The organism is Cupriavidus sp. WGlv3 (assembly GCF_023952475.1).
Classification (GTDB): domain Bacteria; phylum Pseudomonadota; class Gammaproteobacteria; order Burkholderiales; family Burkholderiaceae; genus Cupriavidus; species Cupriavidus phytorum.
On the sequence record NZ_JALHRX010000012.1, the window covers coordinates 168,445 to 208,830 of the forward strand.

Genomic DNA, 40,386 nt, shown 5'->3' on the forward strand with positions numbered 1-40,386 from the left:
CCGTGGTCGGCGCATCGACGCCGCAGGCCTTCAGGATCTGGATGGCGCGGCCCGAGAAACCGCACATCGGAAATTGCGCGGTGCCCTTCATGAACAGGACTACCGGGTTGCCCTTGACGATCTGGTCGATCTGTTGCTGCACGTCGCTCATGGTTTGCTTTTCAGTGGGGCGAGGCCGTGTCGCGGGCGCCGCCTGGGGAGAATGGAATACCGTGCGGCCGGGCCGTACGGCGGGAATCTGACGCCGATTTTACCGGAATCGCCGCGGCGCTTCAGGGTGCCGCGGCCGCCCCGGCGGGCTGCGCGCCCGGCCAGCGTCCGCCGGTGCAGCGCTCCAGCCCGGCCAGGTCGCGCGCGGTGAAGACTTCGTCGAAGCCGCCGGCTTGCAGCAGCTGGCGCGTGGCCGCGGCCTGGTCGTAGCCGTGTTCCATCAGCAGCCAGCCGCCCGGCAGCAGCCGCGCGCCGGCGCCGCCGACGATGGCGCGCAGGTCGGAGAGGCCGTCGTCGTGATCGGTCAGCGCGTCGATCGGCTCGAAGCGCAGGTCGCCTTCGGCCAGGTGCGGATCGCCCGCGGCGATATAGGGCGGGTTGCTGACGATCAGGTGGAAGCGCAGCTCCGGCGGCAGCGCCGCGTACCAGTCCGAGACCAGGAACTCGATCCGCTCGGCGCCCAGCGCGCGGGCATTGTCCTGCGCCACCATCAGCGCGCCGGGCGAGATGTCGGTGGCCCAGACGCGCGCGTCGCGCCGCTCGCGCGCCAGCGTCACGGCGAGGATGCCGGAGCCCGTGCCGAGGTCCAGCACGTGCGGCTGCGGCACCGCCGCCAGCCGCGCCAGCGCGGCTTCCGCGGCAACCTCGGTATCGGGGCGCGGGATCAGCACATCGGGCGTGACGCGGAACTTGCGGCCGAAGAACTCGCGTTCACCGATCAGGTAGGCCATCGGCTCGCCCGCCAGCCGCCGCGCCAGCAGCGTGGCAAAGGCGTCGCGCTGGGCGATGGTGAGCACCTCGGTGTCGCGCGTGATCAGCTGCGTTCGGCTCAGCCCGGTGACGTGGGTCAGCAGCATGCGCGCTTCCAGCGCAGGCAGCCCGGCCATGGCGGCCAGTGTCTGCGCCTCGCGCAGCGTGGGGGTGGCCGGCAGCGCGGTAGAGTCAGGGGTGGACATCGAGTGGGTAAAAGACGGTTCTGGTGCCGGCTATAAAAAACCCCACCGGTGCGGGACCTGGCGGGGCTTTGGGGCGGTGCTCTGGTGAAACTTCCGGCTTCGTGCCAGTGTACCGCTCATCGGCGGCGGCGGGCGCAATGCCCCCGCCGGGGCGATTACTTATTGACGGCGTCCTTGGCCTTGTCGGCGCCGGCGTTGACGGCGTCCTTGGCGGCCTGCTTGGCGTTCTCCATGGCGTTGCCGGCGTCTTCCTTGGCCCGTTCCGCAGCTGCGGACGCGTTCGAGGCGGCGTCGCTGGCTGCAGCCTTGGCGGCATCTGCGGCGTTGCTGGCGGCAGCGGCGGCATCGCTTGCGGCGGCCTTGGCGGATTCCGCGGCGCTCTGCATCGCGCTCTCGGCGTTCGAGGCGGCGGGCGGCGCTTCTTCCTTCTTGCTGCAAGCGGCCATGGCCGCGGTGATCATCAACAGCGCGAGCAGTTTTTTCATGATTTCGTCCTAGCTATGTTCTCGGGAGTGACTACCCGGCACCATTCTCCGTTTGCCGGTCGAAATCGATTATAGACAGCGACTTTACCCCCGCCAGTGCTGTTTCAAGCATTTACAACAGATACAAAGACATCGGCGACTTTACGCGGTGTTCATCGCCGAAGCCTCGACTGGATGTCACAAAGTAGCGCTCAGGCATCTTCGCCCAACGCCGCCAGCTGGTCCGCCTGGTGCTCGGCGGACAGCGCCGACAGCAGCTCGTCCATGTCGCCGTCCATGATCATGTCGATCTTGTAGAGCGTCAGGTTGATGCGGTGGTCCGTCACGCGGCCCTGCGGGAAGTTGTAGGTGCGAATGCGGTCGCTGCGGTCGCCCGAGCCGATCAGGTTGCGCCGGGTGCTGGCCTCGCGCGCCTGCGCGGCGCGCGCCTGCATGTCCTTGATGCGGGCGGCGAGCACCTTCATCGCCTTGTCCTTGTTGCGGTGCTGGCTGCGGTCGTCCTGGCACTCGACCACGATGCCGGTCGGCAGGTGGGTCAGGCGCACCGCGGAATCGGTCTTGTTGACGTGCTGGCCGCCCGCGCCCGAGGCGCGGAAGGTGTCGATGCGCAGGTCGGCCGGGTTGATTTCGACCTCGCCGACCTCGTCAGCCTCGGGCATCACGGCAACCGTGCAGGCCGAGGTATGGATGCGGCCCTGCGCCTCGGTGGCCGGCACGCGCTGCACGCGATGGCCGCCCGATTCGAACTTCAGCCGCGAAAACGCGGCATCGCCGGCGATCCGGATGATGACTTCCTTGTAGCCGCCCAGGTCCGATTCCGATTCGCTCATCACCTCGACCTGCCAGCGCTGCCGTTCGGCATAACGCGTGTACATCCGCAGCAGATCGGCGGCGAACAGCGCGCTTTCCTCCCCGCCGGTGCCGGCGCGGATTTCCAGCAGCAGGTTGCGGTCGTCGTTGGGGTCCCGGGGCAGCAGCAGGCGCTGCAGGCTGGCCTGCAGCGTTTCGAGCCGGTCGCGCGCGGCGGCGATCTCGTCGGCGGCGAAGTCCTTCATCTCCGGATCGTCGAGCAACGCCTGTGCGGTGGCGAGGTCGTCCTGGGCCTGGCGGTACTGGCCGTATTGCTCGGCCACGGGCGACAGCTCCGCATGTTCGCGGCTGAGCTTGCGGTACTGGTCGATATTGGCGGTCGCGTCTTCGCGCGCGAGCAGGGCGTTGACTTCGTCGAGTCGCTCGGCCAGTTGGTCGAGCTTGGCAAGCATGCTGGCTTTCATCGGGGCGGACAGGGAATGGGGTGGGCCGGGCGCGCGCACAAAGACGGGGGCGGCAGCGAAGGCGTGCCGGGCGCGGCGCGCCGGCGAGGCGAGCGCGGCTAGCGCTCGGAATGGCTGCTGTGGCGGAACAGGCCCGGCACCAGGCGCAGCAGCGCCTCGCGGTCCTCGCCCTGGGTGTGGTTGAGCGCGTGCGTGGGGCCGTGCAGGAACTTGCGGGTGAGCGCGCCGGAGAGCGCCTCGAGCACGGCCTGCGGATCGTCGCCGCGCGCCAGCATGCGGCGCGCGCGCTCCAGTTCGGCCTGGCGGATGGCTTCGCCGCTGCTTTGCAGTTCACGGATGACCGGCACCACGCTGCGGGTTTCCAGCCAGTGCATGAAGTTCTGCACGCGGCTTTCGATGATGGCTTCGGCCTGTGCCACCGCGGCCTGGCGCAGTGCGTTGCCTTCGCGCACGACCGCGCCGAGATCGTCGACGGTATAGAGGAAGACGTCGTCCAGGCGCGAGACTTCGGGCTCGACGTCGCGCGGCACGGCCAGGTCAACCATCATGATGGGGCGGTGCTTGCGCCGCTTGACCGCGCGCTCCACCGCGCCCAGGCCGATGATCGGCAGCGAGCTGGCGGTGCACGACACCACGATGTCGAACTCATGCAGGCGCTCGCCCAGGTCCGACAGGCGGATCGCGTTGGCGGTCAGGCCCTGGCCGCTAAGCTGCTCGGCCAGCTTCTCGCCGCGCTCGACGGTGCGGTTGGCGACCACGATCTGGCGTGGCTGCTGCGCGGCAAAGTGGGTGGCGCACAGCTCGATCATCTCGCCCGCGCCGATAAACAGCACGCGCTGGGTCGAGACGCTTTCAAAGATCCGCTGCGCCAGCCGCACCGCGGCGGCGGCCATCGACACCGAATGCGCACCGATCTCGGTCTGGCCGCGCACTTCCTTGGCCACCGCGAAAGTGCGCTGGAACAGCTGGTTCAGGTACGTGCCGAGCGAGCCGGCTTCGCCGGCGGTGCGCACCGCGTCCTTGAGCTGGCCCAGGATCTGGGTCTCGCCCAGCACCATCGAGTCGAGCCCGCTGGCCACGCGGAAGGCGTGGCGCACGGCTTCGGACTGCGGCAGCGCGTACAGGTGAGGCGCCAGCTCCGTGGCCGGCACGTTGTGATGCTGCGACAGCCAGCGCAGGGTGTGCTCGAAGCCGTCGGTGCCCGGCGTCAGCACGTCGGTGGCGCAGTAGATCTCGGTGCGGTTGCAGGTGGACAGGATCGCGGCTTCGGTGCCGCTGCGCCCCGACAGGTGGGAGCGCAGGGCCCCCAGCGCCGGCTTGATCTGCTCGAGCGGAAACGCCACCCGCTCGCGCAGCGAGACGGGTGCCGTAGTGTGATTGATGCCGATCGCGAGCAGTTGCATTGTTGGGGACTGGTGTGGCCCGGAGCGCGGCCGGACCGGATGTCATTATACCGCCGGGACCGATCATTGCAGTCGCCCGCCGCGATGGGTGGCAGGGGCGCCGGATTGCAGTATCGTTACGCCGCGGCCGGTTGCCGGCTGTGATGCGGACAACGCAGGAGAAGCGGATGCTGGGCACCTTGATCGTGGGTTTGCTGGTCGGACTGGCGGCACGCCGGCTGCACCCGGCAGGGCGCGTGGTGACCCTGCCGGCCGCGCTGGTGCTGGGCGCGGCGGGTGCGGCGGCGGCCTTCTACAGCGGCCGCGCGCTGCATTGGTTTGTCGACGGCCAGCTCGGCAGCTGGCTCGCGGTGATCGCCGGGGCGGCGCTGCTGGTCGGGTTCTGGGGCACGGTGCGGCCGCGCGGTCGGTAAATACTGAACCGACTTTCCGGTCAGGAATCTGCACGCGGTTTGATCCCGGTCAGTCGACCGCATGCCTGGCGTCAGGCTCTCGCGGCCAGCAGGCGGCGCAGCACTCCGCTGGAATAGTGGCTGGCCACGTCGGTCAGGAATGCCGAGAAATCCACATGCGCGGTGTCGTCGGCGCGGTCCGAGATGGTCCGCATCACCGCATAAGGGACGCCATATTCATGGCAGACCTGTGCCACTGCGGCGCCTTCCATTTCTACCGCCAGCAGGCCGGGCAGCCGCTCGCGCAACTCCGCCACCGCGGCGGGCGAGCCAATGAACTGGTCGCCGCTGGCGATCATGCCCCGATGCAGGGTCGGCGCCGCGACGCCAAACTTCTCGCGCACCGCGCGCGGCACGTCGACGGCCAGGTCGTCGCGCAGGAAGTCCGCCGCGGCGGCATGCAGCTCGGCCGTCAGTGCCGGATCGGCCGGGAATTCCGCGCGCTCGAGCAGCGGCACTTCATGGCGGCCGAAGAACGGGCGCGCGTCCAGGTCATGCTGCAGGGTGCGGTCGGCGATGACGATGTCGCCTACCTGCGTGGCGGCGCCGATGCCGCCGGCCAGGCCGGTAAAGACGATCTGCGTGGCGCCCAGCTCGCGGATCAGCGTGACCGTGGTGGCCGACGCCGCCACCTTGCCCATGCGCGCCAGCACCAGCACGCACGGTTGCCCGTACAAATGGCCGCTGTAGTAGTCGCGCATGCCGATGGTGCGTACCGTGGCGCGGCTGTCGTCATGGCGCATGGCGGCGACGAGGCCGTCGACTTCATCGTGGATGGCGGCAAGGATTCCGAGGGTCATGGGGCGTGGGTAACCGAGGCAAGGGCCACAGCATACCGGCCCGCGCAGGCAGGGCCTAGATGGCGCGCGAGCGCACGCACCCTCCCACGCAACAGGTGCGGCCCACGTATCACTTTGCTAAAGTCGCCGTCATTCCAGCACGCAAGGGCGAGCATGCAAGCAACCCGCATCGGAGCAAATGGCCCGGACCGCGAAGCCGTTGGCGAGCGGCGCGCCATCCGCCAGGCACTGGCCCACTGGCGCGCGCTGGGCCGTTTGGGGCCAGCGGCGGTCGCTGTACCGTGGTCGCGCACCGAACCGGTCGCCGCGGACTGGCGCCGCTGGCTCGACATCGCGCTGATGGTGCTGGGCACCGCGCTGCTGTGCGCCGGCGTGATCGTGTTCTTTGCCTTCAACTGGCAGGACCTGCACAAGTTTTCCAAGTTTGGATTGCTGGCCGGCGCGATCACGCTGCTGGCCGGCCTTGCCTGGCTGCGTCCGGCGGGCGATGCCGCCGGCCGGGCCGCGCTGGGCGGCGCCCAGGTAGTGGCCGGCGTGCTGCTGGCGGTGATCGGCCAGACCTACCAGACCGGCGCCGACCCCTGGCAGCTGTTCGCGCTGTGGGCGCTGCTGGCGCTGCCGTGGGCGCTGGCGGCGCGCGCGGCGCCGCACTGGTGGCTGGTGATCGTGGTCGGCAACCTGGCGCTGCTGCGGTACTTCAGCCTGCGCTTCGGCGTCGACGGCGTGTTCTCGCTGCTGTTCGATTCGCGCCACGTGCGCACCGCCACGCTGGCCTTGCTGGGCGCGGTGGCGCTGCAGCTGGTGCTGTGGCAGCTGCTGTGCGCGCAGGCGCCGGCGCTCGGCTTCCGCGGGCTGACCGGCGGCCGCATGCTGGCGGCGCTGGCGTGCCTGCATGCCGGCTCGCTCGGGCTGGCCAGCCTGCTGCGCAGCGACTTCGACGGTGCCGCCTTCGCGCTGGCGGTGCTGGCGCTGGCCGCGCTGGTCTGGTGGTTCCGCTGGCATGCCTTCGACATCGTGGTGCTGAGCCTGGCCTGCCTGACCGGCATCGTGCTGGCCGTGGCCGCGATCGCCAAGGTGCTGTTCGAGGGCAAGGACGATTTCGGCGCTTTCCTGTTGCTCGGCCTGCTGACCATCGGCCTGGCCGCCGCCGCGGCCGCGTGGCTGATGCGGGCCTGGCGCAGCCAGCTGGAGCAGGCATGAGCAACGTACTGCAGACCGAGCAACGGCTCTGGCAACAACTCGCCGCACGCGGCGAGGTACAGGGCGAGTCGCCCGCGCATCCCCATACGCCGTGGGCGGTGCGCTGCCTGATGGGCGCGGCGGGCTGGCTCGGCGCCTTGTTCTTCCAGTTCTTCCTGGTCGGCACGGTCTTCGTTGCCGCGCGCGAGAACGGCGTGGCGATGGCCGTCACCGGGCTGGCCATGATCGCGCTGGCGGCGCTGCTGTACTGGCGCGGCGGCGGCATCGCCGCGGGGCAGTTCGCGCTGGCGGTGAGCCTGAGCGGGCAGGGCATGGCGGTGTTCGGCCTGACCGAGGCGCTCGGCTTCACGCGCGTCACCGAGAGTGCCGGCTTCTGGGCCGCACTGGCGCTGTTCGAGGCTGCGCTGGCGTGGCTGGTGCCCAACCGGCTGCACCGGCTGCTGTGCGGGCTGGGCGCGTGGATCGGCCTGGCCGGCGCGGTGCACCTGCTCATGGCCGGCAGCAAGCCGGAGGACTGGCTGTTGCTGACGTGGTCGCTCGGCTGGCTGGTGCCGCTCGGCGCCGCCCTGGCGGCCGGGTTCACGCTGGCCGAGGCGCGCCTGTGCGCGGACGGCCGCCATGCGCTGCTGGAACCGCTGGCCGACGCGACGCTGCTGTTCACGCTGGCGGCGGCGCTGGCCGTCACCGGCATGAGCCATCCGCTGGCGTGGCTGGAGGGCCCGGAGGCGACGCGCATCCCGCTGGCGCATTGGGCCGCGGGCGGATTGACGACGCTGATGCTGGCCGGCTTCGCGCTGGCTGAATGCCGCCGGCTGGCGCTCGGCCAGGCCATGCAAGGCGCCATGCTGGGCGGACTGGTGGCGTTTGGCGCGCTGATGGCGGCCGCGCCCGCGGTGGTGGCCGGTGTGCTTGCGCTGGGGCTGGCGCTGCGGCGGGCGTCGATGCCGTGGCTGGGACTGGGTGTCACCAGCATCGTCATCGGCTTTATCTGGTACTACTCGGCCCTGCACTGGACCCTGCTGGCCAAGTCCGCCACGCTTGCCGCGGCCGGCGTGCTGCTGCTGGCCGGGCGCCACTGGCTGCTGCGCCGCGCGCAGATGGAGGCCGCATGAAACGCTGGATCCTGATCGCCTGGACGCTGACGCTGGCGCTGGCCGCCGCCGGCATCGTCGGCAAGGAGCGCCTGCTCGCGCGCGGCGATACCGTCTTCCTCAGGCTCGCGCCGGTCGATCCGCGTTCGCTGATGCAGGGCGACTACATGGCGCTGAACTTCGACATCGGCAACCAGATCCGCGCCGCGCGGGCGCAAGACCGGCAGCTTCCGCGCGACGGCGTCGCCGTGATCCGCCGCGATGAACGGGGCGTCGCCGGCTTCGTGCGCGTGCACGGCAGCGAGCCGCTGGCGCCGGGCGAGCAACTGCTGCGCTACCAGACCGCGCGCTCGCGCTGGGGCGGCATGCAGGTGCAGGTGTCGACCGATGCGTATTTCTTTCAGGAGGGGCAGGGCGAGCGGTTCGCGCAGGCGCAGTATGGCGAGTTCCGCGTGGGGGCGGACGGGCAGGCGCTGCTGGTGGGGTTGCGGGGGAAGGGGATGGAAAAGTTGTAAAGTCCCCTGTCCTGTCGCATCAAATTTGAATGCACTCGTCAATGCAGGGCTTCCGCTGCCAGCAGAATCGCCATCGAAATCATCAATCCGCCCCCAATGATGTTGAAGAGCCTTAGCCTTTTCCCGCTGAATAATGTGCTCGAACTCGCGACATGAGCGGCGGCGACCCACGCCGCATCTATGACCAGTCCCAGGCCAATCGGTATCAGAGAAAAAACTAGCAAGTAGGCGATCGGACTTTCCGCCCCGTCGCCCATAAAGCTGGGGACTATCGAGCCAAACATAATCAGTGCTTTTGGATTGGTCGAGCCCACGATGATTCCTGCAACCAATGATTGCTGGCTCTTTTGCGGATTGCTTTTTCCTCTTGCCAGCATAGGTCGGGAAAAGAGCAAATATTGAAAGCCGATGCCTAGCAAGACTACGGCACCTAGCAGTCGAATGAAAATCAAGACATGGTCGGAGCGCATCAGCAGCGAGCCGATTCCCATCGCTACGATCACAGCAACACAATAGGTCCCGATCGCATTGCCGATCACACCCCGTAACGCATTTCTCCGTCCCACTGCTATCGTTTGCCCGACAAGGAACATGATGCTCGGGCCTGGAACGGCGATCAGCACAGCGGAGGTCAGCACGAGCCCCAGAACGCCATTGAATGCAGTTAGCTCTACAGGCATGGATAGTCCTTTCTATCGACCTGGCTCAGGTCGGCGTCACGCTGTTCATCAGTCATTCTTCCCCGGCTTGTGGCCGGGGAGGAGGTCTTAGAGTTGTGCTCTCATAAGCAACGCCAGGGTTGGCTGCACTCGCAGTGCCTCGGCAACTTCTTCCTCGCTCATCAACGGATAGCATTTACCCACATGCTCATCGTTCACCGGCAGCGTGCTCCGGCGCTCTTCAAGGCCCAGCGCACAGGAGCAAGCATTGAAAGCGACATTCCTGTACTGGTCAACGTTGGTCTCGGCATCAACGTAGTCGTCCAGATCCCAACGACCGATCAGGCTCTCCTGCATATGGAGTGAATCGACTTCCACGCCTCCGCGGAAAACATGGAACACGGGGTGAATATACGCGCTCTTGGAGGTGTCGAAATGATCCGCTGGTAGCGTGAAGTAGTGTGTTGGGAGTTTGCCATTTCCATACTGGGAAAAACCATACTGGAAAACTATTTCAATCCGATTCTGTTCATTGCCCCAACGTTCGTAGTTGTACTCGCGCGGAAATGCCGGCCACACACATGCACGAACAACGCTTTCCTCATCGCTTTCTTCAAACGTGACAGTGCTTCCGAAATAGCTGAAGAGTTCAAACAAGGGCATGCTGGCACTTACATACTGAACGATGAATTCTGCAAGAGAGGTGAGTGCATTAGCAGGTTCTTCCATCGGTACTTTGCACTCAAACATCGGCTTAAGCGCCATACCATGATGTCGTTCCGCGATGATGTTGCCCAGTGCCTGAATGTTGCATCGAAAGCCATGTACAAAACCGGAAGCGGCGTCCGGGTCGTTGACGCGCATCGAGGCACCTATGAAATACAGACCAGGCTCCGTCACGGACTCCCAACTTGATGTGAGCAGGCAATATTTCCCTTTCTCGTCCGTGGCTGGCCGGACGGTCTCCATATCGAAGATATGGGGCATCGTGTAGTTAAATCCGCAACAAACAATCAGATCATCTATGATTCCCGATCGCTTCAACCATCTCGGCGGCGTCCAATGGGGGCAGGGTGTTTCGTAGCGAATCAACAGCCGCCCATCGTTCTTTCCGCCGGTTATCTAGTGAACCTCTACGATACGGTCACTCACAATATTGTTGTTTGACTTGAGTTGCATCAGGTCAAAGATATCTGAAACTTGAGCACGTAAATCGTGTACGTTGTGAGTCTGCCGAGCGAACAACGGTAAGGAACGTGTGACAACGCGCGTCTCAGCCGTAATATCGACAAGGTGGTGCGCGATTTCGAAAGCAGAGTTACCTCGTCCAAGCACGACGACAATCTTGTTCCTGTAGCGCTCAGCAGCCATGTCTGCATCGAAGTCTTCGTACAAGGTACAGGTATCAGGGCCGATGCCTTTTATATCAGGCAGAATCGGTTCCGATTTTCCCGTGGCAAAAAATATTCGATCTGCTGAGATGCATAGAGAATCAGATGTTTGGACGGTGAAGCGATCATTGTTTCGCGACACACGGCGAACATAGGTGCCGGTGCGAATATTCTTTGTGAGTCCCATCCGTTCGGCCACATACTTCAGATACTCTTTGTAAATCTTTGCAGGTGGCCAATGTTCTGATGTCCATTCTGTAAACAGGAGCTTGGGATCTTTGGCTGCATCTTCAGCGCTGATGGTGCTGAGTGAGTGCCAGTCATAGCGCATTCGATAGGTGTGATTTTCACCGGGAACGTATTTTTTGTTGAGCGAAATTAGTTGGCCGCATACAGGATGGCGGTCCCATTGTCCCCCGACACTTTCGCTTCCCTCTAGCAAGAGATATTCGATGCTGCGCTTGCTGAGTTCGAGGGCCATATTGAGCCCGGCAGGGCCCCCGCCAATAATGATGTTTGGGTAATACTCTTGCATTGCGTTCACCTCCATGCGGATTTCCAGTTGAAACGTACCGGAAGATTCATATCAAATGATATTTGTGGTGCGCCTTTAAGTAGCAAGGTTTCGGATTCTCGAGGGTATCCCAATGCCAATCAGAGCTCTCCGTGTACCTTAAGCGCGTACGGACCGGTATGGAGACCCTCAGGATTCATGCTGGACAACGCAGGAGGAAATGAATGTGAGATGAGTCCCAAAAGAAGTACTGAAATTTCCGAACTTGCTTGGGATGTGACTGGCAGGGTGGTGCCGACGCCACGTTGGTCGCGCACGTCCCGTGTTCGGCCTTGGGGCAGCGCGCTGGCAATTCGTCGCGGCGAGGCGGCTGAGCGGTGCTAAACCGTCGTCCGCTGCCGCGAGGAAGAAAAAAGCCCAGCAGTTGCTGGGCTTCTTGGTGGGTTTCGAGATGTCGTGAAACATCCCGAATCAACAGCTTTGGCTTAGACGTTGAACAGGAAGTTCATCACATCCCCATCCTTCACCACATACTCCTTCCCTTCCGCCCGCATCTTGCCGGCTTCCTTCGCGCCGGTCTCGCCCTTGAAGCTGATGAAGTCGTCATAGGCGATGGTCTGCGCGCGGATAAAGCCGCGTTCGAAGTCGGTGTGGATCACGCCGGCCGCCTTGGGCGCGGTGTCGCCCACGTGGATGGTCCAGGCGCGCACTTCCTTGACCCCGGCGGTGAAGTAGGTCTGCAGGCCCAGCAGCTTGAAGCCGGCGCGGATCACGCGGTCCAGGCCCGGCTCTTCCATGCCCAGGTCGGCCAGGAACTCGGCCTTGTCGGCGTCGTCGAGGTCGGCGATCTCGGCTTCGATCGCGGCGCAGACGGCGACCACGGGGGAATCGGTCTGCTTGGCGTATTCACGCACCGCGTCCAGGTGCGGGTTGTTGTCGAAGCCGTCCTCACGCACGTTGGCCACGTACATGGTCGGCTTGGCGGTGATCAGGCAGAACGGGCGGATCGCATCCCACTCTTCCGGCGCCAGGTCCAGGGTGCGCACGGCCTTGGCCTGGTCCAGCACGGACTGGGCCTTTTCCAGCACTGCGACCAGGCGCTGGGCCTCCTTGTCGCCGGCGCGGGCCGGCTTGACGTAGCGCGCCAGCGCCTTCTCGACAGTGGCCAGGTCGGCCAGCGCCAGTTCGGTGTTGATGACTTCGATATCCGACAGCGGGTCCACGCGGCCGGCGACGTGGATCACGTTGTCGTCCTCGAAGCAGCGCACCACGTGGGTGATGGCATCGCATTCGCGGATATTGGCCAGGAACTGGTTGCCCAGCCCTTCACCCTTGGAGGCGCCTGCCACCAGCCCGGCGATGTCGACGAACTCGACCGTGGCCGGCAGGATGCGCTCAGGCTTGACGATCTCGGCCAGCTTCGCGAGCCTCGGATCCGGCACTTCCACCACGCCCACATTGGGCTCGATGGTGCAGAACGGATAGTTTTCGGCGGCGATGCCGGCCTTGGTCAGGGCATTGAACAGCGTGGACTTGCCGACGTTGGGCAGGCCGACGATGCCGCATTGGAGGCTCATGGTCTGGTCTTCGGAATCAATGGGTTGCGTGATGTCACCAGTGCCGGCAGCGCCGTGGCAGGCGCGGATCGCGCGTTACCGCCCGGGACTGCGTCGGGACGAGACAAAGACATCACATCGCGCTGGCTCGGCGAGGTTGCACGCGTTTGCCATGCAAAACCGCGATTGTAACCTTTTGGGGGGCCGGGGCGGTGTCAGCGGAAAAGCAAAGCCCTGGCAAACAAAACGGCCAAGGTGTCAGCTTGGCCGTGCATCGTGGTCGGGTGCCGGATCGTGATGGTGTCGATCAGGCGCCGTCGGTGAATTGGTCCCGCATATCCGTGGTTTTTTCGCCATCCGTGAACGTGTCGCGGGTTCCGGTCGTACGCGCGCCATCGGTGTAGACATCAAATTTCGACGCCTTTGCGCCATCGGTGTAGACATCAAACTTCGAAACCTTCGCGCCATCGGTATAGACATCGCGAAGACCGGTACCCCCGAATGCCGTGCCCATGGCCCCTGCGGTGGCGACGGCAATCAATAGTGCTTGTTTGAGCATTTGTTCCACCTCCCTTCAGGTGGTGAGTTCCCCGGCCAGAAACATTTCGCTTCAATATAGGCCCGGGCGTGTCGGCGGGCGCAAGCGCCGACCCTATTGTTTTGTTCTAAGGCTTATGACATGCAGTTATAAGGATCGGCCGATGAGGTGGCGCAGAGTCGGACGCTTGTCAGTGCTGCACCAAGGCGCCGCCTGGCGCAGACGGGCCCCGGAGTGACGTGGCTATAATCCAGCCATGACCCGATCCCACGCGTCCACGCGCCCCGCCGCGCGCAAATCCTCCGCTTTCCAGGTTGCCGTCGTCGGTGGCGGCATCGTCGGCAAGTCCTGCGCGCTGCTGCTGGCCCAGCAGGGCATGGACGTCGCGCTGGTCGCGCCCAAGCCGGCGCGCGCCGCGGCCGGCGCCGGGCCGGACGACTGGGACAGCCGCATCTACGCCTTCTCCGCCAGTTCGCAGGCGCTGCTCGAGCGCATGCGCGTGTGGGAGGCGCTGGACCCGGCGCGGATCCAGCCGGTGCGCGACATGCGCGTGTTCGGCGACGTCAGCGCCGCCGAGACCTCGCCCAGCTTCGATGGCGACCTGCATTTCTCGGCGTATGCCGCGGCGGTGCCGCAGCTGGCGTGGATCATCGAGTCGCGGCTGGTCGAGCGCGCGCTCGACACCGCGCTCGGCTTCCAGCACCAGGTGACGTGGCACGACGGTACCGCCGGCGTGTGCGAGCGCGACCCCGACGGCATCACACTCACGCTGGAGAACGGCAGCAAGGTGCGCACCGCGCTGGCGATCGGCGCCGACGGAGCGCGCTCGTGGCTGCGCCAGCAATGCCATATCGGCGTCAGCACGCGCAAGTACCGCCAGCTTGGCGTGGTCGCCAACTTTGCCTGCGAGCGGCCACACCATGAGACCGCCTGGCAGTGGTTCCTGGGCGCGCCGGAAAAGCTGATGGCCGACGAGGAGCCCGCCAACGGCGAGGTGCTGGCCATGCTGCCGCTGCCGGACAACCATGTGTCGATGGTCTGGTCCGCCGACGAGGCCCACGCGCGCGAGCTGCTGGCGCTGTCGCCCGAGGCGCTCGCCGCCACCGTGATGCAGGGCGCCAGTGGCGCGGTCGGCGCGCAGTTCGGCGCGTTGCGCTGCGTGACCCCCGCGCAGGGCTTCCCGCTGGTGCTGCAGCGTGCCGACCAGTTCGTGCAGCCGCACGTGGCGCTGGTGGGCGACGCCGCCCACGTGGTGCATCCGCTGGCCGGCCAGGGCATGAACCTGGGCCTGCGCGACGTCGCGGAACTTGGCCGCGTGATGGCCGACAAAGAACCTTTCCGCAGCGAGGGCGATTTGCGCCTGCTGCGGCGCTACGAGCGCGCGCGCGCCACCGACCTGTTGTCGCTGACCGCCGCCACCGACGGGCTGCACCGGCTGTTCTCGCTGCCGGGCAGCGTAGCGCGGGTGGTGCGCAATACCGGCATGCGCGCGGTCGGCGGTCAGTCGCTGCTCAAGCGCTTGCTGATCGGGCGCGCGCTCGGCTAGGTTCGCACGCACTGTCCGCCCCCCGTACGCCCCCTTACCGAATTCCTGGAGTCCACATGTTCCCATCCCTGCGCCGCCGTCCCGCCGTCTACGCCACCATCACCGCCATCGCCGGCGGCCTGGCCGCGGCCGGCTTCGCGCTGCACGCCATCGCCGCGGGCGAGCCCGGCACCGACCGCATCAAGGAGTCGCTGCAGAAGATGCTGGGCGGCCGCGCCGAAGTGAAGAGCGTCGGCAAGACCCCGGTGCCGGGCCTGTTCGAAGCCAATATCGGCGGCCAGGTGGTGTACACCGACGCCACCGGCCGCTACATCATCAACGGCGAGATGATCGATACCCGCACCGGCACCAACCTGACCGAAGAGCGGCTGGCGGAGATCAACCGCATCAAGTGGTCGGACCTGCCGCTGGCGCGCGCGATCAAGTGGACCAAGGGCGATGGCAGCCGCCAGGTCGCGGTGTTCTCCGATCCCAACTGCGGCTACTGCAAGCGCATCGAGCAGACCTTCCAGCAGATGGACAACATCACCGTGTACACCTTCCTGTACCCGGTGCTGTCGCCGGATTCGGAGACCAAGTCAAAACAGGTCTGGTGCGCGGCCGACCGCACCAAGGCCTGGCGCGACTGGATGCTCAAGCAGGTGGCGCTGACCGGCAACGGCAGCTGCAAGACGCCGCTGGAAGAGAACCTGGCGCTCGGCCACAGCATGAACGTGACCGGCACCCCGGCGGTGTTCTTCACCGACGGCACCCGCATCCCCGGCGCGGCGGACGTCGCCACGCTGGAGCGCAAGCTCGCCAGCATCAAGAAATAAGCGCGCGCCGGACCTGTCCCGGCTCGAGCGACGGCCGGACCTGTCCGGCCGTTGTGCTTTCTGCCTTTCCCATCATTGCATGCGATCGCCGCCAGGCGACCAAGGAGACACCATGACTTTCCAGGCAGTGCTGCTGACCCAGGCCGACGGCGCCACCCAGGCCAACCTCGCCACTCTCGACGAGACCCAGTTGCCGGCCGACGGCGACGTGCTGGTTGCCGTCGATTACTCCACCATCAACTTCAAGGACGGCCTGGCCATCACCGGACGCTCGCCGGTGGTGCGCAAGTGGCCGATGGTGGCGGGCATCGACGGCGCCGGCACGGTGCTGGAGTCCGCGCATCCGCGCTGGAAAGCCGGCGACAAGGTGGTGCTGAACGGCTACGGCGTGGGTGAGACCCACTGGGGCTGCCTGGCGCAGCGCGCGCGCCTGAAGGGCGACTGGCTGGTGCCGCTGCCCGCCGCCTTCACCACGCGCCAGGCCATGGCGATCGGCACCGCGGGCTATACCGCGATGCTGTCGGTGCTGGCGCTGGAGCGCGGCGGCGTCAACGGCCCGGTGCGCCCGGGCGACGGCGAGGTGCTGGTGACCGGGGCCTCGGGCGGGGTCGGTTCGGTGGCGATCGCGCTGCTGAGCAAGCTGGGCTATAAGGTGGTGGCTTCGACCGGCAAGACGCGCGAGGCGGATTTCCTCAAGGCGCTCGGCGCCGACGACGTGATCGACCGTGCCGAGCTGGGCGCGCCCGGCAAGCCGCTGCAGAAGGAACGCTGGGCCGCGGTGGTCGATTCGGTGGGCTCGCACACGCTGGTCAATGCCTGCGCGCAGGTGCGCTACGGCGGCGTGGTGACGGCGTGCGGGCTGGCGCAGGGGCTGGACTTCCCCGGCTCGGTCGCGCCCTTCATCCTGCGCGGCATCACGCTGCACGGCATCGACAGCGTGATGGCGGCGATGGCGCTGCGCGAACAGGCCTGGCAGCGCCTGGCCAGCGACCTGGAGCCGGACCGGCTCAATGCGCTGACGCGCGAGATCGGCCTGGGCGATGCCATCGAGGCCGGGCGCAAGATCATGGAAGGCGCCATGCGCGGGCGCGTGGTGGTGGATGTGAATCGCGGCTGAGCAGCACCAGGCGGTCTCACCGCGCCTCATCCGCGCCGGCGCTGCATGCAGGCGCCGACGTTACAATCCTGCCCATGACGCCGATCCGCTACGCCATCGCCCCGCTTCAGCCTGAAGCGCACCTGTTTGCCGTTACCGTCACCGTCAGCGAGCCCGATCCGGCCGGGCAGTGCTTCTCGCTGCCGGCGTGGATTCCCGGCAGCTACATGATCCGGGACTTCGCGCGCAATATCGTGCGTATCCGCGCCGACGCGGGCGGGCGCGAGATCGCGCTGAGCAAGCTCGACAAGCAGCGCTGGCAGGCCGCGCCGGTCACCCTGGCCGACGGCCCGCTGACGCTCAGCTACGAGGTCTACGCCTGGGACCTGTCGGTGCGCGCCGCGCACCTTGACACCACCCATGGATTCTTCAACGGCAGCTCGGTGTTCCTGTGCGTGGAAGGGCAGGCCGAGCGCCCATGCACGGTCGACATCCATGCCCCCGCGGGCGAGGCCTACCGCGACTGGCGCGTGGCCACCGCCATGCGCGAGGCGCCCGGCCGCGACGGAGCGAAGCGCTACGGCTTTGGCCGCTACCAGGTGGCCGATTACGACGAGCTGGTCGACCACCCGGTCGAGATGGGCACCTTCCAGCTGGCCAGCTTCCGCGCCTGCGGCGCGCAGCACGACGTGGTCTTCACCGGGCGCGTGCCGCAGCTGGACCTGGAGCGCGTGTGCCGCGACCTGAAGCGCATCTGCGAGACCCAGATCCGGCTGTTCGAGCCGCGCACGGCGCAGGCGCCGTTCCTGGACAGCAACCGGCGCTATGTGTTCATGACCATGGTCACCAGCGACGGCTACGGCGGCCTGGAGCATCGCGCCAGCACCGCGCTGATCTGCTCGCGCAACGACCTGCCGGTGCGCGGCAACAGCGAAACCAGCGAGGGCTACCGTACCTTCCTCGGGCTGTGCAGCCACGAGTATTTCCACACCTGGCACGTCAAGCGCATCAAGCCGGCCGCGTTCGTGCCGTACCGGCTGGCGCAGGAAACCTACACCCCGCTGCTGTGGCTGTTCGAGGGCTTTACCAGCTACTACGACGACCTGGTGCTGGTGCGCTCGGGCTGCGTCACCGAGGCGCAGTATGTCGAGATGCTGGCCAAGACCTGGAACGGCGTGCTGCGGGGCAACGGCCGCACCAAGCAGAGCGTGGCCGAAAGCTCGTTCGACGCCTGGACCAAGTACTACCGCCAGGACGAGAACGCGCCCAACGCCATCGTCAGCTATTACACCAAGGGCGCGCTGGTGGCGCTGGCGCTGGACCTGACCATCCGCGACAGGACCCGCGGGCGGCGCTCGCTCGACGATGTCATGCGCGCGCTGTGGCGCGGCTACGGCCGGGGCTTCTACGCCGCGGACGCGGTGCAGCGCGGCGTCACCGAGGCCGAGGTCCATGCGCTGTTCGATGAAGTCACGGGCCTGCGCCTGGGGCCGCTGCTGCGCGCGCTGACCGAAGGCACCGGCGAGTTGCCGCTGCCGCCGCTGTTCAAGGCGTTCGGAATCAAGGCCGAGGCGCAGAAGCCGGCGCGCACCGCGGCGCTGGGGATCAAGGTCAAGACCGAGGACGGCTGGGTGCGCGTGACCCAGGTGCTCGACGGCGGCGCCGCGCAGGCCGCGGGCCTGTCCGCCGGCGACCTGCTGGTCGCCATCGACGGCGTGCGCATGGCGCCGGGCCAGCTCGACAAGCTGCTGGCGCGCTACCGCCCCGGCGACCGCATCGAGTTGCACGCGTTCCGCCGCGACGAGCTGCAGGCGCTGCCGGTGACGCTGGCGCGCGAGCCGGCGGCGCAGTTCAAGCTCAAGGCGGAGGGCGGGCGGCATGCGGCGCGCTCGCGCTGGCTGGGCCAGTGAGCTAGCCTGCTTTCGCCGCGACACCAGACCCCGCCACCGCAGTCCACCGCCCCCGCTGCATGCAATACGCGCACGATCCCCGCACCTTCCTGTATTCGCACTATGTGTACCGGGGGCTGCGCTCGGCCACGGGCGTGATCGGCGCGACGCTGATCGCGCTGCACTTCAGCGACCTGCCCACCGCGATGGTGGTGTCGATGGGCGCGCTGTGCACCAGCCTGATGGACCTGCCCAGCCCGCTGAGCCACAAGTTCAACGAGATGCTGGCCAGCGTGCTGCTGTGCAGCGTGGTCACGCTGGTGGTGGCGCTGGCCACGCCGTTCCCGCGCGTGATGCCGTTTCTGCTGGTGCTGGTAACGTTCATGGCCGGCATGATGACGGTGTACGGCAACAAGACGCTGCCGCTGCAGTTCGCCGCGTTGTTCGTGATGACGCTCACCATCAACGAAGACTTCCTGGTGCGGCGCGCGCTGGAGCATGCGGCGCTGTTCAGCATCGGCGCGGTCGCTTATCTCGGCTATGCGATGCTGGTGAGCTGGATCACCGAGCGCCGCACCCGGCAGCAGGTGCTGGCCGAATCGCTGTACGAGCTGGCGGGCTATCTCGAGATCAAGGCCGGCTTCTACGACGCCGGCAACGACTTCGAGGCCCAGTTCAACCAGCTGGTGCGCCAGCAGATCGTGGTGGCCGAGCGCCAGCAGGCCGCGCGCGACCTGGTGCTGCGCGGCAACCGCACCCCGCACGACGGGCTGCTGGTGCAGGTGCACCTGCGCATGCTCGACCTGTACGAGTACATCCTGTCGACCAACACCGACTATCCGATGCTGCGCCAGACCTTCGCCGGTACGCCGGTGCTGGACCACCTGCGCGGGCTGGTGATGCAGATGTGCAAGGACGTCGAAGAGATCGCCTACGAGGTCACGCGCGGGCGCGGCTCGTACGCCACGGTGGATTACCGCCAGGGCCTGCGCGCGGTGGAGGCGGAGATCGCGCAGCTGCGCCACCACCATATCAGCCCGGCGGCGATGACGGCGCTGGTCGAGACGCTCGACATGATGCGCGGCGCGATCACGCTGATCGGCCAGCTGCACGAGGCCTCGCGCACTCCGGTGGAGCCGGCCAAGGTGCTGCCCGGCTCCGACATGACGCCGTTCCTGACGCGCCAGAAGTACGAGCTGAGCGTGCTGCGCGACAACCTGAAGTGGACCTCGCCGGCGTTCCGCTTTGCGCTGCGGGTGTCGATGGCGGTGGCGCTGGGCCTGTGGATCGCCGAGCGCCTGCCTTATGTGTCGCACAGCTACTGGATCCTGCTGACTATCATCGTGATCCTGAAGCCCAACTTCAGCATGACCAAGCAGCGCTACAACGACCGCGTGATCGGCACGCTGATCGGCTGCGTGGTCTCGGTCGCGATCCTGAAGGTGGTGCACCAGCCGCTGATCCTGCTGGGCGTGCTGTTCCTGTCGCTGGTCGCCAGCGCCGCCTTCGTCACCATCAAGTACCGCTACACCGCGATCGCCGCCTGCATCCAGGTGCTGATCCAGATCCACCTGCTGATGCCGAACAGTCCCACCGTGGCGGGAGAGCGGCTGGTGGATACGGTCATCGGCGGCATCATCGCGTCGCTGTTCAGCTTCGTGCTGCCGAGCTGGGAGTACCGTGCCATCCCCAAGCTGGTCGAGGCCGTGCTGCAGGCCAACCGCCGCTATATCGCCGCCACGCGCGACCTGCTGCTGCGCCGGGCCAAGGATGACTTTGCCTACCGCGTGCAGCGCAAGCAGTTCATGGACAATCTGTCGGCGCTGATCTCGTCGTTCCAGCGCATGCTGGACGAGCCCAGGAGCCGGCACCGCGCCGTGGATAACCTGAACCGCTTCATCGTGCAGAACTACCTGGTCGCCGCGCACGTGGCGGCGGCGCGCATCCAGGTGCGCCAGCACTATGAGGAACTCGATATCCCGGCCGCCGAGGCCGCGATCGAACAGGCCACCGAGGCCGCCAGCCACAGCCTGCAGGTGGCCAGCGAACGGCTGCACGCCGACGAGCGCGGCGGCGGCCGCGGCGCAGGCTTCATCCGCAGCGCCAAAGCGCCGGTGGAGCGCAAGGAGGCCGTGCCCGCGGACGCGGGCCAGCCGGTGGCGGTTGCAGTCGAGGCGGCGCCCGAACCGGTGGCCGAAGCGGCCCCCGAACCGGTCGTGGAAACCGTCACGCCCGACGCGACCGAAGCCGCGGAAGACGCCGCCGCGGAACGCCGCGCCCGCCTGGCCGATTCCGCCGACAAGCGCCGCACCGACACGCTGGTGCAGGCCGCCGCGGCGGGCGAGTCGAGCGAACAGGCAGGGGCGACCTCAAGCTCCACCGGCCGCACTGCCAACGCGGTGCTGGAACGTCGGCTGCGTGCGCTGCGCGAGGATGCGGCCAAGATCGCGCTGCGAACCGGAGCGATTGGACGGGCGATGCGGGCGCGGTCGTAAGAGCGCTGGTTTGGTCAAGCGCCGTGCCCGGCTCCCTCATCCTCGGGCAACGTCAGCATCCCGCTGTGATAGCTGTACTCGAAGATCTCCCCATACCGCCCCCATCCGATCGCCACGCTCAGCACGCGTTCGGCCTCCTGCGGCTTGAGGAACTGCTCCAGTTCCCCGAGCACCTGTTCCTCGCCGATCTCGCCGGCTTCGCTTGCCACCAGCTCGCGCCGCACATGCGCGGCCAGAGCGACGTTGGCGAGCAGTTGCCGGCCGAAGATCGCCTTGCGCTGCTGCGGCCCGGCGGCGTAGTAGGCGCGGCCGGCGTCGGTGGCGGTGATGTCGCCGGCTTCGATCGACACCAGCTGCACCAGTTGCAGCGCTTCGCAGGCCGGCAGCAGTTCGTCGTCGGTCAGGCCGGCCTCGTCGGCCAGGTGCGGCAGGTCGGCGCGGCAGTGGAAGGGCGCCTCGCACAGCAGGTCGAGGATGGCTTCCATCTGGCTGATGTCGGCGTGCGGCAGCCGGTAGCCGATCTCGCGCGCGGGCGCGGGCAGGCGCGCTTCGGCCGCCGGGGCCGTCATCAGCGCGTAGATCTGGTCGACCAGCGCGCGCACCTGGGCACTGTCGCGGTTGCGCGGGCGCGGCAGCGCCACCGGCACTTCGGCGCGAATGCGGCCGGGATCGCTCGACAGGATCACGATGCGGTCGGCCATCATCACCGCTTCCTCGATATTGTGCGAAACGATCAGGATGCTCCTGATATTGGCGCGCCCGCCTTGCCACAGCGCCAGCATCTCGTCGCGCAGGGTCTCGCCGGTGAGCACGTCCAGCGCCGAGAAGGCTTCGTCCATCAGCAGCAGGTCGGGCTCGGTCACCAGCGCGCGCGCGATGCCCACGCGCTGGCGCATGCCGCCCGACAGCTCGCGCGGCAGCGCGCTGTTGAAGCCGGCCAGGCCGATCATGTCGATCGCGGCCTCGGCGCGGCGCTCGCGCTCGGCCCGGGGCACGCCCTGCGCCTCCAGCCCCAGCTCCACGTTCTGCTGCACCGTCAGCCACGGGAACAGCGCGAACGACTGGAACACCATGGCGATGCCTTCGGCGGTGCCGGCCAGGCGCTGGCCGCGAAAGCGCACCTCGCCGCGGTCGGCGCCGACCAGCCCCGCCATGATGCGCAGCAGCGTGGACTTGCCCGAGCCGGACTTGCCCAGCATGGCGACGATCTCGCCCTCGCGCAGGGTCAGGTCCACGCCTTCGAGCACGGCGCGATCGCTCTGGCTGGCGGTGCGGAAGATCTTGCCGACGCCGCGCAGTTCGATCACCGCCGCGGCGGTGGGGGTTGCAATGTTCTCTGCCATCGTTGCCTTACAGGCGTGTGCGCTCCTGCGCAAGTTGGTACAGGCGGTTCCACAACAGCCGGTTGAAGCCCACCACGAACAGCGCCATCACGCCGATGCCCAGCGCAATTCGCGGGAAATCGCCGCGCGCGGTGGTCTCGGCGATATAGCTGCCGAGCCCGGTGGCGACGATGGTGCGATCGCCCCAGGTCACGTATTCGGACACGATGCTGGCGTTCCACGAGCCGCCGGCGGCCGTCACCAGGCCGGTCAGCAGGCTGGGGAAGACTGCCGGAATCAGGAAGCGCTTCCACAGCAGCCAGCCGCGCAGGCCGAAATTGCGCGCGGCAAGCTTCAGCTCGGTGGGAATGCCCGACGCCCCCGCGATCACGTTGAACAGGATGTACCACTGGGTGCCGAAGATCAGCAGCGGGCTCAGCCAGATCTCCGGATTCAGCCCGAAGCGCGCGATCAGCATCACCGCCAGCGGGAACATCAGGTTGGCCGGGAACGCCGCCAGGAACTGCGCGATCGGTTGCGCGATGCGAGCCAGGTCCGGGTTCAGGCCGATGCGGATGCCGATCGGCACCCATACCAGCGCCGCCAGCGCAATCAGCACGATCACCCGCAGCATGGTCAGCGTGCCCAGCCACAGCACATGGACCACTTCGGCCCAGCCAACTTCGCTGTGGACAAAATAGCCCACGCGCAGCAGCGCGGCCAGCGCCACCAGCACGATCACGGCGTCGCGCGCGCGGCCCAGCCATAGCGCCCGGCGTGGATCGACCGGTCGGGCTGGTGCCGGCATGCGCGTGCGCGCGCCCCACGCCAGCGTGCGCGCGGCCAGCGCGGCGGCCTGCGCCAGCAGCGCGCCCACCCACGCCGAGCGGCGCAGCAGGTCCAGCAGCCACGACTGCGGCAGCTTGTCCTGCGCCAGGGTCTCGAAGCGGAAGCGGTCGGCCCAGGCCACCAGCGGGCGGAACAGCACCTGGTCGTACAGCAGGATGCCCACCAGCATCGCCACGATGGCCCAGCCGATCGCGGCCGGGTCCTGCTGCTGGATCGCCAGCGCGATATAGGAGCCGATGCCGGGCAGCCGGATATCGTGGCCCGATACCGAGATCGCCTCGGACGCGACCACGAAGAACCAGCCGCCCGACATCGACATCATCATGTTCCACAGCAGCCCCGGCATGGCGTACGGGACTTCCAGCCGCCAGAAGCGCTGCCACGCCGACAGCCGGAACATGGCCGCGGCCTCGAGCAGGTCGCCCGGAATGGTGCGGAACGACTGGTACAGGCTGAAGGCCATATTCCAGGCCTGCGACGTGAAGATGGCAAAGATCGCCGCGCACTCCACCCCCGCCAGGTTGCCGGGAAAGAGGGCGATGAAGCCGGTCACGGTGATCGACAGGAAGCCCAGCACCGGGATCGACTGAAGGATGTCCAGCGCCGGCACCAGCACCTTCTCGGCGGTGCGGCTCTTGGACGCCAGCGCGGCAAACGCCAGCGAGAACAGCAGCGACGCCGCCAGCGCGGCCAGCATGCGGATGCTGGTGCGCATCAGGTAATAGGGCAGGTAGGCCACGTCCAGGTGCACCGCCAGCGGCTGGTCGGGCCGGAACGGGGCATTCATCTGCTGCGCGGCGAACGCGATCATCACGATCACGGCCAGGATGATCGGCAGCAGCGCCAGGTCGAAGCGGTTCGGCGGGGCGCGCAGCAGCTGGCTGTCGAAGCCAGGGGCGGGCTGGGCCGCGTTGCGGTCGGCGGGTGGCATCATGGGCGCCTGTCGGACTGTGTGGGGCGGTATCGAGCTGGCAGGGCGGAGGCTTGTGGCCTGCCCCGGGTTCGCGGCGCCGGCGGACCATGGCAAAGCCCGCATGCCGCCGGCTTCATGCTGATCACGCCGGGCGGCGCGCATCCCCTGGTAACGCCCGGCATGGCGGTCTAGTTTACTTGGTGTCGATGACACAACGCGCGCGCGTCGCGTGCGCTCACGGGGAAGCCACCATGAACAAGGCAACCTGGCGTCTGGTCGCGCACGGGCGCGTGCAGGGCGTGGGCTATCGCGCCGCCTGTGCCGACGCGGCGGATGAACTCGGGCTGGGCGGCTGGGTGCGCAATCGCGCCGATGGCACCGTCGAGGTGATGGCGCACGGCACGGTCAAACAGCTGGAAGCGCTGCAGGCGTGGATGGAAACCGGCCCGCCGGCGGCGCAGGTGGCGTTTGTCGAGGTCGGGCGCGGGGAAGGGGAGTTTGCCGGCTTCGAGTTCCGGCCGACGGTCTAACGGTGCGCTGCGCTAGGCGGCGGTCCAGTCGATCGCCGAGCGGCCGTGCCTTTCCAGCCAGCGGTTGGCTTCGCGGAAGTGGCCGCAGCCGAGGAAGCCCCGGTGCGCCGACAACGGCGACGGGTGCGGCGCTTCCAGCACGCAGTGGCCCGCGCCCAGCAGGGGCTTCTTGGCCTGCGCATGGCTGCCCCACAGCATGAACACCAGGTTGGGCTGGCTGGCGGCGAGGTGCTGGATCAGGCAATCGGTGACGGCTTCCCAGCCGCGTCGCGCATGGCTGGCGGCCTGGCCCTGCTCGACCGTCAGCACGGTATTGAGCAGCAGCACGCCCTGGCGCGCCCAGCCTTCCAGGTTGCCGGAGGTGCGCGGCGGGCAGTTGCCGTCGGCGCCGAATTCGGCGGCGATTTCCTTGAAGATATTGCGCAGGCTGGGCGGCACCTTGATGCCTGCCGGCACCGAGAAGGCGAGCCCGTGCGCCTGCGGCAGCTCGACGCCGCCGACCGTGCCGGTGCCGTGGTACGGGTCCTGGCCCAGGATCACCACCTTGACCGCAGCGGGCGGCGTCAGGTGCAACGCATGGAAGACATGGTGCGGAAACACCGGCTTGCCGGCGGCGCGTTCGCCGTCGACGAAGGCGGCCAGCTCGCGCCACGCCGGCACGGCGATGCAGGGCTCGAGCAAGGCGCGCCAGGCGGCGGGCAAGGCATCGGCCTGGGCTTGCAGGCTGGCGGCGGGAGAGGGTTCGCCGGGGGCGCGGGGGGCTTCGGCGGCAAAGAGATCGGCTTGCATGCGGGAAATGCGCGGCGGGAAAACCGCGATTATGACGCCTGGCCCTCGGCGATCCCCGCCAGGCGGTAGCCGCGCGCCGCCTTGCTCAGGTCCGACGGCGCCACGGCAGCCACGGCGGCAAGCCGCGTGGCGAAGGTGCGCAGCGCATCGGCGGCGTGCGCGGCATCGCCATCGAGCCATTCCAGCTCGAGTTCCTGGATGCGCTCCTGCGCGGCACTGGCCGGCGCGGTGATGGTGCCGGTGTCGAGCGCGGCTTCGATCCGTGCGCCGTCCTGCATGACGATCCAGCTGCGGCGGACGAAGTCGGTGCGGAACACCGGCGCCAGGCTGCCGATCATCGGCGCCAGCACGGCTTGCGCCGCGGCGGGAAAGCTTTGCAGCTCGATGGCCTCGCCGGCCACGGCGGTCTCCCACTCATGCCGCGTGGCCAGGCCGCCCTGGCTGCTGCCAGCCGTCTTCAGCGTCTGCAGCCACTGCGCGCCCTTGCGGCGCAGGCGCAGAGCGGCGCGCGCCTGCGCCAGGTCGTGCCGGGGCGTGTCGAGGTAGACGTTGAGCAGCGTGGCTTCGCCTTGCGGCTGGCCGTTGGCGTCCAGCCAGGCGGCCAGCGGGGCCAGGGCGGCGTCGGGGACGGCGAGTTTGAGTTCGATTTCCTGGGGCATGGCGGGTGGGGGATTGGAGTGTGGGCTTCGCCTCAGCCAAACAACCGCGCCAGCTCCACCCCCGGATCCTTGGCCCGCATGAACGCCTCGCCCACCAGGAAGGCATGCACATCCGCGTCGCGCATGCGCTGCACGTCCGCGGGGCCGAGGATGCCGGACTCGGTCACCACCAGCTTGTCGGCCGGCATGCGCGGCAGCAGCTCGAGGGTGTTGTCCAGCGAGACCTCGAAGGTGCGCAGGTTGCGGTTGTTCACGCCCAGCAGTGGGGTCTTGAGCCGCAGCGCCGCGTCGAGCTCGTCGCCGCCATGGACTTCCACCAGCACGTCCATGCCCAGCTCGTGCGCGCAGGCTTCCAGGTCGGCCATCAGGCCGGGATCCAGCGCCGCGACGATCAGCAGGATGCAATCGGCGCCCCAGCTGCGCGCTTCATAGACCTGGTACAGGTCGACCATGAAGTCCTTGCGCAGCGCCGGCAGCGGGCAGGCGCCGCGGGCGCGCTTCAGGTAGTCGGCGTGGCCCTGGAAGAAATGCTCGTCGGTCAGCACCGACAGGCAGGCGGCGCCATGCGCGGCATAGGTCTCGGCGATAGCCTCGGGCAGGAACTGCTCGCGCAGCACGCCCTTGGACGGCGACGCCTTCTTGATCTCGGCGATCACGCCGGCGTGGCCGCCGGCGATCTTGTCGCGCAGCGCGCGCTCAAAGCCGCGCGGCGCGAAGCCGGCCTCGGTGCGCAGGCTTTCGGCCTCGGCGCGCAGGCTGGGCAGGTCGCGCCGCTTGCGCGCGGCGGCGACTTCGTCGGCCTTTACAGCCAGGATTTTCTGCAGGATGTCGGACATATCGGCGTCTCTTACTTGAACTGCTGCGTGGCCCGCACGAAGGCGTCGAGCTTCTGCCGGGCTGCGCCGCTGGCGATGGCTTCGCGCGCGCGGCGGATGCCGTCTTCGACCGAGTCCGCCACGTTGGCGGCGTACAGCGCGGTGCCCGCGTTCAGCGACACGATCTCGCGCGGCGTGCCGGGCGCGTTGGACAGCGCCTCGAGCAGCATGTCCTTCGATTCGGCGGCATCGGCGACCTTCAGGCCGCGGTTGGAGATCATCGACAGTCCGAAGTCCTCGGGGTGGATCTCGTACTCGCGCACCTCGCCGTCCTTCAGTTCGCCCACCAGCGTCGCGGCGCCGAGCGAGACCTCGTCCATGCCGTCCTTGCCGTAGACCACGATGGCGTGCTGCGCGCCCAGGCGCTGCATCACCCGCACCTGGATGCCGACCAGGTCGGGATGGAACACGCCCATCAGGATGTTGGGCGCATCGGCCGGGTTGGTCAGCGGCCCGAGGATATTGAAGATGGTGCGCACGCCCATTTCCTTGCGGATCGGCGCGACGTTCTTCATCGCAGGATGGTGCGTGGGTGCGAACATGAAGCCGATGCCGGTCTCTTCGATGCACTGGCCGACCTGCTCGGGCGTCAGCATGATGTTCACGCCCAGCGCCTCCAGCACGTCGGCGCTGCCCGACTTGGAGCTGACGCCGCGGTTGCCGTGCTTGGCGATCCTGGCGCCGGCGGCGGCTGCGACGAACATCGACGCGGTCGAGATATTGAAGGTGTGCGAGCCGTCGCCGCCGGTGCCGACGATATCGACGAAATTCCCGCGGTCCTTCACTGACACCTTGTTGGCGAACTCGCGCATCACCTGCGCGGCCGCGGAGATCTCGCCGATGGTTTCCTTCTTGACGCGCAGCCCGGTCAGGATCGCGGCGGCCATCACCGGCGAGATCTGGCCCTGCATGATCTGCCGCATCAGGTGCAGCATTTCGTCATGGAAGATTTCGCGGTGTTCGATGCAGCGCGTCAGGGCTTCTTGCGGCGTGATCATGGCGTTCTCGTTGACAGTCTGGATGGCGTGATGGGGGCTGGCAGGCGCGGAGTCGAGCAGTCTCATCGCGGCGCCTTGACGAAGTTGGCCAGCATCGCATGGCCGTGCTCGGACAGGATCGACTCGGGATGGAACTGCACGCCTTCGACGGCGAGCGTCTTGTGGCGCACGCCCATGATCTCGCCGTCCGGGGTCCAGGCGGTGATCTCCAGGCAATCGGGCAGGGTCTCGCGCTCGATCGCCAGCGAATGATAGCGCGTCACGTCGAAGTGCCGGGGCAGCCCGCTGAACACGCCCTGCTGCGTGGTCTCGATGGTGCTGACCTTGCCGTGCATCACCTGCTTGGCACGGATCACCTTGCCGCCGAAGGCTTCGCCGATGGCCTGGTGGCCCAGGCATACGCCCAGCATGGGGATCTTGCCGGCGAAGTGTTGCAGCGCGGCCACCGAGATGCCGGCTTCCTTCGGGCTGCACGGGCCGGGCGACACGCAGATATGGTCGGGCTTCAGCGCCTCGATTTCCTCGATGGTGATTTCGTCGTTGCGATAGGTGCGCACGTCCACGCCCAGTTCGCCGAAGTACTGGACCAGGTTGTAGGTGAACGAATCGTAGTTGTCGATCATCAGCAGCATGGCGTCTGTCTCCTGTTCTCTCAGATGTCGGAGTCCAGGCCATCCTGGACCTGCTCGGCGGCGCGGATCACGGCGCGCGCCTTGGCCTCGGTTTCCCTCCATTCGGCTTCGGGGTCCGAATCGGCGACGATGCCGGCGGCGGCCTGCACGTAGAGGTTGCCGTCCTTGACGATGCCGGTGCGGATGGCGATGGCCAGGTCCATCTCGCCGCCGAACGACAGGTAGCCCACCGCGCCGCCATAGATGCCGCGCTTGCGCGGCTCAAGTTCGTCGATGATCTCCATCGCATGGACCTTGGGCGCGCCCGACAGCGTGCCGGCCGGGAAAGTGGCGCGCAGCACGTCGAGGTTGCTCATGCCCTCGCGCAGCGTGCCCTCGACCGAGCTGACGATATGCTGCACGTGCGAGTATTTCTCGATCACCATCTTGTCGGTGACCTTGACCGAACCGGTCTCGGCAATGCGGCCGATGTCATTGCGCGCCAGGTCGATCAGCATCACGTGCTCGGCGATTTCCTTCGGGTCGTTCAGCAGCTCGGTGGCCAGCTGCGCATCCTTGTCCGGCGTATTGCCGCGCGGGCGCGTGCCGGCCAGCGGGCGGATGGTGACGATGTGTTCGCTGCGGGTCTCGCCGTTGGTGCCGAGCTTGCGTTCCTCCTGCCGCACCAGGATCTCCGGCGACGCGCCCACCACCTGGAAGTCGCCGAAGTTGTAGAAGTACATGTACGGCGACGGATTCAACGAGCGCAGCGCGCGGTACAGCGACAGCGGCGCGTCGCGGTAGGGCTTGACCAGGCGCTGGCCGATCTGCACCTGCATCATGTCGCCTGCCATGATGTATTCCTTGGCCTTGTGCACCGCGGCCAGGTAGTCGGCCTTGGCGAATTCGCGGTAGACCTCGGTCTGCACCGACGGGCTGGTCACCGGCACGTCGACCGGCTGGCGCAGCTTCATGCGCAACTCGCGCAGGCGCTGGCGTGCGCGCGAATAGGCCTCGGGCGTGGTCGGGTCCGCGTAGACGATCAGGTAGAGCTTGCCCGACAGGTTGTCGATCACCGCCAGCTCTTCGCACAGCAGCAACTGGATGTCGGGCAGGTTCAGGTCGTCGGGCTTGTGGGTGTTGGCGAGCTTCTTCTCGATATAGCGCACCGCGTCGTAGCCGAAGTAGCCGGCCAGGCCGCCGCAGAAGCGGGGCAGTCCGGGGCGCAGCGCTACCTTGAAGCGCTTCTCGAAGGCGGCGATGAAGTCAAGCGGATTGCCTTCGTGGGTTTCCACCACCTTGCCGTCGGTCACCACCTCGGTGCGGTTGCCGTAGGCGCGCAGCAGCGTGCGGGCATGCAGGCCGATGAAGGAATAGCGCCCGAAGCGCTCGCCGCCCACCACCGATTCCAGCAGGAAGGTGTTGACCCCGCGCGTCTGCGACTGGGCCAGCTTCAGGTACAGCGACAGCGGCGTTTCCAGGTCGGCAAAGGCCTCGGCGATCAGCGGGATGCGGTTGTAGCCCTGGTCGGCCAGCGATTTGAATTCCAGTTCGGTCATGTCGGTCCTCTTGTTCGGCCCGCGCCGCAGGCGATGGTCAGGCGCGGTGCCGCTTGTCGGCAGAGTTGGCTGGAGCGTAAGGGAGTTCCGCCCCGGTTGCGGACCGTGGTGCGGCAAGCTTGCGGACAAGGCTGCACACGGCCGGAAAGAGGGCGCGCGGCGCGTTCTTGAGCTAAACGTAGCAGAGAAATATGGCTACGCTGGCTTTCGGCGGGTTTGGGTGATGATGCCCGGCATGGCTGGTCGCCTGGGCCGGTGGTGGCGACGCCTTCGGATCGAAGGCGTGTCAGCAGACTCGCGAACGCACTTTACGCCTGTTGGGAGGCGCGCCAGCGACGCCAGGGCCAGGCCTGCCGATCACTGCCAGAAGAGATGCGTTTGCGGTTGAGAAACATTGAAGTTCAGGATTTGGTCGGAATCGACGGACTATCGATGACCGGCCCAGTGTGCGGCAAAGAGCGCTGCGGCATGGGCAATGGAGTCGACTATACCATCGGCGTCGACGCCTTGTACAGGGTTGCCATGGTTGTAGCCATAGGGCACCAGCAGCACTCCCATGCCGGCCGCGCGGGCCGCCTGGGCGTCGTTTTCGGAGTCGCCCAGCGCGGCCATTGCCGACGGCTCGAGCCCGAAGGCATCGGCCACCTTGAGCAGCGGAAACGGGTCGGGCTTGCGCAGCGGGAAGGCGTCGCCGCCGTAGACCAGCTCGAAATACTGGGCCAGTCCGGTCTTGGCCAGCAGCGGCTCGGTAAAGCTGTAGGGCTTGTTGGTCACGCAGGCCAGCCGCAGCCCGGCCGTCTTCATCGCCGCCAGGCCATCGCGCACGCCCGGGTAGACCTGCGAGAACTGGCCGTTGATGCGGATGTACTCACGGTCGTAGAGCGCGTAGGCATCGGCAAACAGGCCGTTGGCGTGCAGCGGCGAAAAGCGCGCGTCGAGCACGCGCCGGATCAGGTTTTCCGAACCCTTGCCGACGTAGCTGACGATCTCCTGCTCGGACATCGGCGCCACCGCCCCAAGGTTCGGATGCTGGCGGCCCAGCGTCAGCAGCATGGCGTTGATCGAGGCGTGGAAGTCGCCCGCGGTGTCGACCATGGTGCCGTCCAGGTCGACGATCACGCCTTCGATGCCGCGCCAGTCGGCGCGGCGCAGCACCGCGCCCGCGCTCATTGGCCGGCCTTGGCCAGTTCGCCGCGCAGCGCCGAGATGATGCCGCGGTAGCCGCCGTCGGCATCGGGCTTGCCGAACACGGCCGAGCCCGCCACGAAGGTGTCGGCGCCGGCTTTCGCGATCTCGGCAATGTTGTCGACCTTCACGCCGCCGTCGACTTCCAGCAGGATGGTGCGGCCGGTGCGCGCGGTGTAGGCGTCGATGCGCTCGCGCACCGCGCGCAGCTTGTTCAGCGTCTCGGGGATGAACGACTGGCCGCCGAAGCCCGGGTTGACCGACATCAGCAGGATCACGTCGAGGCGGTCCATCACGTGGTCCAGGTGGTGCAGCGGCGTGGCCGGGTTGAACACCAGGCCGGCCTGGCAGCCATGATCGCGGATCAGCGCGAGCGAGCGGTCGACGTGTTCGCTGGCCTCCGGGTGGAAGGTGATGATATTGGCGCCGGCCTTGGCGAAGTCCGGGATGATCCGGTCCACCGGGCGCACCATCAGATGCACGTCGATGGGGGCGGTCACGTGGGGGCGGATCGCCTCGCACACCAGCGGACCCACGGTCAGGTTCGGCACGTAATGGTTGTCCATCACGTCGAAATGGATCCAGTCGGCGCCAGCCTCGGTCACGCGGCGCACTTCCTCGCCCAGGCGGGCAAAGTCGGCGGACAGGATGGAAGGAGCGATGCGGAAGGTGGGCTGGGTCATGGTGGCGCGCGGTGAATGCAGGGAATGCTGTTATCGCCGCTGGCGGCGGGCCGCGGGGCGCCGCCAGGCCGCGAAAACCATCAGGGCGGCAAGGGCGGCCGGGGCCACGGCGGGCGGCACGGCGTTGAAAGACCGCTATTCTACGCCCGCCCGGGGCGATCGCGTCCGGCTGGTGCCGGGCCCGCGCTCTTGCCCGTCCCGCGCCCATCCCGCACAATGCGGCTACCCATTTTCCTGCCGGCCGATCCCGCCGCCGGCCCTGCCCAAATGAGCGAGTACGCCTTCTCCGTGTCGGTGCGCACCCAGTACCTGCCGGACCAGTCCGACCCCGAGCGCGGGCGCCATGCCTTCGCCTACACCATCACCATCCACAATACCGGCGAGGTCGCGGCACAGCTGATCTCGCGCCACTGGATCATCACGGACAGCGACAACGGCACGCAGGAAGTTGCCGGGCTGGGGGTGGTCGGCCACCAGCCGCTGCTCAAGCCGGGCGAGCATTTCGAGTACACCAGCTGGGCCACGATCTCGACCCCGGTGGGCTCGATGAAGGGCGAATACTTCTGCGTGGCCGAGGACGGTCACCGCTTCGAGGTGCCGATTCCCGAATTCGCGCTGGTGCTGCCGCGCATGCTGCACTGAGCCTGCCGGGAACCTACGGACGCGGTGCGTTGTCCTGATCCTGCTGCGGCGCTTGCGTGTCTCCCTGCGCCGGCTGCTGGCGCGACGGGTGTTCCGACGGCGCGCGGGTGGGACGCGGATGCTTTTTCGCCGTGCCCATGGTCCAGACCACGATAAAGATCAGCAGGAACAGCGCCACGCCGGCTTCCAGGGCGAACAGCAGCATGGGATGGGCTTCGAAGAACTTGCTCATGGCAGATGCAGCGCGGCCCGCGGGGGCGCAGGCGGTGGTTTGAGAATGACGGTGGCATTGTAGGGGCATTCCAGCGGATTGCGCCTGCAGGCCGCGCCTCCAGGACTCTGAACAATAGCAAGATGGCATACGCGGACGCTTTCCCGACTTCCCACGTTTCCGAGGTTTCTTGCCTGCACCTGCGCCGCCTGCGCGGCTGGCTCGCGCTGGCCGGCGCCGCGGTGCTGCTGGCCGGCTGCATGAGTGGCCCGCCGCCGCGCATCGAGACCACCCCGTCCGGCACCGCGCCGCCGACGGCGTCGTCGCAGAAGGGCCGGCTGCAGGCGGCCAGCTGGGCCGAGATCGGCGGCTGGGGCCAGGACGACGTGCGCGCCGCCTGGCCGGCGCTGCAGCAAAGCTGCCAGGCGCTGAAGAAGCGCGCGGAATGGAGCCGCGCCTGCGCGGCCGGCATGATGGTCAACGCCGGCGACATCAACGCCATGCGCGCGTACTTCGAAAGCAACTTCCAGCCGTACCGCGTGGTCAACGGCGACGGCACCGACAGCGGCCTGATCACCGGCTACTACGAGCCGATCCTGCATGGCTCGCGCACGCGCCAGGGCAAGTTCCAGGTGCCGCTGTACCGCAAGCCGGCGCAGTTCGGCAACCGCCCGCTGCCGGCGCGCGCCGAACTGCTGCAGAACCCGGCCATGCGCGGCAACGAGCTGGTATGGGTCGACGACGCGGTCGAGGCCGCCTTCCTGCAGATCCAGGGCTCGGGCCGCATCCGCATGGCGGATGGCAGCATGATGCGGGTGGGCTTCGGCGGCACCAACGACCAGCCGTTCCGCTCGTTCGGCAAGTGGCTGCTCGACCGCGGCGAGATCACCCCGGCCCAGGCCACCATGCAGGGCATCAAGGCCTGGGCGCGCGCCAACCCGGGCCGGGTCGAGGAGATGCTGAACATCAACCCGCGCTTTGTCTTCTTCCGCGAGCTGCCGCCCAACAACGACGGCCCGGTGGGCGCGCTGGGCGTGCCGCTGACCGCGGAACGCTCGATCGCGGTCGACCCGGCCACGATCCCGCTGGGCGTGCCGGTGTTCCTGTCGACCACGCGCCCGCTGTCGACCGAGCCGATCCAGCGCCTGATGTTCGCGCAGGATACCGGCAGCGCCATCAAGGGCGGCGTGCGTGCGGACTTCTTCTGGGGCGCCGGCGATGCCGCCGGCGAGACCGCCGGACGGATGAAGCAGGGCGGCCGGATGTGGGTGCTGATGCCGCGCAGCTGACGGCGAGAGGGCTAGCATCCCGAATGTTGTCTCCCCTCCCCAAGCGGGCGAGGGGAGCAACCGGCGGATTTCAGCGCCTGCGCTGATCCACGATCCGCTTCGCCTTCCCCACCGACCGCTCGATCCCGCCCTCCGGCAGCACCTCGATCCCGGCGGTCACGCCGATATAAGACTTGATCTCGTGCGCGAGCCGCTCGCGCGCGGGGTGCGCCAGCGCCGTGTCGCTGCCGTGCGCGCATTCGACCCGCACCGTCAGCGTATCGAGGTGGCCTTCCCTGGCCAGCACGCACTGGTAGTGCGGCGCCAGCTCGGCGTGCCTGAGGATCAGTTCCTCGATCTGCGACGGGAACACGTTGACGCCGCGCACGATCATCATGTCGTCGGTGCGGCCGGTGACCTTCTCCATGCGGCGAAATGCCGCGCGGGCCGTGCCCGGCAGCAGCCGGGTCAGGTCGCGCGTGCGGTAGCGCACCACCGGCATCGCTTCCTTGGTCAGCGAGGTGAACACCAGTTCGCCGAACTCGCCGTCGGGCAGCACCGCGCCGGTGTCGGGGTCGATGATCTCCGGGTAGAAATGGTCTTCCCAGATGGTGGGACCGTCCTTGGTCTCGGCGCATTCGTTGGCGACGCCGGGCCCCATGACCTCCGACAGGCCATAGATGTCGACCGCGGAAATGCCCATGCGTTTTTCGATCGCCAGCCGCATCTCCGGCGTCCATGGCTCGGCGCCGAAGATGCCCACGCGCAGCGAGGTGCTGGCCGGGTCGATGCCCTGGCGCTCGAATTCGTCGGCGATCGCCAGCATGTAGCTGGGGGTCACCATGATCACCTCGGGCTTGAAGTCCTGGATCAGTTGCACCTGCCGCTCGGTCTGTCCGCCGCCGAACGGGATCGCGGTCAGGCCGGCCTTCTCGACCCCGTAGTGCGCGCCCAGTCCGCCGGTGAAGAGTCCATAGCCGTAGCTGATATGCACCTTGTCGCCGCGGCGCGCGCCCGAGGCGCGAATCGAGCGCGCCATCACCGTGGCCCAGTTGTCGATGTCCTGCAGCGTGTAGCCGACCACGGTGGGCTTGCCGGTGGTGCCCGAGGAGGCATGGATGCGCGCCACCCGGTCCTGCGGCACCGCGAACATGCCGAACGGGTAGTTGTCGCGCAGGTCCTGCTTGCTGGTGAACGGAAAGCGGGCCAGGTCAGGCAGCGATTGCAGCTGGTCGGGGTGCACGCCGGCCGCGTCGAACTTGCGCCGGTAGACCGGCGAATTGGCGTAGGCGTGGTGGAGCGACCATTTCAGGCGCTCCAGCTGCAACGCCTGCAGCTCGGCGCGGCTGGCGGTCTCGATCGGGTCCAGGGGCAGATCGGTCAGGCGCGTGCTCATGGGGTCTCCTGCACGGGGGGCGTTTGTCGTCAGTATCTTGCCAGGGCTGGCTCAGGCGCCTTCGGTGGCGTCGGGTGGCGGCACCACGTGTCCCTTGATCTGCGCCGACTTGCCGCGGAACATCGCCACCACCTGGCCCGCGGCATTGGTCACGCGGATATCGTAGATGCCGTGCCGGCCCGACAGGACCTGCTCGGTGGCCTCGGCGGTGAGCACGTCGTCGCCATGCACGGGCCGCAGGAACTCGATGCTGCAGCCGGCCGCCACGGTGTTGATGTTATGGCTGTTGCAGGCAAAAGCGAAGGTCGAATCGGCCAGCGTGAACATCAGGCCGCCATGGCAGATGCCGTGACCGTTGAGGAATTCCTTGCGCACCGGCATGGTCAGCCGCGCATAGCCCGGCCGCACCGCCTCGACCGTGATGCCCAGCCAGCGGCTGCAGGTGTCGGCTTCATACATGGCGGCCGCGGCGGCTTCCGCGAGGGCCTGGGGGTCCTGTTTCAAGCTAATCTCCTGTACGGGGATGCGGGCGCAGGCCCGCGGTCTACTTGCCGCTGAAGTGCGGGGCGCGCTTGGCGAGGAAGGCGTTGACGCCCTCGGCATAGTCGGCGGACTGGCCAAGCTCGCGCTGCAGGTCGCGTTCGAGGTCGAGCTGGGCGTCGAGCGTGGCCGTGGCGCTGGCATACATGGCGCGCTTGATCGAAGCCAGCGCGCGCGTCGGCTGCGCGGCCAGGTGCGTGGCCAGCGCCAGCGCCTGTTCCGGCAGCAGCGGATCGTCCATGGTCTGCCAGACCAGGCCCCAGGCTTCGGCATCCTCGGCGCTCAGGCGCTCGCCGGTCATGGCCAGGCCCAGTGCGCGCGCCATGCCAATGCGCTGCGGCAGCAGCCAGGTGCCGCCCGAATCCGGCACCAGCCCGATCTTGACGAAGGCCTGGATAAAACTGGCGGAGCGCGCCGCCAGCACCATGTCGCAGGCCAGCGCCAGGTTGGCCCCGGCACCGGCCGCGGTGCCGTTGACCGCCGCCACCACCGGCAACGGCAGGGCATGCAAACGGCGGATCAGCGGATTGAACCAGGTATCGATCAGCTCGCCCAGGTCGGTCATATGCCCCGGGGTGAAATCCAGGTCGGCCAGGTCCTGGCCGGCGCAGAAGCCGCGGCCCGCGCCGGTCAGCAGCAGGGCCCGGGCGCCGCCGGCCTCGACGTGGTCGAGCGCCTGCTGCAGCGCCTGGTGCATCGCGCGGGTGAAGCTGTTGAGCTTGTCGGGGCGGTTCAGCGTGATGATCGCCACCGGTCCCTGCCAGGCCAGCAGGATGGGACCGCTCTCGATGCTGACCGGCTGGCCAGCGGGCGTGGACGTCGGGGGCATTATTGTCTCCTGCCGGATGGAATCGATGACTCCGGGACGCGTCGGTGCGGGCTGATGCCTCTAAAATAAACCGACCAGTCGGTCGGCAAATCTTAGCATTAATTTTTGCCCGCGGGTGGGGCGGGATTGGCACGAATGCCGGCCGCAGCGCAATGCCGGCCTGCGGCACCGCTCTATAATCGCGCTGCCAACAACAATCTGAAACCCCGCCGGCCTGCGCAAGCGAAGCCCGGCGCGCTCTCCCATCGCATTGGAAATCCTATGAAGAAGTTCGCCGCTTTGCTCCTGATCTCCTCCGTCGCGCTGTTCGCCGCGTGCGGCAAGAAAGAATCCGCCCCCGCGCCGGCGGCCGGCATGGATACGGCCGCCAGGATCATCGTGGGCCTGGACGACAATTTCCCGCCGATGGGTTTCCGCGATGCCAACAATGAGCTGGTCGGCTTCGATATCGACATGGCAAAGGAGGCCAGCCGCCGTCTCGGCATGACGGTCGAATTCAAACCGATCGACTGGAGCGCCAAGGAGGCGGAACTGAACGGCAAGCGCGTCGACGTGCTGTGGAACGGGCTGACCATCACCGAAGAGCGCAAGAAGAACATCAGCTTTACCGCGCCCTACATGACCAACCACCAGATCGTCATCGTCGGCGCCCAGTCGCCGGTGAAGGCCAAGGCTGACCTCGCCGGCCGCACCGTCGGCGCGCAGGACGGCAGCAGCGCGGTGGATGCCATCAAGAAGGAAAGCCAGATTGCCGCGAGCCTGAAGGAACTCAAGACCTTCGGCGACAATGTGACGGCGCTGATGGACCTGTCGGCGGGCCGCCTCGACGCGATCGTGGTGGATGAAGTGGTGGGCCGCTACCTGATCAGCAAGCGTGCCGGCGAATACCGCGTGCTGGAAGAAAACTTCGGCACCGAGGATTACGGCGTCGGCGTGCGCAAGGATGACGCCGAACTGCTCGGCAAGCTCGACCAGACCCTGGCGTCGATGAAGCAGGACGGCACCGCGGCGCGTATCGCCACGCAGTGGTTTGGCGCCGACATCACCAAGTAATCCAGACCCGGCGGAATGCCCCTCGGACCCTCGCGGTTCAGGCGAGGGGCACGCCAACTCCGGACCCGTTCGCCGGGCTTCCCGGAGGCCTCACCTCCTTCTGTACGCGCGAGCATGGATTACGTCTTATCTCTTCTGCTGCCGCTGGCGCAGGGTGCCAAAGTCACGCTGACGCTATTCGCCATCACGCTCGCCCTGTCGGTGCCCCTCGGGCTTGCGCTGGCACTGGCGCGCATTTCGTCCTGGCCGCTGCTGAGCGGCCTGGTCAACGGTTATATCTGGCTGATGCGCGGCACGCCGCTGATGCTGCAGATGCTGTTTATCTATTTCGCGCTGCCGTTCGTGCCGGTCATCGGCGTGCGGCTGCCTGATTTTCCCGCGGCAGTGGTGGCGTTCGCGCTCAACTATGCCGCGTACTTCGCGGAAATCTTCCGCGCTGGCATTAAGTCCGTCGACCGCGGCCAGTACGAGGCCAGCAAGGCGCTGGGCATGACCTACTTCCAGACCATGCGGCGGGTGGTGCTGCCGCAGATGGTCAGCCGGGTGCTGCCGCCGGTCAGCAATGAAACCATTACCCTGATCAAGGACACCTCGCTGATCTACGTGCTGGCGCTCAACGACATCCTGCGCACCGCGCGCGGCATCGTGCAGCGCGATTTCACCACCACGCCTTTCCTCGTCGCCGCGCTTTTCTACCTGGTGATGACGCTGATTCTGACCTGGTTCTTCCAGAATCTCGAAAAACGCTATGCCAAACATGATGACTAGCCCGAACGGCGCCCCTTCCCACGATGCGCCCGGCGTCATGATCGCGGCACGGGACATCTTCAAGTCGTTCGGGCCGCTGCAGGTCTTGCGCGGCGTTTCGCTGACCTTGCGCAAGGGCGACGTCACCGCGGTGATCGGCCCGTCGGGTTCGGGCAAGAGCACCTTGCTGCGCTGCCTGAACCATCTCGAGGTGATCGACCGCGGCACCCTGCATATCGAGGGCGAGACACTGGCCGGCGCCGGCCCCGACGGCGCGGCCCGCTATGTGGCGGACGCGGAAGTGCGCCGCATCTGCCGGAAGATGGGCATGGTGTTCCAGTCGTTCAACCTGTTCCCGCACATGACGGTACTGCAGAACATCATCGAGGCGCCGGTGACCGTCAAGGGGCTGCGGCGCGATGCGGTGATTCCCAAGGCCGAGGAACTGCTGCGCAAGGTCGGCCTGCTGGCCAAGCGCGACAGCTATCCGGCGCGGCTGTCGGGCGGCCAGAAGCAGCGTGTGGCGATTGCGCGCGCGCTGGCGATGGAACCGGACATCATGCTGTTCGACGAGCCGACTTCCGCGCTGGATCCGGAACTGACCGGCGAGGTGCTGCGCACCATGCGGCAACTGGCCGAGGAGCATATGACCATGCTCGTCGTCACCCATGAAATGGGATTTGCGCGGGAAGTGGCGAACCACGTCGTGTTCATGGACGAGGGCCGGATTCTCGAGGAAGGCGCGCCGGGCGAGGTGTTCGGCGCGCCGGCCCACGCGCGCACCCGCGAGTTCCTCGCGCACATGCTCTAGCCGGCGCCGCCACGCCGCAACCGATGGCAGAATAGCCCGCAGCCGGTGGCGACAATGCCATCCGCCTGACCATACATAGATAGGAGAAGACATGCCGTACGAAAACATCCTGGTCGAGACCCGCGGCCGCGTTGGCCTGGTCACGCTGAACCGCCCGAAGGCCCTGAATGCGCTCAATGATGCGCTGATGGATGAACTGGGCGCTGCGCTGTCCGCGTTTGACCAGGATGAGGGTATCGGCGCCATCGTCATCACCGGCAGCGAGCGCGCCTTCGCCGCCGGCGCCGATATCGGCATGATGGCCAAGTACTCCTTCATGGACGTCTACAAGGGCGACTACATCACCCGCAACTGGGAAACCATCCGCAAGATCCGCAAGCCGGTGATCGCGGGCGTGGCCGGTTATGCGCTGGGCGGCGGCTGCGAGCTGGCGATGATGTGCGACATCATCATTGCGGCGGACTCTGCCAAATTCGGCCAGCCCGAGGTCAAGCTCGGCACCATGCCCGGCGCGGGCGGCACGCAGCGCCTGCCGCGCGCCGTGTCCAAGGCCAAGGCCATGGACCTGTGCCTGACCTCGCGCATGATGGACGCCGCCGAAGCCGAGCGCGCGGGCCTGGTGTCGCGCGTGGTGCCGGCCGACAAGCTGCTGGACGAAGTGCTGGCGGCGGCCGAGACCATCGCCGGCTTCTCGCTGCCAGTGGTCATGATGATCAAGGAATCGGTCAACGCCGCCTACGAAACCACGCTGGCCGAGGGCGTTCACTTCGAGCGGCGGCTGTTCCACGCCACCTTCGCCTCCGAGGACCAGAAGGAAGGCATGGCCGCCTTCGTCGAGAAGCGCAGCCCGAATTTCCAGCATCGTTAAGCGCTGGGATCAAGGAATACCCAAGAGCAGAGCAGGGGTATTGCCTCGTTTTCGTCACGTGGCGGGGCAATTTACCTTTGCCGTTCAAGGCCTTACGTGAGCGCCACGGGAACGTTTAGCGCATCGTCGTGACAAAGGTGTTGCAAGGGCGGCGAAACCGGCC

General features: G+C 67.3%; 41 protein-coding genes (1 of these 41 only partly in view). 16 read left to right on the forward strand and 25 right to left on the reverse strand.

Annotation, left to right across the window (positions count from 1 at the left end):
- From grxD to hemA, 5 genes are all read right to left on the reverse strand, one after another.
- Positions 1-151, reverse strand: the start of a protein-coding gene (gene grxD / locus MKD38_RS20260) for a Grx4 family monothiol glutaredoxin (RefSeq protein WP_012354019.1). It extends 161 nt beyond the left edge of the window; the window shows 151 of its 312 coding nt (coding positions 1-151); its start codon is at positions 149-151; its stop codon lies beyond the left edge, outside the window.
- A gap of 121 nt (positions 152-272) precedes the next feature.
- Positions 273-1,166: a peptide chain release factor N(5)-glutamine methyltransferase gene (gene prmC / locus MKD38_RS20265; RefSeq protein ID WP_252679381.1), complete on the reverse strand. Its 894-nt coding sequence runs from the start codon at positions 1,164-1,166 to the stop codon at positions 273-275.
- A gap of 155 nt (positions 1,167-1,321) precedes the next feature.
- Complete coding sequence (locus MKD38_RS20270) at positions 1,322-1,651, reverse strand: hypothetical protein (RefSeq protein ID WP_116603144.1); 330 nt, start codon at positions 1,649-1,651, stop codon at positions 1,322-1,324.
- A gap of 191 nt (positions 1,652-1,842) precedes the next feature.
- Positions 1,843-2,925 (reverse strand): peptide chain release factor 1, encoded by a 1,083-nt coding sequence (prfA, locus tag MKD38_RS20275; protein ID WP_116296234.1) that lies wholly within the window; start codon positions 2,923-2,925, stop codon positions 1,843-1,845.
- Positions 2,926-3,023: 98 nt separating this feature from the next.
- Positions 3,024-4,328, reverse strand: a complete 1,305-nt coding sequence (hemA, locus tag MKD38_RS20280) for a glutamyl-tRNA reductase (RefSeq protein ID WP_062801867.1) — start codon at positions 4,326-4,328, stop codon at positions 3,024-3,026.
- Between the two features lie 167 nt (positions 4,329-4,495).
- Between hemA and MKD38_RS20285 the strand changes: the two genes are divergently transcribed.
- On the forward strand, positions 4,496-4,741 hold the full coding sequence (locus tag MKD38_RS20285; RefSeq protein ID WP_111521754.1) for a hypothetical protein: 246 nt from the start codon (positions 4,496-4,498) through the stop codon (positions 4,739-4,741).
- A gap of 71 nt (positions 4,742-4,812) precedes the next feature.
- Here the strand turns inward: MKD38_RS20285 and MKD38_RS20290 are convergent, their stop codons facing one another.
- The gene (locus tag MKD38_RS20290; RefSeq protein ID WP_252679385.1) at positions 4,813-5,580 is read right to left on the reverse strand and encodes a 5'-methylthioadenosine/adenosylhomocysteine nucleosidase; all 768 of its coding nucleotides are present in this window, start codon (positions 5,578-5,580) and stop codon (positions 4,813-4,815) included.
- 153 nt (positions 5,581-5,733) lie between these two features.
- On the opposite strand from MKD38_RS20290, the gene MKD38_RS20295 reads away from it, so the two are divergent.
- The 3 genes from MKD38_RS20295 to MKD38_RS20305 are packed head-to-tail and all read left to right on the forward strand — an operon-like array spanning position 5,734 to position 8,386.
- Positions 5,734-6,780 (forward strand): DUF2157 domain-containing protein, encoded by a 1,047-nt coding sequence (locus MKD38_RS20295; RefSeq protein ID WP_252679386.1) that lies wholly within the window; start codon positions 5,734-5,736, stop codon positions 6,778-6,780.
- Positions 6,777-7,892 carry a DUF4401 domain-containing protein gene (locus MKD38_RS20300; RefSeq protein WP_252679387.1) on the forward strand — a complete coding sequence of 372 codons (1,116 nt, stop codon included), beginning with the start codon at positions 6,777-6,779 and terminating at the stop codon, positions 7,890-7,892. The genes MKD38_RS20295 and MKD38_RS20300 overlap by 4 nt, the downstream gene beginning before the upstream one ends.
- The gene (locus MKD38_RS20305; protein WP_252679388.1) at positions 7,889-8,386 is read left to right on the forward strand and encodes a GDYXXLXY domain-containing protein; all 498 of its coding nucleotides are present in this window, start codon (positions 7,889-7,891) and stop codon (positions 8,384-8,386) included. The genes MKD38_RS20300 and MKD38_RS20305 overlap by 4 nt, the downstream gene beginning before the upstream one ends.
- Positions 8,387-8,424: 38 nt before the next feature.
- Here MKD38_RS20305 and MKD38_RS20310 read toward each other — a convergent pair whose 3' ends face one another.
- The 5 genes from MKD38_RS20310 to MKD38_RS20330 form a co-directional block, all read right to left on the reverse strand.
- On the reverse strand, positions 8,425-9,066 hold the full coding sequence (locus MKD38_RS20310) for a LysE family translocator (RefSeq protein WP_252679390.1): 642 nt from the start codon (positions 9,064-9,066) through the stop codon (positions 8,425-8,427).
- An 87-nt stretch (positions 9,067-9,153) separates the two neighbouring features.
- Positions 9,154-10,032 (reverse strand): hypothetical protein, encoded by an 879-nt coding sequence (locus MKD38_RS20315; RefSeq protein ID WP_252679392.1) that lies wholly within the window; start codon positions 10,030-10,032, stop codon positions 9,154-9,156.
- A 135-nt stretch (positions 10,033-10,167) separates the two neighbouring features.
- Positions 10,168-10,986: an NAD(P)-binding domain-containing protein gene (locus MKD38_RS20320; protein WP_252679393.1), complete on the reverse strand. Its 819-nt coding sequence runs from the start codon at positions 10,984-10,986 to the stop codon at positions 10,168-10,170.
- Between the two features lie 449 nt (positions 10,987-11,435).
- Entirely contained in the window at positions 11,436-12,527 is a 1,092-nt protein-coding gene (gene ychF / locus MKD38_RS20325; protein ID WP_252668665.1) for a redox-regulated ATPase YchF, read from the reverse strand.
- 286 nt (positions 12,528-12,813) lie between these two features.
- A complete protein-coding gene (locus MKD38_RS20330; protein WP_252679396.1) occupies positions 12,814-13,065 on the reverse strand; it encodes a hypothetical protein in 252 nt (83 codons plus the stop codon).
- 235 nt (positions 13,066-13,300) lie between these two features.
- Here MKD38_RS20330 and MKD38_RS20335 point away from each other — a divergent pair, with 235 nt between their 5' ends.
- The 5 genes from MKD38_RS20335 (at position 13,301) to MKD38_RS20355 (ending at position 20,885) form a co-directional block, all read left to right on the forward strand.
- Positions 13,301-14,590 (forward strand): UbiH/UbiF family hydroxylase, encoded by a 1,290-nt coding sequence (locus MKD38_RS20335; RefSeq protein WP_252679398.1) that lies wholly within the window; start codon positions 13,301-13,303, stop codon positions 14,588-14,590.
- 56 nt (positions 14,591-14,646) lie between these two features.
- Positions 14,647-15,405 (forward strand): DsbC family protein, encoded by a 759-nt coding sequence (locus MKD38_RS20340; RefSeq protein ID WP_252679400.1) that lies wholly within the window; start codon positions 14,647-14,649, stop codon positions 15,403-15,405.
- Positions 15,406-15,517: 112 nt separating this feature from the next.
- Complete coding sequence (acuI, locus tag MKD38_RS20345) at positions 15,518-16,522, forward strand: acrylyl-CoA reductase (NADPH) (protein WP_252679402.1); 1,005 nt, start codon at positions 15,518-15,520, stop codon at positions 16,520-16,522.
- 74 nt (positions 16,523-16,596) lie between these two features.
- The gene (locus MKD38_RS20350) at positions 16,597-18,411 is read left to right on the forward strand and encodes a M61 family metallopeptidase (RefSeq protein WP_252679404.1); all 1,815 of its coding nucleotides are present in this window, start codon (positions 16,597-16,599) and stop codon (positions 18,409-18,411) included.
- A gap of 59 nt (positions 18,412-18,470) precedes the next feature.
- The gene (locus MKD38_RS20355; RefSeq protein ID WP_252679406.1) at positions 18,471-20,885 is read left to right on the forward strand and encodes an FUSC family protein; all 2,415 of its coding nucleotides are present in this window, start codon (positions 18,471-18,473) and stop codon (positions 20,883-20,885) included.
- A gap of 14 nt (positions 20,886-20,899) precedes the next feature.
- On the opposite strand, the gene MKD38_RS20360 is transcribed toward MKD38_RS20355, so the two are convergent.
- Both MKD38_RS20360 and MKD38_RS20365 read right to left on the reverse strand, forming a co-directional pair.
- Positions 20,900-22,228 carry an ABC transporter ATP-binding protein gene (locus MKD38_RS20360; RefSeq protein ID WP_252679408.1) on the reverse strand — a complete coding sequence of 443 codons (1,329 nt, stop codon included), beginning with the start codon at positions 22,226-22,228 and terminating at the stop codon, positions 20,900-20,902.
- A gap of 7 nt (positions 22,229-22,235) precedes the next feature.
- On the reverse strand, positions 22,236-23,990 hold the full coding sequence (locus tag MKD38_RS20365) for an ABC transporter permease (RefSeq protein ID WP_252679410.1): 1,755 nt from the start codon (positions 23,988-23,990) through the stop codon (positions 22,236-22,238).
- Between the two features lie 230 nt (positions 23,991-24,220).
- Between MKD38_RS20365 and MKD38_RS20370 the strand changes: the two genes are divergently transcribed.
- Positions 24,221-24,499 carry an acylphosphatase gene (locus MKD38_RS20370; protein ID WP_062801853.1) on the forward strand — a complete coding sequence of 93 codons (279 nt, stop codon included), beginning with the start codon at positions 24,221-24,223 and terminating at the stop codon, positions 24,497-24,499.
- A gap of 12 nt (positions 24,500-24,511) precedes the next feature.
- Here MKD38_RS20370 and MKD38_RS20375 read toward each other — a convergent pair whose 3' ends face one another.
- The 8 genes from MKD38_RS20375 to rpe form a co-directional block, all read right to left on the reverse strand.
- On the reverse strand, positions 24,512-25,288 hold the full coding sequence (locus tag MKD38_RS20375; protein ID WP_252679412.1) for a uracil-DNA glycosylase: 777 nt from the start codon (positions 25,286-25,288) through the stop codon (positions 24,512-24,514).
- 29 nt (positions 25,289-25,317) lie between these two features.
- A complete protein-coding gene (locus tag MKD38_RS20380) occupies positions 25,318-25,947 on the reverse strand; it encodes a CYTH domain-containing protein (RefSeq protein WP_252679414.1) in 630 nt (209 codons plus the stop codon).
- A gap of 32 nt (positions 25,948-25,979) precedes the next feature.
- Complete coding sequence (trpC, locus tag MKD38_RS20385; RefSeq protein WP_252679416.1) at positions 25,980-26,783, reverse strand: indole-3-glycerol phosphate synthase TrpC; 804 nt, start codon at positions 26,781-26,783, stop codon at positions 25,980-25,982.
- 11 nt (positions 26,784-26,794) lie between these two features.
- Positions 26,795-27,820: an anthranilate phosphoribosyltransferase gene (trpD, locus tag MKD38_RS20390; RefSeq protein WP_252679418.1), complete on the reverse strand. Its 1,026-nt coding sequence runs from the start codon at positions 27,818-27,820 to the stop codon at positions 26,795-26,797.
- A 62-nt stretch (positions 27,821-27,882) separates the two neighbouring features.
- Positions 27,883-28,452: an aminodeoxychorismate/anthranilate synthase component II gene (locus MKD38_RS20395; protein ID WP_092317948.1), complete on the reverse strand. Its 570-nt coding sequence runs from the start codon at positions 28,450-28,452 to the stop codon at positions 27,883-27,885.
- A 20-nt stretch (positions 28,453-28,472) separates the two neighbouring features.
- On the reverse strand, positions 28,473-29,990 hold the full coding sequence (gene trpE / locus MKD38_RS20400; protein WP_252679420.1) for an anthranilate synthase component I: 1,518 nt from the start codon (positions 29,988-29,990) through the stop codon (positions 28,473-28,475).
- A gap of 426 nt (positions 29,991-30,416) precedes the next feature.
- Positions 30,417-31,160, reverse strand: a complete 744-nt coding sequence (gene gph / locus MKD38_RS20405) for a phosphoglycolate phosphatase (protein ID WP_252679422.1) — start codon at positions 31,158-31,160, stop codon at positions 30,417-30,419.
- Complete coding sequence (gene rpe / locus MKD38_RS20410; RefSeq protein ID WP_252679423.1) at positions 31,157-31,858, reverse strand: ribulose-phosphate 3-epimerase; 702 nt, start codon at positions 31,856-31,858, stop codon at positions 31,157-31,159. The genes gph and rpe overlap by 4 nt, the downstream gene beginning before the upstream one ends.
- A gap of 267 nt (positions 31,859-32,125) precedes the next feature.
- Between rpe and apaG the strand changes: the two genes are divergently transcribed.
- Entirely contained in the window at positions 32,126-32,500 is a 375-nt protein-coding gene (gene apaG / locus MKD38_RS20415; RefSeq protein WP_012353991.1) for a Co2+/Mg2+ efflux facilitator ApaG/CorD, read from the forward strand.
- Positions 32,501-32,513: 13 nt separating this feature from the next.
- Here the strand turns inward: apaG and MKD38_RS20420 are convergent, their stop codons facing one another.
- A complete protein-coding gene (locus tag MKD38_RS20420) occupies positions 32,514-32,732 on the reverse strand; it encodes a hypothetical protein (RefSeq protein WP_252679424.1) in 219 nt (72 codons plus the stop codon).
- Between the two features lie 122 nt (positions 32,733-32,854).
- Between MKD38_RS20420 and mltA the strand changes: the two genes are divergently transcribed.
- Entirely contained in the window at positions 32,855-34,000 is a 1,146-nt protein-coding gene (gene mltA, locus MKD38_RS20425; RefSeq protein WP_252679426.1) for a murein transglycosylase A, read from the forward strand.
- Between the two features lie 70 nt (positions 34,001-34,070).
- Here mltA and paaK read toward each other — a convergent pair whose 3' ends face one another.
- The 3 genes from paaK to paaG are packed head-to-tail and all read right to left on the reverse strand — an operon-like array spanning position 34,071 to position 36,744.
- Positions 34,071-35,375, reverse strand: a complete 1,305-nt coding sequence (paaK, locus tag MKD38_RS20430; RefSeq protein WP_252679428.1) for a phenylacetate--CoA ligase PaaK — start codon at positions 35,373-35,375, stop codon at positions 34,071-34,073.
- Between the two features lie 51 nt (positions 35,376-35,426).
- Positions 35,427-35,879: a hydroxyphenylacetyl-CoA thioesterase PaaI gene (gene paaI / locus MKD38_RS20435; protein WP_252679430.1), complete on the reverse strand. Its 453-nt coding sequence runs from the start codon at positions 35,877-35,879 to the stop codon at positions 35,427-35,429.
- Positions 35,880-35,919: 40 nt separating this feature from the next.
- Entirely contained in the window at positions 35,920-36,744 is an 825-nt protein-coding gene (gene paaG / locus MKD38_RS20440) for a 2-(1,2-epoxy-1,2-dihydrophenyl)acetyl-CoA isomerase PaaG (protein ID WP_252679434.1), read from the reverse strand.
- Positions 36,745-37,005: 261 nt separating this feature from the next.
- Here paaG and MKD38_RS20445 point away from each other — a divergent pair, with 261 nt between their 5' ends.
- The 4 genes from MKD38_RS20445 (at position 37,006) to MKD38_RS20460 (ending at position 40,223) form a co-directional block, all read left to right on the forward strand.
- Positions 37,006-37,797 carry an amino acid ABC transporter substrate-binding protein gene (locus MKD38_RS20445; protein WP_252679435.1) on the forward strand — a complete coding sequence of 264 codons (792 nt, stop codon included), beginning with the start codon at positions 37,006-37,008 and terminating at the stop codon, positions 37,795-37,797.
- Between the two features lie 114 nt (positions 37,798-37,911).
- The gene (locus MKD38_RS20450; protein WP_012353984.1) at positions 37,912-38,565 is read left to right on the forward strand and encodes an amino acid ABC transporter permease; all 654 of its coding nucleotides are present in this window, start codon (positions 37,912-37,914) and stop codon (positions 38,563-38,565) included.
- Positions 38,566-38,602: 37 nt separating this feature from the next.
- Positions 38,603-39,355, forward strand: a complete 753-nt coding sequence (locus MKD38_RS20455; protein WP_252679464.1) for an amino acid ABC transporter ATP-binding protein — start codon at positions 38,603-38,605, stop codon at positions 39,353-39,355.
- A gap of 91 nt (positions 39,356-39,446) precedes the next feature.
- Complete coding sequence (locus MKD38_RS20460) at positions 39,447-40,223, forward strand: enoyl-CoA hydratase (protein WP_252679439.1); 777 nt, start codon at positions 39,447-39,449, stop codon at positions 40,221-40,223.
- Positions 40,224-40,386 lie beyond the last annotated feature (163 nt).

Excerpts from the sequence above, each read along its gene's own strand:
- prmC (WP_252679381.1), bottom strand. The coding sequence starts at position 1,166 with ATGTCCACCCCTGACTCTACCGCGCTGCCGGCCACCCCCACGCTGCGC.
- MKD38_RS20270 (WP_116603144.1), bottom strand. The coding sequence starts at position 1,651 with ATGAAAAAACTGCTCGCGCTGTTGATGATCACCGCGGCCATGGCCGCT.
- prfA (WP_116296234.1), bottom strand. The coding sequence starts at position 2,925 with ATGAAAGCCAGCATGCTTGCCAAGCTCGACCAACTGGCCGAGCGACTC.
- hemA (WP_062801867.1), bottom strand. The coding sequence starts at position 4,328 with ATGCAACTGCTCGCGATCGGCATCAATCACACTACGGCACCCGTCTCG.
- MKD38_RS20285 (WP_111521754.1), top strand. The coding sequence starts at position 4,496 with ATGCTGGGCACCTTGATCGTGGGTTTGCTGGTCGGACTGGCGGCACGC.
- MKD38_RS20290 (WP_252679385.1), bottom strand. The coding sequence starts at position 5,580 with ATGACCCTCGGAATCCTTGCCGCCATCCACGATGAAGTCGACGGCCTC.
- MKD38_RS20295 (WP_252679386.1), top strand. The coding sequence starts at position 5,734 with ATGCAAGCAACCCGCATCGGAGCAAATGGCCCGGACCGCGAAGCCGTT.
- MKD38_RS20300 (WP_252679387.1), top strand. The coding sequence starts at position 6,777 with ATGAGCAACGTACTGCAGACCGAGCAACGGCTCTGGCAACAACTCGCC.
- MKD38_RS20305 (WP_252679388.1), top strand. The coding sequence starts at position 7,889 with ATGAAACGCTGGATCCTGATCGCCTGGACGCTGACGCTGGCGCTGGCC.
- MKD38_RS20310 (WP_252679390.1), bottom strand. The coding sequence starts at position 9,066 with ATGCCTGTAGAGCTAACTGCATTCAATGGCGTTCTGGGGCTCGTGCTG.
- MKD38_RS20315 (WP_252679392.1), bottom strand. The coding sequence starts at position 10,032 with ATGCCCCATATCTTCGATATGGAGACCGTCCGGCCAGCCACGGACGAG.
- MKD38_RS20320 (WP_252679393.1), bottom strand. The coding sequence starts at position 10,986 with ATGGAGGTGAACGCAATGCAAGAGTATTACCCAAACATCATTATTGGC.
- ychF (WP_252668665.1), bottom strand. The coding sequence starts at position 12,527 with ATGAGCCTCCAATGCGGCATCGTCGGCCTGCCCAACGTCGGCAAGTCC.
- MKD38_RS20330 (WP_252679396.1), bottom strand. The coding sequence starts at position 13,065 with ATGCTCAAACAAGCACTATTGATTGCCGTCGCCACCGCAGGGGCCATG.
- MKD38_RS20335 (WP_252679398.1), top strand. The coding sequence starts at position 13,301 with ATGACCCGATCCCACGCGTCCACGCGCCCCGCCGCGCGCAAATCCTCC.
- MKD38_RS20340 (WP_252679400.1), top strand. The coding sequence starts at position 14,647 with ATGTTCCCATCCCTGCGCCGCCGTCCCGCCGTCTACGCCACCATCACC.
- acuI (WP_252679402.1), top strand. The coding sequence starts at position 15,518 with ATGACTTTCCAGGCAGTGCTGCTGACCCAGGCCGACGGCGCCACCCAG.
- MKD38_RS20350 (WP_252679404.1), top strand. The coding sequence starts at position 16,597 with ATGACGCCGATCCGCTACGCCATCGCCCCGCTTCAGCCTGAAGCGCAC.
- MKD38_RS20355 (WP_252679406.1), top strand. The coding sequence starts at position 18,471 with ATGCAATACGCGCACGATCCCCGCACCTTCCTGTATTCGCACTATGTG.
- MKD38_RS20360 (WP_252679408.1), bottom strand. The coding sequence starts at position 22,228 with ATGGCAGAGAACATTGCAACCCCCACCGCCGCGGCGGTGATCGAACTG.
- MKD38_RS20365 (WP_252679410.1), bottom strand. The coding sequence starts at position 23,990 with ATGATGCCACCCGCCGACCGCAACGCGGCCCAGCCCGCCCCTGGCTTC.
- MKD38_RS20370 (WP_062801853.1), top strand. The coding sequence starts at position 24,221 with ATGAACAAGGCAACCTGGCGTCTGGTCGCGCACGGGCGCGTGCAGGGC.
- MKD38_RS20375 (WP_252679412.1), bottom strand. The coding sequence starts at position 25,288 with ATGCAAGCCGATCTCTTTGCCGCCGAAGCCCCCCGCGCCCCCGGCGAA.
- MKD38_RS20380 (WP_252679414.1), bottom strand. The coding sequence starts at position 25,947 with ATGCCCCAGGAAATCGAACTCAAACTCGCCGTCCCCGACGCCGCCCTG.
- trpC (WP_252679416.1), bottom strand. The coding sequence starts at position 26,783 with ATGTCCGACATCCTGCAGAAAATCCTGGCTGTAAAGGCCGACGAAGTC.
- trpD (WP_252679418.1), bottom strand. The coding sequence starts at position 27,820 with ATGATCACGCCGCAAGAAGCCCTGACGCGCTGCATCGAACACCGCGAA.
- MKD38_RS20395 (WP_092317948.1), bottom strand. The coding sequence starts at position 28,452 with ATGCTGCTGATGATCGACAACTACGATTCGTTCACCTACAACCTGGTC.
- trpE (WP_252679420.1), bottom strand. The coding sequence starts at position 29,990 with ATGACCGAACTGGAATTCAAATCGCTGGCCGACCAGGGCTACAACCGC.
- gph (WP_252679422.1), bottom strand. The coding sequence starts at position 31,160 with ATGAGCGCGGGCGCGGTGCTGCGCCGCGCCGACTGGCGCGGCATCGAA.
- rpe (WP_252679423.1), bottom strand. The coding sequence starts at position 31,858 with ATGACCCAGCCCACCTTCCGCATCGCTCCTTCCATCCTGTCCGCCGAC.
- apaG (WP_012353991.1), top strand. The coding sequence starts at position 32,126 with ATGAGCGAGTACGCCTTCTCCGTGTCGGTGCGCACCCAGTACCTGCCG.
- MKD38_RS20420 (WP_252679424.1), bottom strand. The coding sequence starts at position 32,732 with ATGAGCAAGTTCTTCGAAGCCCATCCCATGCTGCTGTTCGCCCTGGAA.
- mltA (WP_252679426.1), top strand. The coding sequence starts at position 32,855 with ATGGCATACGCGGACGCTTTCCCGACTTCCCACGTTTCCGAGGTTTCT.
- paaK (WP_252679428.1), bottom strand. The coding sequence starts at position 35,375 with ATGAGCACGCGCCTGACCGATCTGCCCCTGGACCCGATCGAGACCGCC.
- paaG (WP_252679434.1), bottom strand. The coding sequence starts at position 36,744 with ATGCCCCCGACGTCCACGCCCGCTGGCCAGCCGGTCAGCATCGAGAGC.
- MKD38_RS20445 (WP_252679435.1), top strand. The coding sequence starts at position 37,006 with ATGAAGAAGTTCGCCGCTTTGCTCCTGATCTCCTCCGTCGCGCTGTTC.
- MKD38_RS20450 (WP_012353984.1), top strand. The coding sequence starts at position 37,912 with ATGGATTACGTCTTATCTCTTCTGCTGCCGCTGGCGCAGGGTGCCAAA.
- MKD38_RS20455 (WP_252679464.1), top strand. The coding sequence starts at position 38,603 with ATGATCGCGGCACGGGACATCTTCAAGTCGTTCGGGCCGCTGCAGGTC.
- MKD38_RS20460 (WP_252679439.1), top strand. The coding sequence starts at position 39,447 with ATGCCGTACGAAAACATCCTGGTCGAGACCCGCGGCCGCGTTGGCCTG.